Origin of the sequence: Oceaniglobus ichthyenteri (assembly GCF_003057885.1) — a bacterium.
Classification (GTDB): domain Bacteria; phylum Pseudomonadota; class Alphaproteobacteria; order Rhodobacterales; family Rhodobacteraceae; genus Oceaniglobus; species Oceaniglobus ichthyenteri.
Window position 1 is genome coordinate 401534 of sequence record NZ_QAGK01000002.1, and the last position, 57671, is coordinate 459204.

Genomic DNA, 57671 nt, shown 5'->3' on the forward strand with positions numbered 1-57671 from the left:
GGGCATTTCGCCGCTTTCGACAATCAACTGGCCCTTGTCGGCCCCAACCTGTGACAGGGTCGCGCGGGCCACGGGAATGGTGCTGGTGGCGGTTTCGTACAGATCGAACACCGCGCCGTTGCCATAGCCCGACAGCAGCCCCGCCTTCAGTTCGCCGCGCTCAAACACCACCCGGCGCGCACCGGGATCGGTTGAACCGAACACTGGCGTGGTCAGTGCCGGGCCTTCGCCATCGGGGGTTTGCACCGCCATTGCCGCGCCTTTTTGCAAGGTATCGGTGGCCCCGCGCAGGGCCTGTTCCCATGTCAGATCGGGCGTTTCGGCCAGTACCACCGCCAACGAGCGGGTGAAATCGCCATACCAATTTGACAGATCGGCCTTATCCCCCAGCGGATATTCAAACGACCGTTGATCCGATTGCGACGAATAAAGAAACGCAAACTGCCCCTCAAGCGGGGGCGCAACCGTGCCGGACACTTCGGGTGTGGGCAGATCCTCGGGCACGCCCAGAGTGGCGGATGAGATGAACCGTTCAGCGCCGGGCGCACTGCTGACGGCGCGAAATCCGGTGGCCGAATGGCAGGCATCGACAATCGCAATCAGCGTGGCGCCGGTGTTCAGGATTGCCTGAAACAGCGGTTGAAATTCATCATCGACGATGGCGTTTTCCACCGCACCAATTGTTCCGCTCCAGTTTTTGGCATCGGCGGGCAGGAAGATTTCATCATATCCCCCCGCCTCATCGCCGTTCAGGTCGGGTGCCTGCGCCCCGTGGCCCGAAAAATAAAAGATCACCGTGTCATCCGGCCCCGCCACCTGGGCCAAATCCGCCAGCCCCGACAGAATCGCGGCGCGGGTTGGCACCACGGCGGGCGCGACGCCTTCGGGTAAGACAACGGTGGGTTCGGCCAACACCCGCACTTCGGTTGCGCCGCGCGCCAACAGAGTGCGCGCCATCAGGCCCACATCGTTGATCGGGCCACGCAGATCGGCATCAAGATATTTGTAATCGCTCACCCCCACCAGCAGGGCGTGAACATCGGCCAGGGCCGAAGCGGCATTCAGGGTCAGACCCCCAGCCAGAAAAAGTGAGATCAGCGGTTTCATGCCGACAGAATGGCCCTTCCTTTGGCCCAGCGCAAGAAATCTGGGCAATGTGACAAGGATTGTCATTCGTGCAAGCTCAGTTTCGCAGCGGGGTGATCCGGCGCGCAGGCCCGGCGGCGGCCAGTGTCGCGCCGCCGTCCGTGATGCTGCGCAGAAAACCGTTTAGTTCCGGGTTCTTGCGGGTGGCCAGACGCCCCGCCTGAATGGCCATATCCACCTGTTCAACGCTCAGGCGCAGGCGGGTAGGAATGGCATTCAGTTCGGTTTGCATCGCCTCGGGAAGATCATCAAACGACGCCTGCCCGATAAAAAGTTTCACATCCCTGCAATCCCACCCGGCCAAATCGCCCCGCACCCGGCGCACGGCACTGGCGGGCAGCGCACAGCGATAGTCCACCAGATCCCGCTCCCAATCGGCCAATTCCAGGCGCATGGCGTCATATCCCGTGCGGCTTGCGGCACTCATTGCGGAATTGGCGATGGACATGGCCAATTCCACCCCGCCCGGCCCGGGCAGGTTTTGCGTCCAGCCAAAATCACGGCTGACCCCGGCATTGGCGACCAGAAACAGGATACGTTTTATCTTGATCGCTTCATCGGGCGACAGGGGGGAATGGGCCACTTCGGCCCGGGCCCGTTCGACCGACAGGCCGGTGGTGCCGAAATTATCGGTGATGCCGCCATCCAGCAGTTTGACGAACCTGATCTTGTCAGGGTCGGCATAGCTTTCCAAAGCGCGGGCATGGGCCTTCATCGCCGAGGAGGCTTCGGGGTTGAACCGCGCGGCGGTCAACCAATCGGGTTCCTGATAGGCACAGGCATCGCTGTGGGCCGTCAACACGATCGGCGCAAAGGCCAATGGAAATGCCGCCGAGGCGCTGACCGCCTGGGAAATCGGATAAGACGACAGATCAGAACACAGCGCATCAAAGGTTTCGGCGCTGAACAAAAACGCGGTGTTGTTGGCCACATCGCTGGCATTGATCCAGGTGCGAATCCGCGATTTGCGCCGCAAATCCCCAAAGGTGGCCCCGTGAAACAGAGTTTCATCCAGAAACCGCCCAAAGGTATCGGCACCATTGGCCCCACCGGCCAACCCCCGCACCAAAGTAACCGGATTCAGGGGCGAGGTTGCCATGTATTTTTCGGCGTTTTTGATCAGGAATTTCTCGCGATACCCGCTTACCCATTCGGCGCCGAAATACCCAAAATGCGCCGCCGTGACCGACCCGCCCGAAACCCCGGTAACCAGACGCACATCCGATAAAATGCCGTCGGTATCGGTGGGCGTGGCCGTGGCGGCGCGCAGCCCTTCCAACATTCCATGGGCAAAGGCCGAGGCCCGCATCCCACCGCCCGAAAACGCCAGCCCGACCCAGATTTCATCATCCCCCGGCACCGGCAAATCGCGATCAACCAATGACAGGTTGGGCGCGGCATTGGGCACATTCACCGGGGTATTATACGCCGCACAGCCGAAAAGCCCGGTCAGTATAACCAGGCACGCGGCAGACAGCACAGGCAAGTTGGGCATCAGGAATCGTCGCTTATATCCGGCGGTGGGGCCACTTTAGGCCAAGCGATTGAAATCGCAAATCCCTTTTCCACCGCGGGCCGGGTCAACCGCGCGCCGTGCCGGGTGGCAATCGCCTGAACCAGGGCCAGGCCCAATCCGTGCCCAGTCACGGCGCGGTCGCGTTCGCCGCGCACGAACCGCTCAAACGCCAAATCCCCCAGATCATCGGGCAGGCCGGGGCCGGTATCGGTTATTGCCAGGATGTGACGGTCGCCCATGTGCGACAGGTGGGTGGTGATTGCATCGCCCGCTGCGCAAAATTTTATCGCATTGTCCAACAGGTTCGAAACAAGCTGCGCAATCAGGTTACGATCGCCCAGCACCCATAGGTCAGGCGTCAGATCAACGGCATAGGAAATCCCCTTGTCCTCGGCCAGGGGTTCGTACAATTCCGCCACCTCGCCCACCAGTTGGCCAAGGTTGACCGGCACAAGGCCCGGCGCGCTGCCCGATACCGCCTCGGCGCCGGAAATATCCAGCAGGGAATCGAAAATGCGAATCGCATCGCGCATTTCGGCGCGCACAGCATCCGAACCGGGCGAGCGATCCAGCTTTTGCAAAATGCGATTCAGCGGCGTGCGCAGTTCATGGGCAATGGCATCTGACAGGCGATATGTGGCCCGGTTCAGGTTTTGGATACGATCCAGCATTTGATGCACGTGGCGTTCAAGCTGGCCAAATTCATCATCGCTGCGCCGCCCCGGCAGACGCGCGCCCAGATCCCCCGCCGCCACCCGGTCGGCCAATCGGTTCAACCGGTCAATCCGCCCGATGACAACGCGCGACACGGCCAGCCCCGCCAATACCCCCACCAACACAAGGGCCAAACCCACCCCGACAATAGAGCGGCGCAAGGCGGCCAGCACCGTGTGCGCCGCTGTTTCACTGCGCGCAATCAACAGCGGAAAGCCCCCCGGCAACATCCGCGCCACCCCGAGATATGGCGTTTGATCATGCTGAAACTGGCGCGCGCCCTCAATCGAAACGGACCCTGCCAGCGCCGGTAAATCCGGTGGCCAGGCGTTTATATTGCCTGCCAACACCTCACCCTGTTTGCCTTGCAGCAGGAACAGCGCCTGTTCGGGCGCGGTGGTTTGGGCGCGAAATGCGATGGCTTCGCGCAACGCGATGATGCGGCGTTGATCATAAAGCGCGGCAAAAGCATCCACATCGCTGGCCAGCAGCGCGCGGTTTTGCGCCGCCAGTTCGCGCGCCGTCATCTGGTATTGCACCCCCATCGCGAGCAGCGACAACACGATGATTCCTGCCGCCACCGCCAATGTCAGGCGCAGCGCGGCCGAGCGTGCCAACATCACTGTGGTGCCCCGTCACCGCGCGCTGGATCAAACACATACCCTTCGCCCCGTTCGGTGTGGATAATCGCGCGCCCCGCTGCCGCCTCAAGTTTGCGGCGCAAACGGCCCACATGCACATCCACCACATTGGTTTGCGGATCAAAATGCAGGTTCCACACATGCTCGAGCAGTTGCATCCGCGTCACCACCTCGCCTGCGTTGCGGGCGAAAAACGTGATCAGTTTGAATTCTTTTGGCGACAGCGCCACATGGGTGCGGCCAATATGCAAAGTGCGCGCCTTGAGCCGGATTTCCAGATCGCCAAAGGCCAGCATATCGTTATCCAGCACCGTCATGGTATTGCGCCGCAACAGCGCGCGCAGGCGGGCGCGCAATTCATCCGGATCAAACGGTTTGGCCAGATAATCATCGGCGCCTTTTTCCAAGCCTTCGATCTTGTTACTGGCGCGGCCCAGCGCGCTGACCACCAGGATCATCGCCTTTGATCCGGCGGCGCGCATTTTCGCGATGGCATCCACCCCGTCGCCACCGGGCAGCATCCGGTCCATCACGATCACCGCGAATTTCGCCAGCCCCGCCGCCTGTACCCCATCGGCCCAGTTGCGCATGATCACCGGCTCACCGCCCAAATCGCGCACGGCATCGGCCAGGGCGCTGGCGGTTTCGGGGTCGTCCTCGACGATCAGGATGCGGGCAATGTCTGTCATGATATGAACCTTAGATCAGAAGAGATGCGCGCGCGCGTCAAGCAAATTCGCCCGCTGTTGCACCGCTGTGCGCGGCGCACTGCCCCAAGGGTTGATCAGCACATGTTGCGTGGCACCGTTTCGCGCGATCAACAGCAGAATCGGCTTGGTGATAACCAACGCCTCCAGCCCCGCGCGATCAATCGGTGTGCCATTCAGTGCCAGCACCGTATCGCCGGGCTGCAACCCCGCCACAAAGGCCGGAGAATGAAGGCTGACATGGCTGACGCGGCCTGCATCCTCAAACATCACGCCAAGGGTGGCAAACCGATAGCTTTCGATCCGCGCCACCGCGCCGCCACTGACGCTTAGCGTGGCCAGTTGCCCGGTGACCGGTGCCAGGTTCAGCGTGACCGTCAGCAAGCTGGCACCGCGCCGGATATGCAGGCGCGCGGTGTCCTCCTGGCGGGCTTCGATCAGAAACGCCAATGCGCCGACCTGTTCCAGCACCGTGGCGTTATAACCCAGAACGATATCGCCCGCCTGCAACCCGGCACGGGCGGCGCGTGAGCGGGGGATGACGGTTTCCACCAGCAATCCACCGGGCGTCAGGCCCAGCGCCTCGGCAATGTCGGGGGTGACACGGCGCAACGACAGGCCCAGATCGGGCACGTCACGTAGATCGCCCGCCACCATCAACGGCACGATCCGCGCCAGATCGGACGCCGAAACCGCCCAGCCCAGCCCGATCAGCGCGCCATCGGGCGCGGCGCGGTTCAGCCCCAAAAGCCGCCCTTGTTCATCGACCAGCGGCCCACCGGCCACGCCGTCGTGCACCACAGCATCATGGCGCAGGGCATTGAGTGCCACCGCCGGGTCGGGTTGGCGCGGGGGGGCCGCGATAATGCCACGGGTCACCATCGGGGCCATCCCCAGGGGCGCGCCGATGGCATAAACCGCCTGGCCCACCGGCACCGTTACCGGGGCCAACGCCAGACCGGGACCAAAATCAACCGGCACGCGCAACAGGGCAATGCCGCGCCGCCCGTCACGGGCCACAACCTGTGCGCGCACCGTGCGCCCCGTGCCATCGCGCAGATCGACCGCAGCGCGCGCACCCACCACATCGGCGGTGGTGATCGCCAATCCGCCCTCAAGCAATACCGCCGATCCCAAGGGCCTGTGATCTTCGCCCAGCACGATCATCGTGGCGGCCACGGCGCGCTCCAACCCTGCGGCGGCGCGTGCCGTCATTGGCACGACCAAAACCATGATCATGATCATCGCCGCCCCCAGTGCGGGGGCAAAGCGGGCGGTTAAAACCTTGTGTGGCATCGGGTATTCCTTTCCAAAGGTGCCCGGCAGATATACCCGCTCCGCCCCCAAGGATCACATGACAAGTCCTGTCACGATCCAAATGAGATGCAAGAAACCGTTGTATTGTTGGGGCTTGTGCCGAATATTCAACGCAACGGAGGATTTGTCATGTCACCCAAGCTGTTTCTTGCCTTTGCTGCCATTGTTTCCCTGCCGCCCATGGCGCAGGCGCAAAATCTGGACCCGATCAAAGCGTCGCGCGTTTCGGCGCAAATGTATCGGATTGGCGCGGATCAGGGCGATGCCCTGCTGATCATCGCCGCCGCGAAACTGCGCAAGCAAGTGTTGGTAGAGCGGATCGAACGGGTGCCCGAACGCGATGGCAAAGCGCCGACAGGCACGGCAGACCCCGCCCTGACATGGGAGGCGATGTTGCAAACGGCGCAAGACTTATCGGTGGATGATCCGCAACTGACCGGGCTGATCGACGATGTGCGCGCCGAAACCTTCAAGGGCGTGCGCACCGGTCGGGTGGAAAGTTACACCCGCATCCGCCCCGGCGGCACCGATACCTATCGCCCGCTGGAATTCAGCGTCGGACAATATGCCGATGTCTATGTCGAAGGGTCGGGCGATGCGGATCTGAACCTTTATATTCGCGATGCACAGGGGCGTCTGGTGTGTTCTGACACCGATATTTCCGCCATTGCCTATTGCGGGTGGGAACCGACACGCGCCCAGGCCTATGCCGTCGAAGTGCGCAACAAAGGCCGCGTGGCCAGCGCCTATAAGTTGATGACAAACTGATGCGCCGCCTGTTCACAACCACCGCTGTCGCGCTGTTGCTGGCTTTGCCCGCTTTGGCCAAGGAAAACCACGCCCTGCTGATTGGGGCTTCAACCTATCCCAACCTCGATGAACGGTTCTGGCTGAAAGGCCCGGCCAATGATGTGGATCTGGTGCACAGGTTTTTAACCACCAACACCGCTGTGCCGTTTGACGCCGATAACATCACCCTGCTGGCCGATGGGTTGGCCGGGGGCACCGCACCCACATTGGCCGCAATTCGCGCCGCCATGGCCGATCTGACCGCGCGGGTGCAGCCCGGCGATTTTGTCTATCTGCACTTTTCCGGCCACGGCAGCCAATCGCCCGCATTGGACCCCGACAGTGAATTGGACGGGTTGGATGAAATTTTCCTGCCCGTCGATATTGGCCCCTGGGATGATACCGTGGGCACGGTCACCAATGCATTGGTCGATGATGAAATCGGCGCCATGTTGGACGGATTGCGCGCCAAGGGGGCCGATGTTTGGGTGGTGTTTGACAGTTGCCATTCCGGCACCGCCACCCGCGCCGCGCCCTCAGGCGAAGATGTGCGCATGCGCCAATTACCGCCCCAGGCATTGCGCATTCCCGACGCGACGCTGATCGCCGCCGAACAAGCCGCCGTTCGCACCCGCGCCCTGGCCCCCGACCCGCGAGAGCGTGCTGAACCGCCCGTCGTCACAACCGACACCGCGGATCAAGGCAGCCTGGTGGCGTTCTTTGCCGCCCAAACCAATGAGGTGACGCCAGAAAAGAACATGCCAAAGGGCTATCCTGATCGCCGCTTGCAAGGCGTGTTCACCTATACATTGTTTGAGGCATTGGCCGAACGCCCCGGCATCACCTATCGCCAGTTGTCCCAAGAAATCCTGCGCAAATATACCACCGGCAATCTGGCCCGCTCGACCCCCTTGTTCGAGGGCGATCTTGACGCCATCGCCCTGGGCGGTGAACCGGGCGCGCGCGTGGCACAATGGCCCGCACAACCCACAAATGATGGGCTAAGCGTGGCGGCAGGCACGTTGCACGGGATCGCGCCGGGCATGGAACTGTCGGTGATGAAATCGCCCGCCGACCCGACCGAGGCCGCAGTGGCCACCGTGACCGTGACCGAGGCGGGCACGTTTCGCACCACCACCGGCGCGCCGGCCGATCTGCCGCGCGGCGCGTGGCTGCGCAAAACCGCCGATCTGGTTGATTTTTCGCTCACCGTTTCTTTGCCCCGTGCGCGCGGTGAGGCCAACAGCGCCTTGTTGCGTGCCGCCGAAATCATCCGCGCCGATGAAATGGCCGGGCCGCGTTTGCGCTTTGTCGCACCGGGGGCCGAGGCCGATCTGCGGCTTGATCTGTTTGAGGACAGCGCGCGCCCTGATGCGATTTGGTTTCTGCCATCCTCGGGTCTGGTGCAAGACGGTGATCTGGCGCGGATGCCATCGGTTTCAACCACCGACAAGAGTGATTTTCAACTGGCCGAAGTCATCGCCGACAACCTGCGCGCCATGGCCAAGGCGTTGAACCTGCTGAAAATCGGTGCAGCAGCCAATGGGAATGCGTTGAATGTTCAGGCGACTTTGCAATCATCCCGGTTCGACCCGCTGCGCGAAGAGGTGATCGCGGGCAGCCGCGTCGCCCTGACCGGGGCAAATGTGCCACGGATGATACCCGATGATGTGATCGGTCTGCGCTTGGAAAACAGCAACGACGGGCCGGTGGATTACAATATCCTGTATGTCGGATCAGATTATTCGATCAGCTTTATGGGCAATGGCCGGATGCAGCCGGGCGATGTGCTGGACGAAGATTTCATCCTGATTACCGATGATGCCTTTGGCCGGGATCGCATGGTGGTGATTTTGTCGCCCGCAGCGCCACAATCGGCAGTCGAAGACCTGTCGTTTCTGGAACAATCGGCGGTGGAACGCACCCGCGATGCCTCGGTGCGCCAAGGCATCGCCGGATTGCTGGACGAGGCCGGGTTTGGCGAAACCACCCGCGCCGCTGTCAGCCTGAAAAGTCGGCGCACGGCCAGCGCCCCCTCACCGATGTTTTTGCAGTTCGAGATTGATACCGTGCCCGATACCTAACCGATCGAATCGCGCAACGCCTGAATGTTGGCGCCGTACATCTCGGGCTGGTCGACCGACCCGCCCTTGAACACCGCCGATCCGGCGACCAACACATCGGCCCCCGCTGCGGCGCATTGGGGCGCGGTGATGGTATCAACCCCGCCATCAATTTCGATCAGAATCGGGCGATCACCGATCATCGTGCGCAAATCGCGAATCGTGTTCAGTTGCGATTGGATGAATTTCTGCCCGCCAAAACCGGGATTGACCGTCATCACATTTACCAGATCGATCATGTCAATCAGCGGTGCAACCGCCACCGCCGGGGTGCCCGGGTTGATCGCCACGCCCACCTTGCACCCCGCCGCGCGGATCGATTGCAACGTGCGGTGGATATGCGGCCCGGCCTCGATATGGGCGGTGATGATATCGGCCCCCGCATCGGCGAAGGCCTGAATATACGGATCGACAGGCGCGATCATCAGATGCACATCCATCACCGTCTTGATATGGGGCCGGATCGCCGCGCACAGCGCCGGGCCAAAGGTGAGGTTGGGCACGAAATGGCCATCCATCACATCCACATGCACCCAATCGGCCCCTTGTGCCTCAATCGCGCGGCACTCGGCCCCGAAATCGGCAAAGTCGGCAGACAGGATCGAGGGGGCGATTTTCACAGCCATGGCGCGGGCTCCTTTGTTTGACTGACTCAGGCGATATCGCTTTGGGCACGGTTTGGAAACCGCTCAATATTGCCAAACCCTGTGGCCCGTGCAAGGTTTGCATCATATCAAAATGCCAAGGCCCTGTCATGATCGCAACACGCACCCCCACCCATTTGCCCCAGGTCACATTGGCGCGCAATCCCGGCATCCCGCTGGATATGGAATGGGTGCGCAGCGCACAGGCCAACACCAGCGCGATTGAACGGCGCGCCGCGACGATTCCGGGGCGTCGGTCAGTCAAAAAAGACCACCAGGCGGCGTGGTTGTTGCGCGCGGTGTCCTGCATCGATCTGACGACCCTGTCGGGCGATGACACACCCGCGCGTGTGCGCCGACTTTGCGCCAAGGCGGCGCAGCCGGTGCGCGCCGATCTGTTAGACGCGCTGGGCATGGGGCCAATCACCACCGGTGCTGTCTGTGTTTACCACGATATGATCGCCCCCGCGGTCGAGGCGTTGGAGGGCACCGGCATTCCCGTGGCGGCCGTTTCCACCGGGTTTCCCGCCGGGCTGTCGCCGTTTCATTTGCGCCTGGCCGAGATTGAGGAATCAGTCAAGGCCGGGGCCAGTGAGATCGACATCGTGATTTCCCGCCGCCACGTTCTGACCGGTAATTGGCAGGCGCTCTACGATGAAATGGCCGCCTTTCGCGCCGCCTGTGGCCCGGCCCATGTCAAGGCTATACTGGCGACGGGCGAATTGGGCAGCCTGCGCAATGTGGCGCGTGCGTCGTTGATTTGCATGATGGCGGGCGCGGATTTCATCAAAACATCCACCGGTAAGGAATCAGTGAATGCCACCCTGCCCGTGTCTTTGGTGATGATCCGCGCGATCCGCGCCTATCACACGCGCACCGGGTATAAGGTGGGGTATAAACCGGCGGGTGGCATATCAAAGGCCAAGGATGCACTGACCTATCTGGCCTTGGTCAAGGATGAGTTGGGCGATCGGTGGCTTCGCCCCGATCTGTTTCGGTTCGGCGCGTCATCGCTGTTGAATGATATTGAGCGGCAGTTGGAACATCATGTGACCGGCCACTATTCCGCCAGCTATCGCCACGGGATGGCCTAGGATTTTCATGAACATTTGGGCGAAAAACAAACGATGAGCGTTTCAGAGATATATCAAACCATGGAATATGGCCCCGCCCCCGAAAGCGACGCCGAGGCGCAAGCCTGGCTTGACAGCCACGACCGCGCCTTTGGCCTGTTCATTGGCGGCGCGATGACTACACCGGGCACTGGGTTTGCCACCCGCAATCCGGCGCGCGATGTGGTTTTGGCAACACTCACCCAAGCCAGCGCCGATGATGTGGACGCCGCCGTGGCCAGCGCGCGCAAGGCACAACCGGGCTGGGCCAAAATGGGCGGACCGGCCCGCGCGCGAGTGCTTTATGCCTTGGCGCGGTTGGTGCAAAAACAATCGCGGATGTTTGCGGTTCTCGAAAGCCTGGACAGTGGCAAACCAATTCGCGAAAGCCGCGATATTGATATCCCCCTGGTCGCACGGCATTTTTATTACCACGCGGGCATGGCGCAACTGCAAGACAGCGAATTGCCCGATTGTGACGCACTGGGCGTCTGCGGGCAGATCGTGCCGTGGAATTTCCCGCTGTTGATGCTGGCCTGGAAAATCGCGCCGGCCATTGCCATGGGCAACACCGTGGTTTTGAAACCGGCGGAATATACCCCCCTGACCGCGCTATATTTTGCCGAAATGTGCGGTCAGGCCGGGGTGCCGCCCGGTGTGGTGAACATCATCACCGGCGATGGCGCTGTGGGGGAATTGATCGTCGATCACCCCGGCATCGACAAGATCGCCTTTACCGGTTCTACCGCTGTGGGCAAACGGATTCGCGAACGCACCGCCGGATCGGGCAAGGCGCTGACCTTGGAATTGGGCGGTAAATCGCCCTATATCGTGTTTGATGATGCCGATATCGACAGCGCGGTTGAAGGGCTGGTCGATGCCATCTGGTTTAACGGTGGGCAGGTGTGCTGTGCCGGATCACGCCTGTTGGTGCAAGAATCCATCGCCGAAGATTTCCACGACCGGTTGCGCCTGCGCATGGGCGGGCTGCGGTTGGGCGATCCTTTGGATAAATGTATCGATATCGGCGCGGTGGTTGATCCGGTGCAATTGCGCGCCATCACCGAAAAGGTTTCGGCAAGCGGCGGTGAGGTGTTTCAAACCGGCCCCGCGCCCGAGGGCTGTTTTTACCCCCCGACCCTGATCACCGGGCTGACCCCCGCCGCTCCGTTGATGCAAGAGGAAATATTTGGCCCGGTGTTGGTGTCCACCACGTTCCGCACCCCGGCCGAGGCGGTGCAATTGGCCAACAACACCCGCTATGGGCTGGCGGCCAGCGTTTGGTCGGAAAACATCAACCTGGCGCTGGATATCGCGCCGAAACTGGCCGCCGGAATCGTCTGGGTGAATGGCACCAATATGATGGACGCCGCCGCCGGTTTTGGCGGCGTGCGCGAAAGCGGTTTTGGCCGCGAAGGCGGATGGGAAGGGCTGACCGCCTATACCAAACCGCGCACCAAAACCACCGCGCTACCCCCGATTGCCGCGTTTGAGGCCCCGAAAACCGCCCAAACCTCGGGGCTGGATCGCACGGCGAAACTTTATATCGGCGGCAAACAGGCGCGCCCGGATGGCGGATATTCCCGCGCGGTCTGGTCGAAAAAGGGCGCGCTTTTGGGTCATGCAAGTCTGGCCAACCGCAAGGATCTGCGCAACGCGGTTGAGGCGGCACAGGGCGCCAAGGCGTGGTCACGCAGTGCCGGGCATCTGCGTGCGCAAATCCTGTATTATATCGGCGAAAACCTATCGGCGCGCGCGGGTGAATTTGCCGCCCGGATTGCCGACCTAACCAACGCATCGGCAAAACAGGCCGAGGCCGAGGTGGACACCGCGATTGACCGGCTGTTTCACTGGGCCGCCTGGGCCGACAAACACGATGGGGCCGCCAAAGGCGTGCCGCAACGGGTGGTGGCCCTGGCGATGAACGAACCTGTGGGCGTGATCGGACAATTCGCGCCCGATGATGCGCCGCTGCTGGGCTTGGTTTCGGTCATCGCACCGGCCCTGGCCATGGGCAACCGGGTGGTGACTGTGGCCTCACAGCCCTTTCCGCTGGCGGCGACAGATTTTTACCAAGTTCTTGAAACATCGGACGTTCCCGCCGGAGTGGTGAATATTCTGACCGGCGATCATCGCGAACTGGCCCCCCATATGGCCGGGCATATGGATGTCGACGCCGTTTGGTCGTTTTCATCGGCGGCAGACCTGTCACAGGTTATCGAACGCGCCTCGGCCAGCAATCTGAAACGCACATGGGTCAACAATGGCCGCAGCCGCAATTGGGCCGGATCCGATGGGCAATCGCGCGCGTTTCTGACCCAGGCTTGCGACGTGAAAACAGTCTGGATTCCATATGGTGAGGGCTGAGTGTCGCAGGCTCTATACTTGGGCTGCGATCTGACCTAGACAGGCGGTAATCTGCGCGGATTACCGGGTAGGCCAAGGCCGTCATTACTAAGAGCATATACCCGAATGATCCCCCCCGTTTCGCGCGCCGACACCGCGCCAAAAGTTGCCCGTGATTGGGTGAAAATCCTTGCACAATATCGCGATCCGCACCACGGGCGCAGCGCCTTTGAACTGGCGGTCAGTCTGGTGCCGTTTCTGGCCATCTGGGCGGCTGCCTGGTGGCTGTTGGCCTATGCGCCGGTGGTTTCGGTGCTGTTGGCGCTAATCAATGGCGGATTTCTGGTGCGGCTGTTCATCATTCAGCATGATTGCGGCCATGGCGGTTTTTTCCGCAACCGCCATGTGTCCGATTGGACCGGGCGCATTTTGGGGGTGCTGACGCTGACGCCGTATAACGTGTGGCGGCGCACCCATTCTTTGCACCATTCGGCGGCGGGCAATCTGGACAAACGCGGCATTGGCGATGTGCACACCCTGACCGTGACCGAATATCGCGCGCTTTCCCCTTGGGGGCGGTTTCATTATCGGCTGTATCGCCATCCGTTGGTATTGTTTGGCCTTGGGCCGACCTACCTGTTTTTGCTACAGAATCGCCTGCCTTTGGGCCTGACGGATCGCGCGACCTATTGGTTCAGCGCGATGGGCACCAATTTTTTCATCATCCTGTTTCTGGCTCTTGTTGGCTGGCTGGGCGGTTGGCAACCATTGGCGCTGGTGTTTTTCCCCACGGTTCTGGTGGCCGCATCGGCGGGTGTCTGGCTGTTTTATGTTCAGCACCAGTTCGAAGAAACCCATTGGGATCAAGAACCCGATTGGCAGTTGCACGATGCCGCGCTGCATGGCTCATCACACTATGATTTGCCGCCTGTTCTGCGCTGGATGTCGGGCAATATCGGGGTGCATCATGTGCACCACCTGTATTCACGCATCCCGTTTTATCGCCTCACTGAAGTGTTGCGCGATTACCCCGAACTGGCGAACGCACAGCGTTTGACGATCCGTGAAAGCCTGGGCTGTGTCAAACTACACCTGTGGGACGAAAAGCAGCGCCGCCTGCTGTCGTTCAAGGCACAGTCCGAGATTTACGGCCCGGCGTAAGGGCGTAGTGTGATCCTTTCAGGCGTTACATGCAGCGCCTGAATTTCTGCATCCCCGGTTATTTCTTTTTCCAGGTGTTCAGCCAGCGGCGAAATCTGTCGCGCTTGCGATCCGCATAGCCATCCACCCGATCCCACGCTTCGCCCGCATCTGCGACAAACGGATCAATCGAGCGTTCGCGAAATTGCGCAAGCATCCGCCAGATCACCAGAATAATCAGCGTCAGAAACACCAGAATACTGATGTTCAGCCACGGAATCAGCCGGGTATCCGGGCCATCAACCTGGCGCACGCCAACCGCATTGGGGAAAATCGACAGGAATTCATTGCGCCAGCCATAATGGCGCAGGGCCACCCACCGCGGCGCATCGCGGTTGGAAATCAGATCACTTGCCTCGGCCTGAAGGTTGGATGAATCCAGCTTGAAATAGGGCGGCCAGCCCCACCCGGTGTCTTCGTTGCGATACACCCTTGGTTTGCCATTTGGGCGGATGGTTTCGATAAACCGCACATCGCGGTTCACCGTTGTCGGATCGTTGCCCACATCGGTTTGCGCCCAGAACCAGCTGTTTTCATTCACATCCACCCGCCGCACTTCGGTGTTGACGATGCGCACGATGTCACGCTGGGGCAGCGTGTAATGCAGGAACCCGCCGACGATCACGATCAGCAAAATCCAGAACGTCCATTTCACATAAATCATCGCAGTTCCCTACCAAAAATTGATCACATAGATCAGCGTTCCGATCACGATTACCGGCACCACATACACCCCAAGGATAAGTTTGCGCCGCACCGAGGCATCGTATTCGGCGAGGCCAGCGCGCACATATTCATCGCGATCACCCACTGCGCCGTCCTCTTCCCAGCGTTTTTCCAGCTTTTCGGTGCGCACGGATCGTGAATAGATCGACACCAGCACATAAATGATGCTGAGTATCACAAACCCCATCAGGCCAAGGCGGGCCATTGCAAAGATCATATCGTCAACTCCTTACCGCGCCCCAGGGGCCGACCCGGCGAATGATATCGCGCGGCGCGTCCGGGGTGATTGGCGGTGACACATCGTCCATTCCCGGTTCTGCGCCAAACAGCGCGGTGCGCGTGCCTGCCTTATCCACCTGATATTCGCGCGCCAGAAAATCCGCCACATATTGGCGGCGCGGATCGGACCAGCTGCGATACAGTTTATAAAACAGCTCTTTATGGCAAATGAACAATTGCCGCACATCCAGCGGGGCCAGTTCGGCCAACAGCATATTCACCAGATCGCGGTCTGCGCCGGGGGCGGCACGCAGGGTGTAAAAATACGCCGGATGTTCGCTGGTGATCCGGGGCCAGGTGCCGCCGCCTTCGACCCAGCGCAGCAAATCGCCCAGGCCCAAAAACGCATCGGGCAACTCCGCGCCCAACCGCCGCGCCACGGCGCGCAAATCGTTGCGGGTGGCGCCCGCCATATCGATTTCCAGGGTCGCAGCGGCATCAATCAGGATAAAATCCATCTTTTGGCGCAAGATCGCCGCCGCATCCACATTGCGCGCCTTGACGATCGGTTCGACCAACCCGTTCTGTTCAAACGCCCGGGCGATGGCATTGGGCTGATCGCTGCCGATCACCTTGGCCGTGACCCGGTCATCGGCGGCAAACACACCGGGTTGCGGCGTGATCACAAAGGGTTTTTCCACCGTGTGAAACACATAAGAGCCGCCAAAATGCGACGTCCAGAAATCGCCATGGTCAAATTCCATCCGCTTTAACGTAATCGGATTGCGCGTCACATCGCCAGTATGTTTGGCTAGGCCGATCATTTCAGCAATCAGTACATCATCCCACCAGGCATCCTGCCGGGTGCGAAACAGATCAATCTTTTCGCCCAGCTTGCGGGCATCCGCGACATGGGATTGGGTTGTATCCGCCTCGATCACGATCTTGCGAATGTCAAACAATCGCGCCGGGCGGCTAATTTCAAAGACGGAATTGGCCAATTCGCCCGCCACCGCATCGCGCGCGGTCAGGGCGAACAGTTCGCTTTCATTGGTTTCGATAAAAGACTTCAGGATCGGGCGCGCGGTGGAAAACGCAATGTTCAGCAGCGGCGCGCGCTTTTGCTCGGTCGACAGCAAAATAAACTGGCGATTGCAGCCATTGGCGTTCAGGTATTGATGATCGCCCAACTCATCGCCCACTTCGGGGGAATAGCCCGACAGATCGATATGAAAATCGGCCAAACCGGTGGTTTTTCCGGTCAGATGTTTCAGCGCCCGGTTATAGCGTTCGATCAGGGCGGGCGATGAGACTTCGATCAGACCGCCAAACATCAGCCCCTTTTCGATCAGGCGTTTCATGTGGCCCCTTTCGGCGCGGTCCACAGCCGCAGATAGGCCAGCACAATGCCCACCCCGGCCAATTGCGCGCCAACCCCGGCAAACCACACTGCACCGCCCCAGGGATCGGCCTGAAACGCGCCGGCAATCGCCACGCCGTTCACCACGTAAATCACCGCAGCGGCCACCGCGCCCAGCGCGATCAATATCGCCACAACCACCAACATCCGCCCGGCCCTGGCCATGGTCCATCCCAGCACCGCCAGGATTCCCGCCGCAACAAACGGCAGCGATTGTGCCGCGGCCCAGACGGGCGGTAACGCATCTACCATTGAACATGCCTCCATCGGCGCGGTTGCGCGCCCAGTGCCAAAATCATCGGTGGGCCCCAGATTAGGGACGCCGCCAAGCCAAGGCGCAGAAAGTAGCCCAAGGTGCGCCCGGGCGCAAACCCGATGGCATCCATCACCGCACTGTCCTGTCGCCCATAGGCCCAAAGAAAATACCCCGCCGCACTCAGCGTCAGCGCCAAAGCCGATAGCGCGCCATTGACCACCAGGCCCGGCACGCCCTCGGGCAGCAGTTGTGCCAGGGCAAAGGGCACGATAATCGCCAAACCGATAAGACCGGCAAAGGGCAATACCAACGCCATCACGCCTGTTCCCGGTTGCGCCGACGGGCCAGGGTGGTGAACACCGCCAAGTATATCGGCAACCAGACAAAACTGGAAAATACCGTAATTCCAAGGGTGCGGCGCAAATACGCCTCGGTGGTTTCGGGCCAGGGCAATGGATCGGGGTTCATCACCGCAAACAACACAAAGGCGCAGGCGATGCAGATCAGCAAACCGCCCAGCATTGCCCGCCCATGGCCCAGCGCGCCATACACCCCCGCATCGGTGAAAAAAGCCGCCACGCCCAGGCTGACGACAACCGACGCCGCCACCAAGGTTAAGACAAAGATCAACACCGTCATTGGGATTTCGCCGCCAGATACCGGCGCTTGGCTTCTTCGCCAAGGCCAAATTCTCGCACCATATTGGCGATGGCCACCTCATCCGATTTATCGGCATAGCGGAATTCGGAATCAGCATATCGGTTGATTTCTTGTATCACCATATCCACCGTGATCGGCTGTGCCATGTCGCGGATCATCGACAGTTTTTCATCATAGGATTTGAATAGAAACAGATCGGGGTTTTCCATCCATTCATCGGGCAATTCGAAATCCATCGCCCGCACCTTTACCGCATCGGTGATGTTTTTAATCGCGCGGCCAGTGAACCGGGGATCGGCCTCTTGAATACCTTTCAGATATACTCCCAGCTTGGCGATTGTATTCAAATTTCCAATCTGTGCCTCGGTCTTTTCCCAAACCTTGATCAGTCCGTCCTCTTTCGGTCGGCCATGCGACAGAAAACTGGCCGCGACCGCCTTTTTTATCTGCTGTGCGGCAAAAAGATCGTGATCGCCCAAGGGAATATCGTGGTTTTTGCCCAGCAGCAGATGCAAAATATCGATGTAATCATCTCGGCTTTGCGGCCCATCCACCAAAAACCGCGCCCCGGCCCGTTGGCGCAGGGCGTCATCGACGTTTTCGGGGTAATTTGAAAACATCCCGAATGTGCAATTGCCCCGCACCACGGTGTTTGCGCCGGCGAAACTTTCCATCAATACGGCGGTGATTTCCAATTGACCGCTCGACGATTGCCGATCGCCGCGTTTACCCGCCAGTTGGTCAATATCGTCAATCGTGCCAAAACCGATCACGCCAGGGTCAATGATATTATTGATGAACGCCTTGGCATTCTGCCCCGATTTGCCCTGATAACTGTCAATATTATCGGTGCTCAGGTTTTGATAGCGAAATGGATATCCTGCCGCCTCGCAATAGCCCGAAATCAGCCCTGCCATCATCTGAATCAGGGTGGTTTTGCCCGTGCCCGGCGCGCCATCGCCCATAAAGGTAAAGATAAAGCCGCCCAGTTCGGCAAACGGGTTCAAGCGGCGTTCAAAATCATAGGCCATCAGCATTTTCGACAATTTCATCGCCTGATATTTGGCGATATGGTTACCCACCACTTCGTTCGGCTTTTTGAACGTCATGGTCAGGGCGGTGCCTTTGCCCCGGCGCGATGGGGTGAACCCCTGGATCGTGAAATCATCGGCCTCGACCCGCCAGGCGGCGCTGGTGAATGCCTGGGTGCGGGGGGCGGTGGCGGCGCGCGATTCTGCCCGGCCCATCAACGCCTCGGCAAAGGCCAACAGCGTGGCCACCAGGCGCGGCTCGTCACTGGCGAAGGTGGCGATATCTTGGTCCAACTCCCACAGCGCACCGTGCAGCGCCAAGGGCGCGTTGTCGGTCAGCACCTCTTCGACCTCGCCGATTTCCACAGTGGTTTCGCCTGCATGGCTGGCCAATAAAAACGCGCTGGCATTGGCGAAAACCGACAGAACCACCAACGCCTCGGCGCTCAGCAATTCGCCAAACTCACCCTTGCGCGATGCCGCCAACCCACCGGCCAGATTTTCGCGTTTCAGCGCATCCAGACCGGTGCGTTCGCTGAATTGTTCACCCACAGCCAATGCAATCGCCAGCGCCCGGCGCAAGGATTGCAGCACACTGGCCATCAGCGGCGAGGGCAGGCCATCGTCGCCCAATGCCTCAACCCGGTCGATCAATCGCACACCTTCGGGGCGGGCGGTGGACCGGGTGACCAACCCCGGCGTGGTGGATCGAAACCGCCGCCGCGTGGCAATGCCCGGCGAGCGTTCAGTCGGGGCGACCGCCCGCCCGGTTGCAACACGCGCCGTATGATCGAACCCGTCGAGCAACGCCAAGGCGGCAGGGTAATGTTTGCGAATATCCGCCTCGCGCAACTCCATCTGATCGCTTGAAATGCTCACATCCCGCCCCGTTTGTTTTTCATACTCGTTCTCAAACTATCGCCCTTACCGATGGCTTAATACCCGCCCGTTTGGCGATACCACGAATTTGCGCACCGACCGGAACCCCGGTGGGTTCAGCTCGGCCAACACCTGAAACGGACGTTGCGGCAGGATAATGGAGCGTTCGGTGCGGGTGGCCCCGGTATCGGCCCCGCGCCCCGAAAACGGGTCAAGTGCGAAAATCTGCCGCTCAACCGTTGAAAACCACCCCTTGCGCTCGCTCTCGACCCGCTCACTCTCCAGATCCTCAACCGTCCAGGCCAGACACCAATCCTGATCATCGGGCGCGCGGGCCTGTTCCAACACATCGTGAATTGGTCCCACCTGCCGGGTATAGGCCGCCGAATACATCGGCCCCACATGAATACGGCGCAGTTTTTTTGGATGCAGATCATCGAAATCCTGATCGAACCCTTTGGCGATGGTCAATAATTTCAGCCCCGCCAAAGATTGCGCAATCAGATGCGCCTGCGCCGCAGGCCAGCGTGCCGCATCCTTGGGAAGAGATATGCGCCCGGTGTCCTCAACCTCCATCAGATAAATCACCGGCAGGTTGATCTGGGTATCATACACCGCCCAATGCACCAAAAATCTGCGCCGCTCGCCAGTGCCCGAGAGCCAAATGGTTTTGGGATCGTTTTGCGCCCAGAACAAACGTTCGCCCAACAGGGTTTCGTAATAAATCCGTTGTGACAGGGCGAATTGCAGCTTGGTCGGGATTTTCAAATCACTCAGGATCTGGCCCAGCATCATATCTTTCAATCCCGCCTGATCGGGGGTATTTTGCAGATGCCCCGTGGCTTGGGAAAAATCGCTGCCCATGGTCAGAAGTTCGCGAAACACCGGAAATCCGGATTCGGTGGTGTCCATGGCCAGACTGCCGAAAAACGTGCCGGTATCGCGCCCCGTCATCAGATATTTCATGCCCAGCGCGCGAAATGTATTGCCGATCCGGTCAAGATACTCGGCCAGAATGCCAACTTCGGCCCGGCTCAGGCTGCCTTCCTGCTCCATCACCCCGGCGACCCGGCCCAGATGGCCGGTGATGCGTTGAAATTTCTGGAAATAGCGCCGGGCGATGTCGGTGTCGGACAGGCCCACGTGATCGCGGGCCAGATCCTGACCGGTGATGATATCGCTCATGATACCACCCGTTTATTCACCATAAACATTGCTGTCATGCTTTTCGACGATCTTGGTAAACCGGCGGGCAAAACGTTCGTCGGCCTTGGCCTTTTGCTCCAGCACCAGACGGGCGAACACCATGTGGTCTTCGTGGGCCTCCAGCATGTCGGCCATACGGGCGTTGGTGGCGCTGCCGATCTGGGCCATGGCGGTTTGCGCCTCTTGGTCGGTTTTCACGCCAATTTCGTTGATCCGGTGCGCCACATCCTGTTGTTGCGCGGTTTTCAGTGATTTGGTCAGCGCGTCATACAGGATCACCCGCTGTTTCGTGTCGGTTTGCAGTTTGTTGATCAAAACCATCTGCGTCGCCGCCTGATTTTGCAGTGAATCAACCCAGGTTTTGCCCTTTTCGATATAGCGCTCAAGGGTTTGCGATTTGGCCAGCTTTACCTGCTCTTGCTGGACCATTTCATTGTATTTGCTGTTCAGATCGGCCAATTCGGTTTCATAGCGGGTGCGCGCGGCGGCGTCCTGTTCGACGCTGATCTTGTTTTCCAGCGCGATGATCGTCGGGTCCATCGCCAGAATTTGCGCACGCAAGGATTCAAGTTCGCTGACGGTGAATTCACGGTCATCCAATGTTTCCACCAGATTGCTTTCAACCTTGGTTTTCTGTTCGTTCAGAACCGCCAACTGCCCCTCTAACAGCTTGACGATCACATCTGATTTTGAAATCAGATCCTGCAATTTATCATCAACGGATGCTGTGCGCATCCGTTCATGGCGCATGGAATCGGCCTTGGCATCGGAAAATATCCCGACAAAGGTTTCCCAACCGGTTCTGTCGCGCATTTCGGCGAATTCCTTGGAAAACCCCGATGTCACATCATCCAGCCCCATGATCAGTTCGGCGATGTTGGCATTCATCATTTCGGTGTGGGCATGCACATCGTCAAGCGTGGCATTTTCGATTTCAACGGTCACATCGGTGCCCGCCGCCATTTTCTGGCGCGCGGTTTCAATCCGGCTGGTAAGTTCTGAAATCTTGCTTTGCGCTTCGGCCACCTGGGCCTGGCTTTCGCGCATCTGCGCGTCAAAATCGGCCATCTGGCCCTCCGTATTATTATATTTATTTACCTAGGCACTTGCCCCCACATTAAAAGCCCGCAAACCGCGCGGCAAGTGGCAGTGTGCGGGATGAAATTGCCCAGCCTGCGCCCCTCTGCCCGACGTTGATCCCGATGATATCATTGGTTAGGCCTAGACAATTGGCCAAGTGACGTGGTTTCACTGTGCCATCTCGTACATTTTCCACGAACGGAGTGCGCCTCATGCTTGATACTGCCACAAATCTGTCTTCTCTGCTGAACGATCCCTCTCTCGTTGCCACCAAAGGATATTTGGCGGGCGAATGGGTCGATGGGGCGAATGGCGCAACCTTTGACGTGTCAAACCCCGCGCGCGGTGACGTGATTGCCCAGGTCGCCGATCTGGACCGCGCCATGTGTGCGACAGCCATCGAAAAAGCCCGGATCGCACAAAAACCATGGGCCGCGAAAACCGCGAAAGAACGCGCCACCATCCTGCGCGCCTGGTACGATCTGATGGTTGAAAACGCCGATGATCTGGCCACAATCCTGACCGCCGAGCAGGGCAAACCACTGGCCGAGGCCAAAGGCGAAATCATGTACGGCGCGTCATTCATCGAATGGTTCGCCGAAGAGGCAAAGCGCGTTTACGGCGAAACCATTCCCGGCCATCAGGCTGACAAGCGCATCATGGTGTTGAAACAGCCCATCGGCGTGTGCGCGGCGATCACCCCGTGGAATTTCCCCAATGCGATGATCACCCGCAAGGTGGCACCGGCACTGGCGGCGGGCTGTTCGATGGTTGTGCGCCCGGCCACCCTGACGCCGCTGTCGGCCTTGGCCCTTGGCGTGCTGGCCGACCGTGCCGGTATTCCAAAAGGCGTCTTGTCGATCATCCCTTCGAAATCTTCGTCGGAAATCGGCAAGGAATTCTGCGAAAACCCCACCGTGCGCAAACTCACCTTTACCGGCTCGACCGAAGTGGGGCGCATTCTGTTGGCGCAGGCCGCCGATCAGGTGATGAAATGTTCGATGGAGCTGGGCGGCAACGCGCCGTTCATCGTGTTTGACGATGCCGATGTGGATGCCGCCGTCGAAGGCGCGATGTTGTGCAAATTCCGCAACAACGGCCAAACCTGCGTCTGTGCCAACCGGATTTATGTACAGTCCGGTGTTTACGATGCCTTTGCCGAAAAACTGGCCGCTGCGCTCAGCAGCAAAAAGGTGGGCGATGGTCTGTCCAACGCCGATTTCGGCCCCCTGATCGAATCCAGCGCCATGGACAAGGTGCGCGATCACATCAAGGATGCCACATCAAAAGGCGCCAAGGTACAGACCGGCGGCGAAGCCCATGATCTGGGTGGTCTGTTCTTTCAACCCACCATCCTGACCGGCGTGACCCAGGATATGGCCGTGGCCACCGAAGAGACCTTTGGTCCGCTGGCACCGCTGTTCAAATTCGATGATGTGGACGAAGTGATCGAAATGGCCAACGATACGATCTTTGGCCTGGCCGCATATTTTTATGCCAACAACCTGAGCAACGTGTACAAAGTGGCTGAGGCGCTGGAATACGGTATTGTCGGCGTGAACACCGGCATCATCTCAACCGAGGTGGCACCGTTTGGCGGCGTCAAACAATCGGGCCTGGGCCGCGAAGGCAGCCATCACGGGATCGAAGATTATCTTGAGATGAAATATATCTGCATGTCGGTCTGACCGACCTCGCGCTGCAGCATGGGCCATGTGCCACCTGCTGCAGCGCGCTTTACGCTTTGCCGCAGGTTTCAGAATGCCTTGAATGTCAGGGTCGTCAACGTGCGTTCAATGCCTTTGATCGTGCGCAGATTATCGTTGATGAACAGCCCGATATCTTCGTCCTTGGGGATGTACATTTTCAACAGCAGATCGAAATCGCCGCTGGTTGAAAACAGCTCCGAATGTAGCTCACGCAGCACGATTTCATCCGCCACGCTATAGGTTTCACCGGGTACACATCTGATTTGTACGAATACGCATTCCATGGGCAATCCTCCTGCTCTTGGGCCAGTATTGACCGTTTGAAAGCACGCGCACCAGCCCAAGTTCTCAAAACTTTGTCGCAGGCATGAAAAAGGCGCGCCAGTTGGCGCGCCTCGCTCTGTCACATTGCCTTACGGCTTAGGCGTTGGCGGTTTCTACCGCTGTCGCCTCAACCGTTTCGCCCTTTGCAATGGCAATCCGGCGGGGCTTCAGCGCCTCGGGCACTTCGCGCACTAGATCAATGTTCAGCATGCCATCGACGTGGCTGGCACCGGTGACGCGCACGTGATCGGCCAGATGGAACCGGCGTTCAAAGGCGCGGGTGGCGATTCCGCGATGCAGATAGGTCCGATGCTGATCTTCGGCGGCTTTTTTCGCCGATACGAACAAGGCATTCTCGCGCTGCTCAATGCTCAGCTCATCGTCCGAGAATCCGGCAGCGGCAATCGAAATACGCCAGCCATCATCGGCGGTTTTCTCTATGTTATACGGGGGATATGTCTGTTGCCCGACATTGTCAGTCAGAACACGGTCCATCAGATCGGCCACCTGGTCAAAACCAACAGTCGCACGATACAGCGGTGCAAGATCAAAAGTTCGCATAGGTCATCCTTTCAAAGCGATAACGATGTTTGGCCTTCCCACACGGGACAGACCGGGATCGACCGGACCCATTTTGGCATCCGGTATCACATAGGTAAGAACGGGTTTGCGCGGCTTCAAGACCCCCAGATGCACGGGATTTTGTCAGGCAGCAAAGGGTACTGACCCCGGGCGAGCAGTCCCGGGATCAGCACGGTGAAACGGCAAAATGCGCCGCCTCAGGGTTTGATAAACTTGGCGGTGCTGCTGGTTTCGGTCAAACGGCGCACCTGCGGTGCTTTGCGGCCAAATACGCCATCGCCTTCGGCCATCAGCGACATCAGATCGGCCAGGGGTTGCTCCAGCGATGTGCCGATCGAAACCTTTTGATCGCGCACCTCGCCCATGGCCGACACCACCGATACGATTTCAGGCCGATCCCCATCCAGCACGAAAATCGGCGCGCCGGACGATCCGAAATCAACCTCGCACGACAGGATCAAGGCCCCCGACTGACGGGCCAGAACATGGCACAGCTCTTGCAAACTGGGCCGCTCAGACCGGTCATGGGCATAAGAGACAACGCCCACCCTATCGCCCTTGCGGGGGCGGTTGTTGGTGGCAAAGGGTTTGATCCGGCCATTTTTGATCGGGCGATCCAACTGGATCAGCGCAAGATCCTGGGCCATGCGATCCATGTTCTTGTTGCCGATATCATAATCTGGATGCGCAATCGCACGGCGCACCCCGCGATAGGCCTGGGCGCGGCCATCGCGCCAACCGGCCAGAAATTCGATTTCGTCGGGCGCAAACCGGCGACCTGTGCGGTTATCAAACAGGCAATGGGCCGCGGTCAGAACCATATCTTCGCCAATCAACGCCCCGGTGCAAAACGACCCAGAGCCAAGATTCAACCGCCCCACGCCGTCCCACCCCCGGCTGTCATCGGCGGTGAACAGAGTTTTAAGGCCCGATGCCTCTTGTGCCTGGGCCACGACAGCCATCAACAGGCACATCATGCCGCCCAAAATCACCCCTGCCAGTCGCATAACAGTCTCCCCCTGATGACCAAAGGATTAACGGCAGGATAAGGCAAAGGTGCGGCAAAACCCTAGCGCAGGCGCGGCACTTTGGGGGCTTTGTCGGGGTCCATCGCCGGGGGCCGTGGCCCGCCCGTGGCCCAATCCAAGAGTTCAACCGTATGCACCACCGGCACGCCCGCCGCACTGCCGATCTGCATCATGCATCCGATATTGCCCGCCGCGATCACCTCGGGCTCTTTCGCCATCAGGGTCGAGACCTTGCGCCTTTTCAATTCTTTGCTGATTTCAGGCTGCATCAGGTTATAGGTGCCGGCCGAGCCACAACACAAATGGCTGTCTTTCGGTTCAACCACCGTAAACCCGGCGCGTTTCAACAAATCCTTGGGATAGGTCTTGATCTGCTGACCGTGTTGCAGCGAACAGGCCGCGTGATAGGCCACGCGCAAACCGCCGGGCGTGCCCTGGGGTAAAGACTGCGCATCAATGCCCGCCACCAGATCGCGTGCGCGGTTGTGGGGATCGCCGGGGGTAACCGGCATCAGATCCATCAATACCTCAGACACATCCTTGGCCAATTCCGACACCCGCGCGGCATCATCGGCCAAGGCATCATTGCGAAACATATGGCCGTAATCCTTGACCGTGGTGCCACAACCGCTGGTGTTGATCACGATGGCATCCAATCCCTTGCCCCGGTCCTCGGCCATCCAAGCCTTGATGTTTTTCGCCGCCGATGCGTGGCTTTCGCCATCTTTGCCCATGTGATGCACCAACGCGCCGCAGCATCCCATGCCCTCGGCCACCACCACCTCGGCCCCTAGGCGGGTCAACAGGCGGATCGTGGCATCGTTGATATCAGTGTTCAGCGCCTTTTGCGCGCAACCGGTCATCAGGGCGACGCGCATTTTCCGTGCACCTTGGGGTGCAAATGTTTGCGGGTCATCATTGCGGCTGACCGGAGGGATGGATTTTGGGGCCATTTCCAACATCGCCTTCAGCCGCGCATCGGGCACCAGAAACGCAAAAGGCCGCCCGATTTTCGCGCCCAACAGGGCCAAGCGAAACACCATCGGGTTAGGCAAAACGCGGGCAAGGGTCCAGCGCAGCATCCGTTCAAACATCGGCCGCTTATAAGTTTTTTCGATATGCGATCGGGCATGATCGACCAGATGCATATAATGCACGCCCGAAGGGCAGGTCGTCATACAAGCCAGACACGACAGGCAGCGATCAATATGTTTGACCGTCTTTTTATCGGCGGGCCGATCGTTTTCCAACATATCCTTGATCAGATAAATCCGCCCACGGGGCGAATCCAACTCATCGCCCAACACCTGATAGGTGGGACATGTGGCGGTGCAAAACCCGCAATGCACACAGGCGCGCAAAATCTCATTGCTGCGGGCAATGGCAGGGTCTTTCAACTGTTCGGGCGTGAAATTTGTTTGCATCGCTGTCTCTCCTCAGCCCATCCGGCCCGGGTTGAATATGCCGCGCGGATCAAACTGCGCGCGCAATCCCGCACTGATCGCGGCCAGAGGCGCGATTTCGGGGTGAAACGTGCCCAGCGCGGCGTGGGTTTCGGGCGCTGCGCGCACCAGGGTCGCATGACCGGAAATTCCGCCCAGATCGGCGCGCAGGTCAGTGCCCGCCGCGACCCCGGCCCAGATCAATCCGCCGCCCCAGTCAAATTGCAAGGTCGCATCGGGCAGTCGCGCCGCCACCGCCGCGCCATCGCTGGGTTTGACGGAAATGCGCCACACATCCTGCGCCGTTCCGACAAAAGCGGCGGCATCGGTCAACCCTTTCCACAGGGCATCACCGCCTTCGGTTTCCACACTCGCGGGGCCAAACGGGGCCAGCACACCCTGCAACCGTTCAGCGCGGTAGGCGACAGAATTTGCAAACCCTTCGATCCGCAGCAATACATCGCCATTCACATCAATCGCCGCGCCCGACACCTCAAAAGGCGAGCCAAGCGCCGCCGACAGTGCCCCAATCCCCGTGGCCACATCCAGCCCGGTCAGGCGCAACGTCGCCTGAACCGCCGTGCGTGGCAACACCTTGAACGATACCTCACTCAAAACGCCCAAAGTGCCGTGCGATCCGGCCATCAGTTTTACCAGATCATAACCGGTGACGTTTTTCATCACCCGGCCACCATTTTTCAACGCATCGCCACGCCCATCGACAAACCGCACCCCGATCAGGGAATCGCGGCAGGCCCCCGCCTGAATCCGGCGCGACCCCGATACATTGGCCGCCACAACGCCACCAATCGTCGGCATCCCATCTGTGCCAAGCAGCGCGCGATGATCCATCGGCTCAAACGGGAGGCGTTGGTTTTCGGCGGCCAATGCTGCCTCAACCTCGGCCAATGGGGTGCCTGCCTTGGCCACGATGGTCAGCGCGCCGGGTTCATACAGCGTGATGCCCGACAATCCCGCCACACTCAGCCGTGTGCCATTGGTTGCGCGGCCCGGCCCACGCGTGCCGCCACCTTCGATCCATAGTGGGCCATCGGCCGACCGCACCATCGCAGACAGCTCTGCCTCATCCTTTGGTGCAAGCATACCCGCCCCTTTGTTACTTATTCGTAAAAAACATCATACACGCCTCAGGCGGCGCGGCGACTTTCGGTATTGGCCAATGGAAACACCTTGGCCGGATTCAACAGCCATTTCGGATCGAACACATCTTTCACTCGCAACTGAATTTCCAAATCCAAAGGATCGTATTGATCGACCATCAGATCGCGTTTTTCGATGCCCACGCCATGTTCCCCGGTCAAACAACCGCCGACCTCGACACAAAGGCGCAGGATGTCGGCGCCCATCGCCTCGCATTTTTCAAGGTCGCCGGGTTTATTGGCATCATACAGGATCAACGGGTGCATATTGCCATCGCCCGCGTGAAACACGTTGCCCACGCCCAGCCCGTATTGATCTGACAACTCGCCAATCCGGCGCAACACATAAGGGAGCGCCGATACCGGAATCGTTCCGTCCAGACACATATAATCGGCAATCTGGCCCATCGCGCCAAAGGCCGATTTGCGGCCCAGCCAGATTTTTGCGCTTTCTTCTTCCGAGGTGCTTTCGCGCAGCTCCACCGGATTATGGCGCCGCGCGATATCGGTGATCACGGCCAATTGTTCGTCAATTTCGGCATCGCTGCCCTCAACCTCAACGATCAGCAACGCCTCGCAATCGGGGTATCCGGCCTTGGCGAACGCTTCGGTGGCGCGGATACAGGGGCGATCCATGAATTCAATCGCCACCGGCAAAACCCCGGCCTTGATGATGTCGGACACACATTCGCCCGCCACTTCGTTACTGTCATAGCCAATCAGAACCGGGCGCGCGCCTTCGGGTTTGTGCAAAATCCGCAACGTCGCCTCGGTCACAACGCCCAACTGCCCCTCAGACCCGCAAATCACGCCCAACAGATCAAGGCCCGGCGCATCGAGATGCGCGCCGCCAATTTCAACCACGGTGCCATCCATCAAAACCATGGTCACACCCAACAGGTTGTTGGTGGTCACGCCATATTTCAGGCAATGCGCGCCGCCGCTGTTCATGCCGATATTGCCGGCAATGGCGCAGGCCAATTGCGAACTGGGGTCGGGGGCATAGAAGAACCCCGCTTCCTCAACCGCGCCGGTGACCGAAAGGTTGGTGCGCCCGGTTTGTACCCGGATCACCCGGTTTTCGTAATCGGCCTCTAACACATCGTTCAATCGCGCCACGCCCAGAATCACACTGTCGGCGGTGGGCAACGCGCCCCCGGCCAAAGATGTGCCCGATCCGCGCGGCACCACCGGCACGCCCTGTTCATGGCAAATCCTGAGCACCGCCGCGACCTCTTCGGTCGTGCTGGGCAAAACGGCGCACAGCGGCGGACAGCGATACGCCGTCAGCGCATCACATTCATAGGCTTTGGTTGCACGCGGATCGTGAATCACCGCATCTGCGGGCAAGACCTCTTGCAACAGGGCAACGATCTGGCCTTTGCGGGCCACGATCGCAGGATCGGGAACAGGCATTTGCATGGGCTATCCTTTGCACAATTGGTAAAGAAATATAACCACTGCACGCATCTGGCAAGGTGACAAAGGGTTCAATCATGGTTTTCCGCTTCTGATTCGGGGCAAAGCTGCTAAGTATCGCCCATGACCCTGCTTGATCTCACTGAACTTATGACACTTCTGGACGGCATAGCCTTGGGCCTTTTGTTGCTGTGTTGGCTGTGCATCGGGTGGTGGATTGAACGGGAAAACACCAAACGCCCGTCGGTTACTGTCTTGATGATCAAATACCGGCAGGATTGGATGCGTGAAATGATCACGCGCGAACCACGGGTTTTCGATGCCTCGATTCTTGGGTCTTTACGTCAAAGCACGTCGTTCTTTGCCTCAACCAGCGTAATCGCCATTGGCGGTGTTCTGGCCCTGATCGGCAATGCGGATCGTTTGGTCGGGGTCGCCGCTGATCTGACGCTGCAACACCTGCCAACGTTTGTGTGGGAGCTGAAACTGGGCCTTGTCGCGCTGTTGCTGACCCACGCGTTTTTGCGGTTTGTCTGGTCCAACCGTCTGTTTGGGTATTCCTCGGTGGTGATGGCGGCGGTGCCGAACCGGGTTGACGACCCGCTGTCGTTGCCGCGCGCCATTCAGGCGGCAAATCTCAACATCCGTGCGGCATCCAATTTCAATGGCGGCTTGCGGTCGATGTATTTCGCCTTGGCATCGCTGGCCTGGCTGGCGGGGCCGATCCCGCTGATTCTGTCGATCCTGGCCACGGTCTGGGTCTTGTGGTCACGCGAATTCTGGTCACGCTCGCGCGACTGTTTGCTGGCCGATCCGGCGATAAACCAAAAGGGGCCATTGTGAAATCTGCATTTATCCTTGTCTTTGCGTTGGCGGCTGCCCCGGTCTTGGCCGACCCCGCAATCGTTAAAGAGGTAAAAGCCCAGACGGCGAATGACACCTGGACATTTTCCGTAACGCTTAGCCATGGTGACACGGGATGGGACGATTACGCCGATGGCTGGCGGGTTGAGGCGGCCAATGGCACCGTGTTGGGCGAACGCCCTCTTGCCCACCCCCATGTGGATGAACAGCCGTTCACCCGGTCGCAATCGGGCATCGCAATTCCATCCGGCACGGCGCGGGTTTTCATCCGCACCCGCACCAATACCGAAGGTTGGGCCGACACCACAACGCCCTTTACCCTACCCTAACGCCGCCCTTCGCGCAGCCAGGCCGCGATGGTCAGCATCGCCGCCAGCACCAAAAACAGCCAGGCCGACACCAAAGGCATCACCGTCACATCGGCGGTCAAATAAGCGTTACGCGGGGTGATCCCGATCCAACCGCGCCCGGCGGCGGGCCGCCCTTCGCGCACCAAACGCAGTGTTGGCGCACCCTGTTCCAGCGATACAATCCCACCCCGGCGCAGATCCACCAGTGGCTTCAGCGCCGCGCCCGACGCAACGGTCTGTTCAAATTCTCGCGGAGCCGATGGGCCAAGCGCGATCACCGCCTCCTGATCGCCCTCGCGCAACCGATACAGCCCGATTTCCGGCGCGGCCCAATCGGCGGCAAAGCGCCCCGGCGATACCTCTTCCAATGGCACGGTCACGGTGGTGCCATCGGGTGCGGTCACCTCCACATCGCCAACATCATCGGCCAGGGTGCGGCGCAAAATGCGCATCTGCTGGCCCTCGGCGCTCGCGGTCAGGGCCTCTTCATCCAACTCGGGCTCTTTCATCATCCAATGGGCAAGACGGCGCAGCAATTCCAACTGTGGCCCGCCACCCTCATAACCGCGCGACCACAGCCAGGCGTGATCCGACCCCAAAAGCGCCACGCGCCCCTCGCCGACGCGATTCAGGATCAACAGCGGGCTGCCATCGACACCCTCCATCACCGTCTGGCCCGCAATCGGCATCAGTTCAACTTGGCGCATCCACCGGCCCCAACTGGGCAATCCATCGTTCAGCGGCCCATGGCCCACATCCAACCCTTCGGTCACCGGGTGGCGTTGCCCCAGATCCGATAATGTCGGCAGAAACCCCTGCTCAAACACCCGCGCTGTGGGCGCGCCCGGCATCACATCGCCCAAGGGCGAGCGAAAAATCGATTCGGCCCCGGCAAAATCCGGCCCCGCCGCCACCAAAACCGCGCCGCCCCGTTGCACATATTGGCGGATGTTGTCGAAATACAGCGAGGGCAAAATCCCCCGTCGTTTGTATTTATCGAACACGATCAAATCGAACTCATCGATCTTTTCCAAAAACAGCTCGCGCGTGGGAAAGGCAATCAACGACAGCTCGCTCACCGGCACGCCGTCTTGTTTTTCCGGCGGGCGCAGAATGGTGAAATGCACCAAATCCACGCTACTGTCCGATTTCAAAAGATTGCGCCAGGTGCGCTCACCGGCATGCGGCTCACCACTGACCAACAGTACGCGCAAACGATCGCGCACGCCGTTTATCTGCACGACGGCGGCATTGTTGCGGTCGGTCAACTCACCCTCAATGTTGGGGGTGATGAATTGAATCACATTCATCCCACCGTGGGACAAGGTGACAGGCAGTTCCAGATCCTCGTTCACCGGCACCACAAAGGTTTGCGGCGCGCCCCCATCCACGGCAATTTGCAATGTCGCGCCCTGGGTGGTGGGCGCGGTCCCCTGATCCTCAACCCTGAGGGTCAACATCACAGGTTCGTCCAATATCGCAAAGGCCGGCGCATTGGTCACCACCAATCGGCGGTCCCAATCGGTGTCGCGCCCGGTCAGCAAAACATGCAGCGGAGCGGGCAAATCTGGCGCGGCTTCGACATCATGCAGCCGCCCATCGCTAAGTAATATCGCCCCGGCCAACCGCGCGCGCGGCTCTTCGGCCATGGCATCGGCCAGGGCGGCCATCAACAGGCTGCCCTGGTCGCCATCGCCATCCCCCATGCGCACGATACGCAATTCGGTGTTGGGCAATCCGGCCACCTCTGCCTCAACCGCCGCCACGCCTTCGGCCACCTGATCGGGCCGATCCGAAATCCGCTGACTGGCACTTTCATCCACAACCAGGATCACAATATCGCTCAGCGGCGCGCGGTCCTCCTGTTGCAGCGACGGATTGGCCAGCGCCACCAATAAAACGATGGCGGCCAACCCGCGCAATCCCCACCCCGAAAGCCCGCGCCACAGGCACAGGGCAACGACAAGCGCCGATAAAACCGCCAAACCGATCAGAGCCGCCATCGGCACCAGCGGATCAAAGATAACGCTATCCATCGAAACCGCCTTTGGCTTTTTCTTGCTCTAAATATCCTCGGGGGTTTGGGGGCAGACAGCCCCCAATCCAACGCCGCAAAATGTTGCAAACCCCAATCATTGGCCCAACCGATCCAACAAAGCAGGCACATGCACCTGATCCGATTTATAATTTCCGGTCAGGACATGCATGATAAGGTTTACCCCGAACCGCAGGGCGATTTCACGCTGGCGCTCACCGGCAAACCCGCGCCCCACCGGAAACATCCGATTGCCGCGCATATCCACCGCCCAGGCGGCGGCCCAATCGTTGCCGCCAATCACCACCGGGGTCACATTATCGTTCAGGTTGCGAAATGGCATTCCGTCCACCGATTGCGCATCAGGCGGGGCCGCCTCAACCCACACATCGCGGCTGTTATGGCGGCCCGGAAAATCCTGAAGCAGATAGAATGTGCGCGTCAGCACATGATCCGATGGAACAGGTTCCAACGGCGGCACGTCCAGCGCGCGGGCCAGTTGTTGCAATTTGCGCCCATTGGGCGAGCCGCCGCCAAACCCGGCCACATCACCGTCACGCGTATCGAACAGGATCATCCCGCCGGTACGCAAATAGGTATTCAACCGACCGTAAGCCTCTTGGCTGGGCAACGGTTGATCGGGCGTTACCGGCCAATACAAAAACGGAAAGAACGACAATTCATCGGTTTCCAGGTTCACCGCAATCGGCTCCAACGGTTCAATCGACGTGCGGTTGAACAGGGTTTCCGACAGGCCGCGCAATCCGGCGGCGGCGATATCATCCAACGCCGTATCGCCAGTGATCACATGGGCCAATACCACCTCAGACGTGGCTTCAATCGCAAAGGTATCCTCGGGCGTCTGCGCCTCGCCCCCCTGCGGTATGAACAGCGCCAGCCCCAAGGCAACCGCGACAGTGCGCGCGCCGCGCAAACGCCCGGCCAGCCATAGCGACGCAAGCACATCCAGCGCCAACAGACCCAGCGCCAAAGACAAAAGCGCGCCTTTCAACAGGGTTTCGCGCGTCACGGCCAAACCTTCCACCGGAATGCGGGCGGGCCAAGTGGTGGCCGACAGCGTGGTATCATCGGAAATGACATTCAGCGCGATGCGCCGGTCTTCGCCCGCATACAGCCCCGGTGGGGTGGCGGGCGATGGAACAGCAGCGGCCAAAGCTTCGCCCTTGATCCCCGGCACGGTGCCCGCATCCTCAACCTGGCCAAATCCGTTCAACACCATATCGGCGGTCCAGGTTGTGCCGGCCAAATCCTGCGCGCTGGGGCGTGCGGGGCGGGTGGACACGGCCAGCCGCTCCAGCATTTGCACAAACAGGCCCGACAAAGGCAGGGTCGACCATTCGGCATTGGCGGTGACGTGAAACAGCACCACTTGCCCTTGCCCCACCCGTTTGCGGGTGACCAAAGGCGTCCCATCGGCCAGCGACGCAATGGTGCGCTCGGCCAGGTTCGGATCAGGCTGCGCCATGACCTGGGCGTTGACGGTCACATCGCCCGGCACCGTCAGGCCGAAAAACGGCGACGTATCGCCAAAACGGCGCAGTGCCTTTGGCTCGCCCCAACTCATCGCGCCACCCACGCTGCGCCCCCCCGCGCGCAGGCGCACGGGCATCAACGGATCTTCCGCGTCGCGGCTGATATCACTGGCGGCCAGGCGCGGCCCGGCAAAGCGTAACAGCAGCCCGCCTTGGTCGATCCATTCGGTCAGGGCGGTGCTTTCCGCCTCGGTCACCGTGGCGACATCGGCCAACACGATCACATCGGGATTGGCCAACAAAACATCATCCAAACTGCCATCGATCAGATCGGCAGTGGGCGCCAAGGCCTGTTGCAAATAGTGGGTGGGCGACAGCAGTTGCAGCGCCTCGCGGTCGTCGCGCCCGGAAATCAACGCCACTTCGCGGCGTTTCAACCCATCATCGGTCAGGCTCACCGCCCCGGCGGACCGCACGCCTTCGATCTGAAACCGGGTGATCCGGTTGCGCAATTCCGGCGGCAGGGACAGGGCCAGCTCCGCCTGTGTTTCGCCCGCCGCAAAGGTCAGGGGGGCGCGGGCCAGTTCCCGCTCAACCCCGTTTGGGTCCAACCCCCGACCGCTGACCTCAACCGTCTGTTCCTGACCCGGCGTGGCACGCCGGGCCGATAAAGCGATTGCGCCATCTTCAAAACGCGCCGGGGCCAGGGCCAGCACCGGGCGCGGGCTTTCAAACACACGCACCGCGCCGCGTGTTTCAAACCCGGCCAAGACTGGCGCGCGCCAGTCCTGTTCCAAACCATCCGACAACCACAGGGTTTCAAACGCACCGCTTAACCCCTCGGCCCACTCCACGGCGGCATCGCCATCCACGCCCCAGGCCCGTGGCACCAAACTGGGCAGGCGTTGCGCCCAGGCCTCGGCCGCCTGAAACGGCAGATCGCCCTCGGGCAAATCGGTCAGGGTCACAACCGCCGCCGTGCGACCATCGCGCGCCGCCGCTTCCAGCGCTTCGCCAACCCGCGCCACCCGGCGCGGCCAATCGCGCGCATCGGCCCAGGTGCCATCCATCACCACCAACATCGGCCCCGATCCCGGCACCCGATCATCGGGGTTCAATACCGGCCCGGCAAAACCGATAATTACAGCCGCCACCGCCAGAGTGCGCAGCAATAGCAACCACCAAGGGGTCTTATCGCTTTGCTGGTCCTCATCACTCAGGCCCAGCAACAGGGCCACACCGGGAAACCGCCGCCGGATCGGGGCGGGTGGCACGGCGCGCAACAACAACCAAAGGATCGGCAGGGCGATCAAGCCCAACAACAACCAAGGCGCGGTGAAACCTATGCCGGCAAAGGTAAACATCAGTGATCCCGTTCCAACGCGCCAAACAGCCACAACAGCGCCGAAGCGGCACTTTGCCCCGTATGGTGGCAGTGATACTGCCAACCGGTGGCGCGGGCCAGATCGGCCAACATTGCCTTGCGCGCCGCCAACCGCTCCAAATACCGATCCCGCAAATCACCAGCCTTTAGGGTTTCGTGGCGCACTGATCCGCCCATGGATTCGAAAATCGTGCGCCCGTCGAATGGAAACGCCTCTTCCTGCGGGTCCAAGATCTGCAATATCGCGCCCTTTATCCCCCGGTCGGCGGCCTTGGTCAGTGCGGCGGTCACCGGTGCCGGATCGCCCATGAAATCGCTCACAAATAATGCGCGTGAACGGGGCAACATGCCGCGCGCCTCGGGCGCTCCGAAATCGGGTGCATCGCCGGTGTCAGAAATCGCCGCGGCCAGGCGCAGCAATTGCACCGGCCCCGATCGTGGCGGCAGGCCCAGCCCCGACAGGCCAACCCGTTCGCCCCCCCGTACCAACAGGATCGACACCGCCATCGCCAAAAGACGGGCGCGCGCCGCCTTGGTCGGTCGCGCCTTGTCTGACGTAAATTCCATGCTGCGGGCGTTATCGACCCACAAAAGCACCGATTGCGCCGCCTGCCATTCCTTTTCCTGAACGAAATGCGCGTCACTGCGCCCCGACCTGCGCCAATCAATCATCCGTGCCTCATCGCCGGGCATGGCCGGGCGATATTGCCAAAACTCATCGCCCATGCCCGCGCGCCGCCGACCATGGGCACCCAACACCACCGATTGCGCCAAATGCTGCGCATCGGCCAACAGCGCCGGAAGCGGCCCGGCCAGCGTTTCGCCATGGGCGCGAAGATCGGCGGCGTGGCTCACGCTGCGGCCTCGATCCGGGTGGTTTGCGCCACGACCTGTGAAATTACCTGGGTCAGGTTTTCGCCCCGCGCCCGCGCGGCAAAGGTCAGCGCCATACGATGCGTCAACACCGGCCCGGCCATGGCCGCCACATCCTCAACCGACGGGGCCAAGCGGCCATCGAGCAGCGCGCGCGCCCGCACGGTCAGCATCAGCGCCTGCGCCGCACGCGGGCCCGGCCCCCACCCGACCGATCCGCGTACCGTTTCAGATGCGGTGGGATCATCGGGGCGGCACGCGCGCACCAGATCCAGGATCAGTTCAACAACACCGTCGCCCACCGGCATCCGCCGCAACAAAGATTGCGCCGCCAAAAGCTGTGGCGCGGTGAAAACACCCACCGCCTCATCCTCGGCAACGCCGGTGGTGGCAATCAGAATGTCACGTTCGGTCGCGCGATCCGGATAGGGTACATCGATCTGCACCAAAAACCGGTCCAACTGAGCCTCGGGCAACGGATATGTGCCCTCTTGCTCAATCGGATTCTGGGTGGCGAACACATGAAACGGCAGGCCCAAAGCATGGGGTTGCCCCGCCACAGTCACCGAATTTTCCTGCATCGCCTGCAACAGCGCCGATTGGGTGCGCGGCGAAGCGCGGTTGATTTCATCGGCCAGCAACAATTGGCAAAAGATCGGCCCTTCGATAAATCGAAACGCCCGGCTGCCATCGGCGGCGGTTTCCAACACTTCCGATCCTAAAATATCGGCGGGCATCAAATCAGGCGTAAATTGCACCCGCGCCCCATCCAACCCCATCACCGTGCTGAGCGTATCGACAAGCCGGGTCTTGCCCAAACCGGGCAGACCAATCAACAATCCATGTCCACCACAAAGCAGCGCCGACAGCACCAGATCGACAACCTGCTCCTGGCCGATGAAACGGCGGGTGATGCTGGCCCGGGCCTCGGCCAGCTTTTCGCCCAATTCTTCGATCTCAGCGATCAGCGCGTCGGCCTCGGCCATGGCAATACTCCGGTTGTGACTATATCTATATTACATAGACCTATCGTGCTTGGGACAAATGGCAAAAGCAATGAGGGAACAAAAGATCGTGAAACCCACCGCCGAAAGCCTGGCCGCCAGCGCGCGCGCCGCATCAAAGGGCGGTTTGCCGCCGGTTCACCAGTGGAATCCGCCGTTTTGTGGCGATCTGGACATTCATATCGCCCGCGATGGCACATGGTTTTATCTGGGCACGCCGATTGGCCGCAAACCGCTGGTACGGCTGTTTTCAACGATTCTGAAACGCGAAGGCGATAATTATTTTCTGGTCACACCGGTGGAAAAGGTCGGGATCACGGTCGAAGACGCCCCTTTCGTCGCTGTCGATTTTCAGGTTGGCGGTGGCGATACCCCCACCCTTACCTTTGAAACCAATGTCGGCGATTTTGTCACCGCCGATGCCGGTCACCCCATCCGCGTGATCCGCGATGCGGAGTCAGGGGAACCTGCGCCTTATGTCATGGTGCGCGCGGGGCTAGAGGCCCTGATTGATCGCAAGAGTTTTTACCGCTTGGTGGATCAAGGCGAGGCGGCGCACCATAACGGACAAGATTGGTTTGGCGTCTGGTCATCGGCACAGTTTTTCCCAATCATCCCCGTGGCCGATTTGACTTAACTTTGGCTTTTTCTTGCTAAAAATATCCAAATCCAACATTCGCCCCATGTGATTGCGCCTCAATAAAGCTCCCACTCATCCGGGCCTTTCAGCGGCCCCATTGCTGTCCAATCGGCGCGAACTCGGGCGATACGGGTGTCACCCCAAGTTCGAAAAATTATCCAAAATCCGTCAGGTGACACCCGATCAAAGGATAAATCAGCGCGCGGGTTTGTTGATTGATCCATATCCCACATCGACATCGACACCTGAACCACCGGATCATCGCGAAACGATTCTGAAAACCGGATTTCCCGCTGTATTTCCCGCGCGCCTGTGCCGGTCCACATCGCGCCGTTGTCCACATAATCGGAAAACAGCACGAGCGACCCCTGCTCAACACCCAAGGTTCGCGTTTCCAGTCGCCGCATCAGACACTCTCCTCACTCCGGCAAGGATCATAATCCCGAAAGCGGGCAAAAAAATGGCCCCGGTAGAAGACCGGGGCCGATTCATTCAACGATCAAGATATCAGAGAGAGGGCTGTTTCGCAGAAAGGCCGATGTGCCCCCCGGCAGCCACCATATCCGCCAGCAATTTCGCCGCATCATCAACCGGGCCCGGCTGATTTTCAAAGGTCGACGCCTTGGCCTTGTTCAGGGCCTCGGTCGCCTCGGATACGATATCATCCAAATCGGCTTGGGTCATGTCGCCACGGGCAAAGGCACGTTCGGCCAGAACCGTCACGCCATCGGCACCGATTTCGGCAAATCCGCCGGTCACGAAAAATTCTGCGGTGCCTTCGGGGCCCTTGGCCACCAGAATTCCGGGGCGCAGGGTGGTGATGGTTGGCGCGTGCGATGGCATCGCGGTCATGTCGCCTTCGGCACCGGGAATCTGCACTTCGCTCACCTGCAAAGAGGCCAGGCTGCGCTCGGGGCTGACGAGAGAGAATTGCATCGTATCGGCCATGTCGGCTCCTGTTCGGTCTGGATGGGCGCACCTGTGAGCGGCGCGCCCAATAACTTAGGCGGCGTCTGCTGCCATTTTCTGGGCTTTGGCGATCACTTCGTCGATGCCGCCAACCATATAGAACGCGCCTTCGGGCAGGTGATCGTATTCGCCCGCAACAACGGCCTTGAACGACGCGATCGTGTCTTCCAATGGCACCTGCTTGCCGTCCGATCCGGTGAACACCTTAGCCACGTCAAACGGTTGGCTGAGGAAACGCTGGATCTTCCGGGCGCGTGCCACGGTCAGCTTATCTTCCTCTGACAATTCATCCATGCCCAGAATGGCGATGATATCCTGCAGCGACTTATAGCGCTGAAGAATGCCCTGAACATCGCGGGCCACCTGATAATGCTCTTCGCCCACGACCGACGGATCCAGGATCCGCGAGGTGGAATCAAGCGGGTCAACCGCCGGGTAGATGCCCAGTTCCGAAATCGCCCGGTTCAAAACCGTCGTCGCGTCAAGGTGGGCAAAGGATGTGGCAGGCGCGGGGTCGGTCAAGTCATCGGCAGGCACATAAATCGCCTGAACCGAGGTGATCGAACCGGCTTTGGTCGACGTGATCCGTTCCTGCAGCGCACCCATGTCGGTGGCCAGAGTTGGCTGATACCCAACGGCCGAAGGAATCCGGCCCAGCAGCGCCGAAACCTCGGACCCGGCTTGGGTAAAGCGGAAGATGTTGTCGACAAAGAACAACACGTCGGTGCCCGACTGATCGCGGAACTGCTCGGCCAACGTCAGACCGGACAGGGCAACACGCATACGCGCGCCGGGTGGTTCGTTCATCTGACCATAAACCAGCGCCACCTTGGATTTGGTCAGGTCATCCGGAACGATAACGCCCGATTCGATCATCTCGTGATACAGATCGTTGCCTTCACGGGTCCGCTCACCCACACCGGCAAACACGGAAAAACCACTGTGCACCTTGGCGATGTTGTTGATCAATTCCATGATCAAAACCGTTTTGCCCACACCGGCACCACCGAACAGGCCAATCTTGCCACCCTTTGAATAGGGCGCGAGCAGATCAACCACCTTGATCCCGGTGACCAGAATTTCCGAGCTTGTCGCCTGGGCGGCGAAGTCGGGGGCGGGCTGGTGAATGGCGCGGAATTCTTCGGCCTCGACAGCGCCGCCTTCGTCAACCGGATCACCGGTCACGTTCAGGATGCGCCCCAAGGTCGCGTTGCCCACGGGCACCATGATCGGGCCACCGGTGTCTTCCACCTCCGTGCCGCGCACCAAACCTTCGGTGCCGTCCATCGCGATGGTGCGCACGGTGTTTTCGCCCAAATGCTGCGCCACTTCCAACACCAGCTTTTTGCCGTTGTTGGTTGTGTTCAGCGCGTTCAGAATCTGCGGCAGTTCATCATCAAAGTGTACGTCAACGACGGCACCGATGACCTGCGTGATCTTGCCTTTAGCGTTAGCCATTGTTTGTCTCCGGTTCGTCTTAGAGCGCTTCAGCGCCCGAAATAATTTCGATCAGTTCGTTGGTAATCACGGCCTGACGCGAGCGGTTGTACTGGATGGTCAGTTTATCGATCATCTCGCCGGCGTTTCGCGTTGCGTTGTCCATGGCCCCGGTGCGCGCGCCCTGTTCGCTGGCGGCGTTTTCAAGAAGGGCTGTAAAGATCTGAATCGCGATGTTGCGCGGCAGCAGATCAGCCAGGATGCCTTCTTCCGAGGGTTCATAATCGTACAACGTTGTCTGTTCGACCGGTTCGAATTTGGCCGGAATGATCTGCAATTCGGTCGGGATCTGGCTGACCACGTTCACGAATTGACTGAAATAGATCGTGCAGACATCAAATTCACCGGCGTCAAAACGGCTCAGCACGTCTTTGGCAATCTCTTGCGCATTGACGTAACCGACACGCTTTACCTCGGTCAGATCAACGTGACCGACCAGGTTATCGCGGTATTCCCGGCGCAACTGATCGCGGCCTTTTTTACCGACGGTCAGGATTTTCACCGTCTTGCCTTCGGCCAGCAGCGCCTGAATGCGCAATTTGGCCTTCCGCACGATCGACGAGTTGAAACCGCCACACAGGCCCCGCTCCGAGGTCATGACAATCAGCAGATGCACCTGATCGCTGCCGGTTCCGGCCAACAAACGTGGTGCCGTATCGCTGCCTTGCACCGATTGGGCCAACCCCGACATCACGGCATTGAACCGTTCGGCATAGGGGCGGGCAGCCTCGGCCGCATCCTGGGCGCGGCGCAATTTTGCGGCCGCGACCATTTGCATGGCTTTGGTGATCTTGCGGGTCGATTTGACCGACGCGATCCTGTTTTTAAGGTCCTTCAGGCTAGGCATCTAGCTGTCCTTCCGGGGTTCTTAAGCTGTGAAATCGTCGGCAAACTCACCGATCGCTTTGCGGATACGGTCTTCGGCATCGCCTTTGACCTTTGGATCTTCGTTGGTGATCCAATCCAGCATGTCAGCATGTTTCGACCGCAGGTGATTCAGCAGACCGGCTTCAAACCGACCAACGGCACTGACCGGGATCTTATCGAGATAGCCCTTGGTGCCCGCCAGAATGACACAGACGATTTCGGCGTTGGTCAGCGGCGAATACTGCGGCTGTTTCATCAGTTCGGTCAGGCGCGCCCCCCGGTTCAGCAACTGCTGTGTCGAGGCATCGAGGTCAGAGCCGAACTGCGCAAAGGCAGCCATTTCGCGGTACTGGGCCAGTTCAAGTTTCACCGGACCGGCGACCGATTTCATCGCGTTCGTCTGCGCCGATGAACCAACCCGCGACACCGACAAACCGGTGTTCACAGCGGGGCGGATGCCCTGATAGAACAGTTCGGTTTCAAGGAAGATCTGACCATCGGTGATCGAAATCACGTTGGTCGGAATAAACGCCGACACGTCGCCGCCCTGGGTTTCGATGATCGGCAGCGCGGTCAGCGAGCCATTGCCGTAATCGTCGCCCAGCTTTGCCGAACGCTCCAGCAAACGGGAGTGAAGATAGAAAACGTCACCGGGATATGCCTCGCGCCCTGGCGGGCGGCGCAGCAACAGCGACATCTGGCGATAGGCCACGGCCTGCTTTGACAAATCATCATAGATGATCAGCGCGTGCTTGCCATTGTCACGGTAATATTCGGCCATTGCGGTGGCGGAATAGGGTGCCAAAAACTGCATCGGCGCGGGGTCGGATGCGGTGGCGGCGACGATGGTGGTATATTCAATCGCGCCGGTTTCTTCCAGCTTCTTCACCAACTGCGCCACGGTCGAACGTTTCTGGCCGATGGCAACATAGATACAATACAGCTTTTCGGAATCGTCCTTGGCCGCATCGTTATATGATTTCTGGTTCAGGATCGTATCCAGCGCCACGGCGGTCTTGCCGGTCTGACGGTCGCCAATGATCAATTCACGCTGGCCACGGCCAATCGGGATCATGGCGTCGATGGATTTGATCCCGGTCGGCATCGGTTCGTGCACCGATTTGCGCGGGATGATGCCGGGGGCCTTGGTGTCGGCCACGCGACGCTCGGCCGCTTCGATCGGGCCTTTGCCATCAATCGGATTGCCAAGGCCATCGACAACGCGGCCCAAAAGCCCGTCACCGGCCGGCACGTCAACGATCGAATTGGTGCGCTTTACAACGTCACCTTCCTTGATGTCGCGGTCAGACCCGAAAATAACGACACCGACGTTGTCTGATTCAAGGTTCAGCGCCATGCCCTGAATTCCACCGGGGAATTCGACCATTTCACCGGCCTGCACGTTGTCCAATCCGTGGACGCGGGCAATCCCGTCACCAACCGACAATACGCGGCCTACTTCGGCCACTTCCGCCTCTTGGCCAAAGTTTTTGATCTGGTCCTTGAGGATCGCAGAAATCTCGGCGGCTTGGATACCCATTTATCCGACCTCTTTCATAGTGTTCTGGAGTGCATTCAATTTAGCGCGGATCGACGTATCAATCATTTGCGAGCCGACTTTCACGACAAGCCCACCAATCAGCGCTGGATCGACGGACATCTTGATCTTCACATCTTTGCCCACCGCGTTTTTCAACGTGTCGGCCAATGATTTTTCCTGAGCCTTGGTCAGTTTCGACGCGGCGCTGACTTCGGCGGTGATTTCGCCTTTTTCTTCGGCGATCAGGCCCCGCAGTTCGCTCAACAGTTGCGGCAAAACGAACAACCGCCGTTTGCCGGCCATCAGGCGCAGGGTGTTGGCCATGGTCGCGTTTAGCCCCATCTTGTCAGCCAAGGCGCCAATCGCGGCCTCTTGCTGTTCGCGGGTATAAAGCGGCGAAGAGATCAGCGTGCGAAAATCGTCGCTGTCGGACAGAGCAGCGTCAAGCGCTGTCACATCCGCCTCAATGGCAGTTAAAGCATTGTCTTCCTTGGCCAGGGCAAACACAGCCGTGGCATAACGCCCGGCGATCCCTGCGGAAATCGAAGCTGGTTCGGACACGTCCACCCTTTCGATGTCTTAGCGCCATGGGGCCGTTTCGCGCACGATCCGGTCAGGGCAGTTGGAAAGACGCGGCCATCACGGCCACGTCATCAAAGTCGGCAGGGGTGTAGCAGAGGCATTCTGCCCCCGCAACTGTCTTTGGCACCTGCGACATGTGGTCAGCTTTCGCGCCGAATTTTCGCAAGAATTCCATATATCTTAATGGTTTCGCGCCATAAATTCCCGTGCTGCACCTGCGAAACCCCGCCCCGGCAGCAAAAAAAAATTGTTTGCCCGCGGCCTTTGAACACTGCTTTCGCGCCCGTACCGGCGTTATATCGGCTTTACCCCCGGCACCGCCAACCCATCCAATACCCGCAGGGGGCGGCGCACCGAATCCCGGATTCGGGTGCCTGGGGTCGGGGCGATCTGTTTGCTGACCTCAACCATCAACACCCCCCCGGCATAGCTGTCCGATACCTTGCGCCCGATCCGCTCCATCAATGGGCCGGCCTTGAGCCAGAACCGTTTTTCGGACGGCGGATGAAACAATGCCGCCACCTGCCGCTGTGGGACAAATCCGGCGTGTTTCAATTGCGCCTCAAGTTGGCCCAAAGAATAGGGGCGGCCAAATCCGAACGGCGTCTTGTCGCGCCGCGCCCACAGGCCCGCCCGGTTTGGCACAATGAACAGCGCCCGCCCCGAAGGACGCAAGACGCGCCACGCCTCTTCCAGCACCGAGGTTGGATTTTCACTGGTTTCCAGCCCGTGCATCAGCACCAGCCGATCAAGAGATTCCCGCTCAAGCGGCCACAGGGTTTCTTCGCACAGCACCGAAACGTTGGGTTGCCCGGCCGGCCACTGCATCACCCCTTGGGGGCCGGGCATCAGGCCGATCACCCGTTCGGCATCGCGCAGATAGGGGCGCAGCAGCGGCACGGCAAAGCCGAAACCGGCCACCGATTGCCCCCGCGTCGGGGGCCACAGGCGCAACATCTGATCGCGCACCGCCTTTTGCGCCGCCCGCCCCAAACGTGTACGATAATAAAAGGTGCGAAGGTCAAGAACGTCCAGATGCATTGCCGCCGCGCCCGATTACTGCAAGAGTTGTAGGGACCATAAGAAACTCAAAGGCCAATTGCCATGCCCCTGTCTGTTGTGACCATTCCATGCCTGTCTGACAACTATGCCTTCCTGCTTCATGATGACAGCAGCGGCGCGACCGCCCTGATCGATATTCCCGAGGCGGCACCGATTGAACAGGCTTTGCAAGATCGCGGTTGGGCCCTGAGCGAAATCTGGATCACCCATCATCATTCCGATCATGTGCAAGGTTTGGCCGCCCTGCTGGCCCGTCACAACGTGCCGGTGGTCGGCGCGGCCGCCGATGCGCACCGCCTGCCCCCCCTCACCCGCAAGGTGGGCGATGGTGACACGTTTCAATTCGCAGGTGCCGATGTGCAGGTGTTCGATGTGTCGGGCCACACCAAGGGGCACGTTGCATTCCATGTGCCCGACGCCAAGGCCGTGTTCACCGCCGACAGCCTGATGGCCCTGGGCTGTGGGCGGTTGTTTGAAGGCGACGGCGCAATGATGTGGGCCAGCCTTTCAAAATTGGCCGCGTTGCCGCCGGAAACGATGGTGTATTCGGGCCACGAATACACCGCCTCCAACGCCAAATTCGCCCTGACCATCGAACCCGACAACCCCGCCCTGATTGCCCGCGCCAAACGCATTGCCGATGACCGCGCCGCCGGACGCGCAACCGTTCCATCGGCCCTGTCCGAAGAATTGGCGACCAATCCTTTTTTGCGCGCCCATTTGCCAGACGTGAAAGCGTACCTATCTATGCACTCTAACACCGACGCTGAGGTGTTTGCCGAAATCCGGGCGCGCAAAGACGCGTTTTAACCTCCCCGATTCTCAATCCTTGGCGCCGCCCAACGCAACACAAGACTAAAATGTGAACGAACAATCAAAGAAAAAACTTGAAGCTGGGCCACAAACAACCAAGCTTTAACCTTAAGAGACCACGGTTGATGCGGGATACCCTCGCCCAACCCAAGATAGGAAGGAGCACGGCGGTGCCTTCATTTTCAACGACTCTCGAGCAAGCGATCCACTCTGCACTGGCCCTCGCCAATGCCCGCCGACACGAACTTGCCACGCTGGAACATCTGTTGCTGGCCCTGATCGACGAACCGGATGCCGCCAAGGTGATGCAGGCCTGTTCCGTTGATCTGGAAGATTTGAAATCGACATTGATCGATTTCATCGACGATGATTTGTCCACCCTGGTCACCGATGTCGAAGGGTCAGAGGCGGTGCCAACCGCAGCATTTCAACGGGTTATCCAACGCGCGGCGATTCACGTGCAATCTTCGGGCCGCACCGAAGTGACCGGCGCAAACGTGTTGGTTGCAATCTTTGCCGAACGCGAATCAAACGCTGCTTATTTCCTGCAAGAACAGGATATGACCCGCTATGATGCGGTCAACTATATCGCCCATGGCGTGGCCAAGGACCCGTCTTTCGGCGAAGCACGGCCCGTTTCCGGGTCGCCCGACCCCGAAGAAGACACCCAGGTGGAAGACGGCGATGGCAAGGAATCGGCCCTGGCCAAGTATTGTGTCGATCTGAACGCGAAATCCCGCAAGGGCGATATTGATCCGCTGATCGGCCGCGAACACGAGGTTGAGCGGTGCATTCAGGTGTTGTGCCGTCGGCGCAAGAACAACCCGCTTTTGGTGGGTGATCCCGGCGTTGGCAAAACCGCCATTGCCGAAGGTCTGGCATTGAAAATCGTGCGCGGTGAAACCCCCGAAGTCCTGTCTTCGGCGACGATCTATTCACTTGATATGGGCGCGCTGTTGGCGGGCACCCGGTATCGCGGTGATTTCGAAGAGCGCCTGAAGGCGGTGATGACCGAGATGGAAGATCATCCAGATGCGGTGCTGTTCATCGATGAGATCCACACCGTCATCGGCGCCGGGGCCACATCGGGCGGCGCGATGGATGCATCCAACCTGCTGAAACCTGCGTTGCAGGGCGGCAAACTGCGCTGCATGGGCTCAACCACTTACAAAGAATTTCGCCAGCATTTCGAAAAGGACCGCGCGCTGAGCCGCCGGTTCCAGAAAATCGATGTGGCCGAACCTTCGGTGGAAGATACCGTGAAGATCCTGAAAGGTCTGAAAGAGTATTTTGAAGAGCATCACAGCATCAAATACACTGCCGATGCGATCAGAACCGCGGTGGAATTGTCGGCCCGTTATATCAACGACCGCAAATTGCCCGACAAGGCAATCGATGTGATTGACGAGGCCGGAGCGGCACAACATCTGGTGGCCGAATCAAGGCGGCGCAAAACCATCGGCACCAAAGAGATCGAAGCCGTGGTGGCAAAAATCGCCCGCATCCCACCCAAAAACGTCAGCAAGGACGACGCCGAAATTCTGCGCGATCTCGAAGGCGCATTGAAACGCGTCGTGTTTGGCCAGGATGAGGCGATCACCGCCCTGTCATCGGCGATCAAACTGGCCCGTGCCGGCCTGCGCGAACCGGAAAAGCCGATCGGTAACTATCTGTTTGCCGGGCCAACCGGTGTGGGTAAAACAGAAGTGGCCAAACAGCTGGCCGATACGCTGGGTGTTGAACTGTTGCGCTTTGACATGTCGGAATACATGGAAAAACACGCAGTATCCCGTCTGATCGGTGCGCCTCCGGGCTATGTCGGGTTTGATCAGGGCGGCATGTTGACCGATGGCGTTGATCAGCACCCGCATTGTGTGCTGTTGCTCGATGAAATCGAAAAGGCCCACCCGGATGTGTTCAACATCCTGCTGCAAGTCATGGATCACGGCAAACTGACCGATCATAACGGTCGGGCGGTTGATTTCCGCAATGTCATCCTGATCATGACATCGAACGCAGGAGCCGCCGATATGCAGAAGGCCGCCATCGGATTTGGCCGTGACAAGCGCGAAGGCGAAGACACCGCCGCGATTGAGCGCACGTTCACGCCCGAATTCCGCAACCGTCTGGACGCCGTTATTTCCTTTGGCGCGCTGCCGAAGTCGGTGATCATGCAGGTTGTTGAAAAGTTCGTTCTGCAGCTTGAGGCACAGCTGATGGATCGCAATGTCACCATCGAGTTGACCAAACCCGCCGCAGAATGGCTGGCCGACAAAGGCTATGACGACAAGATGGGCGCCCGCCCGCTGGGCCGTGTCATTCAGGAGCACATCAAAAAACCTTTGGCCGAAGAACTGCTGTTTGGCAAACTGGCAAAAGGTGGCATCGTCAAGGTGGGCGTGAAAGACGGCAAGATCGATTTGAAAATCGATCCGCCGGAAACCCGCCGCCTGTCATCAAAAAAACCACCGCTGCTGACGGCCGATTAAGGCGCGGCGCTGGTGCGGCTGATTATTGCCCTGCCCATGATCCTTCTCGCGGCGCCCGCCGCCGCGAGAGACCCCATTCTGGCGCTTCCCATTGATTGCACCTTGGGAAAAACCTGTTTTATCCAACAATATACCGATGCCGATCCGGGCCAGGGCGCTGCGGATTACACCTGTGGCCCGCTGAGTTATGATGGCCATAAAGGCACCGATTTCGCCCTGCCCTTTATCAGCACGATCGACGCCGACATCGCGGTTTTTGCCGCCGCGCCGGGAACTGTGATCAGTGTGCGTGATGGCATGCCGGACCATTTGCAAGGCACCCCGGGCGCGCCCGATGTTTCAGACCGCGAATGTGGCAATGGCGTCGTGGTCGGACATGGCGGTGGTTGGCAGACACAATATTGCCACCTGAAACGCGGCTCGGTGACCGTGCGCAAGGGCCAGCGTGTCAGCAATGCCACAACCCTCGGCCATGTCGGGCTGAGCGGGCAAACACAGTTTCCCCACCTGCACCTGTCGGTGCGCCATGAGGGCCGCGTGGTCGATCCGTTCAATGCCACCGGCAACATCGCCTGTGGCCAATCGCCGGAAACATCGCTTTGGCAAAACACGCCCCCCTATCAGCCGGGCGGCATCATATCGGTCGGGTTTTCCGACGTTATTCCCGACTATGATACGGTCAAGGCCGGCATGGCAGGCGCGGCGTTTTTGCCGCCAGACACGCCCGCTCTGGTTCTATGGGCCTTTGCCTATGGCAGCCAGCCCGATGATGGGATGCGGCTGACAATCACTGGCCCGGGCGGCAACATTTTGTCAGAGGATCTGACCATCGACCGGGCACAGGCGCAGTTCTTTCGCGCCGTGGGGCGCCGCACGACCACGCCGTGGCCTGCGGGCGATTATCGGGGCATTGCTGAATTGACCCGGGGCGGCGAAACGGTTGATCAGACCGATATTGTCGTCACGATCCGCCCCTAGCGTTCGGTCAGTTTCAGTTCGATTCGCCGGTTCTGTGCCCGCGCTGTGGCTGTGTTATCCGGGTTGACCGGGTAAAATTCGCCAAACCCGGTAGGGGCCAGACGGTTGGCCGGAAAATTCAACTCTTCGGTCAGAAACCGCACCACAGACAGCGCGCGCGCCTGGCTCAATTCCCAGTTGTCGGCATATTTCGCGCTGAAATTCAGTGGCACGTTGTCGGTATGTCCGTCCACACGGACCACCCAATCAATCTCGTCGGGGATTTCCTTGGCGACGTCAAACAACAGTTGGGCGACGCGGGCGATTTGGGTCTGACCGGCGTCCGACAGATCGGCAGAGGCGCTTTCAAACAGCACTTCGGACGAAAATACGAAGCGGTCGCCAACAATTCTGACCCCTTCGCGGTTGTCCAGAAGATCGCGCAAGCGGCCAAAAAACTCTGACTGATACCGCTCAAGACGCTGGCGCTCGGCCGCCTCAAGCTCGGCGCGCCGCTTTGCCTCGATTGCCGTGCGGGCCAGCGCGGCATTCAGATCGGCCCCCAATGTTTCGATCCGCACCCGCGATGCGGCGTCCTTGTCATTTGCCAAATCCAACAGGGCCTGCAGCTGATTCAATTGGCCCCGTAATTCAGTGACTTGCCGGTTTAATATTTCAACCTGCCGCTGGCTTTCGGCTGAACGGGCCTCTTCGGTGTCCAACTGCGTGCGCGCCGCGTTCAACAGGGCATTGCGCTGCTCGGCCTCGCTCAGGCGTTCGGCGGCGGCGCGTTCTGCGGCCAGCTTTGCTGCCAATGCCTCAGCCAACTGATCGCGCAGGGCATCCTCGGTATCCACCGCACCTGCCAGTGCCGCCGCTTCGCTGCGGGCCGCCTCCAGCGCTGCGGCCAGACGATCACGCTCGGTCGCTTCGCGGCCAACCGTAGCGCGCAATTCCGCCACCTCTGCCTCGGCCTCGGCAAGACGGTCACGGGCCGATTGCAGATCCCCTTGAAACGCCTCCTTTGCCGCCTCTGCAGCACGCAGAGCGGCGGAAATCGCGGCCAGTTCTTCGGTTGTTTCATCCCGTTGCGCCAGCGCCTCGCGCAACAGCGCGTCGGCGGAATCACGCTCTTGTTCGATGGTGGCGCGTGCGGCCAAGGCCGCTGAAAGCGCCACTTCGGCTTGGGCCAAATCATCGCTCAGAGCGGCGCGGGCGGCCAGTGCAGCATCCAGCGCCGTGGCCGTTTCATTGCCGCTGGCAAGCGCTGCGGCAAGGCGTTCTGACATATCTTGCCCATCAGCACGGGCAGTTTCCAATGCGGCGCGGGCGGTGGCCAACTCTTCGGCGGTTTGATCGCGCGCCAACAGGGCGGCGGCCAGTCGGGTATCCAACGCGTCGCTTGTTTCGGCCTGGCCCTGCAGTGCGGCGCGGGTCTGATCCAGTGTGGCGCGCAAATCTTCCTGGCTTAACAGGGCGGCAGCCAGATCGCGGTTCAGCGTGTCACGCGCGGCCTCGGTTTCGGCCAGCGTCGCCTCGGTCTGTTCATTTTGCAACAATGCGGCGGCCAGACGGGTGTTCAGATCGGCACGGTCCGTATCCAGCGCCGCCATCTGTTCGCTAAGTGCCGCCAACTGTTCGGCACTTTTGTCTTGCGCCAACAAGGCCGCGGCCAATTTTTCGTTCAGCGCCGCACGGTCGTTTTCCGCCTGATCCAGCGCGATTTGCAACGCGGCGACCTCTTCATCTGTTTTGTCCTTGGTCAACAGCGCCAGGGCCAGGCGGCGGTTCAGATCGGCCTGTTCGCTTTTCAGGGTTTGCAGTTGGGCGGCTGTGCTATCCTGTGCCAAAATCGCCGCCGCAAGGCGGGCGTTCAAATCCTCTTCGCTGGACTGGGCCGCCGCCAGAAGGGTCAGGGTTTCTTCGGCGCGCGCACGTTCCTGTTCCAACGCCAGGGTCATCGCCGAAAGCGCCGCATCCGAACTTTCGAGCCGCGCGCGCAGGGCCTCGGCGGCGGCGGCCTCGGCCAAGCGGGCTTGTTCTTCCTGGCTCAGCTGCGCTTGGGTTTCGGTCAGGGTCGCGTTCAAGGCGGCCAAGGCTTGATCCTGATCGGCGGTTTCGCTGCGCAATTGCGCGGTCAGGGCCTCCAATGCCTCGCGCCGGGCAGCGGCCAACCGCGCCTCTTCCGCTTGCGCATCAATTTCATCGCGGGTACGGGCCAGGGCCAGTTGCAACTGCTCTTGCTCGGTCAATAACTGCTGCTGCGCCTGTTCCAATTCCGCAACAGTCGCGCTCAGCGCCGCGCCCTGGGCCAGCGCCGTATCGCGTTCGGCCAGCAGGCTTGCGACTTGGGCCTGAAAATCGGCGATGCGCGCGCCTTGTGATTCGGTTTCGGCGGTCAGGCTGGAAATCAGCACATCTTGTTCGCGCGCCCTGTCTTGGGCGGCGGATAATTCGGCATCCAGATCGGCCTTGTCGGTTTCCAACGCGGCGGTGCGCTCCCGCTCCAGACCCAGCAATCGCGCAAGGCCCGCCACTTCCTGACCCAAGGCATCCAGTTCGGTTTCCTGACCTGAGATTTCTTCGCGCAGGACGAATTGCACCACCATGAAAATCGTCAGAACGAACATCATAACCAGCAACAGCGCGGTCATCGCATCGACAAATCCGGGCCAGATGCTGTTTGATACCCTTTGTGTGGATCGCCGCGTCAGGGCCATGAATTAACCCCGTCTGTCTTTGGCCGCTGCCGCATCGCCCCGCCCCGTCAGGCCCTGCCCCCGCACGGCCCGGATCAGGGATTTGATATCAGAACGCAACTCGGCGGTTGATTCCTGACGTCCGGCGGCCAGTTCTTCGAGCAATCGCAAAAGCTGTACATCAATGGAGCGCAGGCGCATCCGGCTTTCGGCATCTACTCCGCCACCGCCTTGTTCGGCCTGAATCTCCAACGCTTCGGCCAATCTTTCCTGACCCCGGGCCACCCGATCCAAGGCATCGCTGACCGACCCTTCGGCATTCATCCGGTCGGTCATCCGTTCGATTGACGCGGCCAGTGTTGTCAGCCGGGTGTCGACGGCGGCGCGACTGGCCTCGCCCTCTCGGAACATATCCTGCAGCTGATCCATCTGCTGTGACATGTAATCCAGCACGGCGGCGACCATGCCCGCCTCGCCTTGGCCCTCACCCTCGCCCGAGGCATAGCCAAGGCGCGTGATGCTTGACAGCCATTCTTCCAATTCCCGGTAAAACCGGTTTTGACCATGGCTGGCGAACAGCTCCAAAAGCCCGACAACCAATGATCCGGCAAGGCCCAGCAATGATGATGAAAATGCCACGCCCATGCCGCCCAATTGCGCCTCAAGCCCGCTCATCAGGCGTGAAAACACCTGCATGCCGTCTTCGCCCGCTTTCGGGGCAAGGCCGCGAATCGTATCGACGATGGCCGGCACCGTGGTGGCCAGCCCATAAAACGTACCCAAAAGACCAAGGAAAATCAAAAGGTTAACGATATACCGGGTGATATCGCGCGCCTCGTCGATCCGCGTCGCCACGGAATCCTGGATAGATTGCGACGACGGGGCCGAAATCTGCATCTGCCGCCCGCGCGAACGCAACAGCGCCGCAAGCGGGGCCAGCAACCGGGGCGCTTTTACAAATTCGTGGCCGGGGTTTTCAGCCACAAACCCTTCGATCCAGTTGACCGATTGAAACAGCTGAAACAGCTGCCAGAAACACGCGGCAATGCCCAAAATGAACACAAAGGCGATGAACCCGTTCAGCCACAGGTTGGCCAAAAACACCGGTGCCACGCTGGGAAACGCCACATAACTGCCCACGGCGACCATGGCCAGCACGCTGAGCATCATTACGATTTGGCGGACCGGGCGGGTAAATTGCGCCCGGCCGTCTTGTTCTGGTTTGCCCAACATCGGCTGGTTCAGTCCCCTTGAATGTCGCACCGCAGCATAAAGGCGCAGTGGGAAATGTCCAATAACAGTTGTGGGTTACGATAACATAAGGATGTCGCGAACCCGTCGATCAAGCCAGGCCAGATCGCCGTCAGGTATGCCCATCTCGGCCAGATGGGCGGCGGTGTTGAACAGGTATTCGGTGTTTGGGCCACGCTGCCCGACCGCACGCGCGATGATCTGTGCCTGATCTTCCAGCGTCAGACCGCCACAATATTGAACATGTTCGGTATCAACCACATAGGTCACGGCCTGTTCGACCCGGCCATCGGCCAGGGTCATCGGCAAAATCCGTTCGACATAGGCCGATGAGATCAATTCGCGTTCGCGCAGCTCATCCAAGGTGCGCTCTTCGGCATTGGGGGCAACCCGAAATCCCAACCCGACACAGGCGGCCCGTGGCGCCGGATCAAGCGCCAACACAAGGCCCGGGTTTTCATCGGTGCCGCGATGATGGATCGAACGCATGCAAAATGTGCGCATGTGGTCGGCCAGGGTCGCGATGCCCTGTTCGGCCACCGGAAAACCGGGATTCCACATCAGTGATCCGTATCCGAACACCCACATCGCCATGGCTCTGGTCCTTCTGTTATTGCGCCTGTAAACACCAACAAGGCTTTGGGCGAAAGGGGCAGTGATGCGGAAACTACTGGCGTTGGTACTGATCGCGGCGGTGGTTTGGGGCGGATACTGGTTTGTTGGCGCTTCAGCAGTCGAACGGGGCCTGACCGCCTGGTTCGATCAGCGCCGCGCCCAAGGCTGGGTGGCCGACTATGCCGACCTGAACACCACCGGGTTCCCCAACCGGTTTGACACCACAATCACCGGTCTGGAATTGGCCGACCCGAACACCGGCGTCGCCTGGAGCGCGCCATTATTTCAAATTCTCGCGCTGTCTTACAAACCCCATCACATCATTGCCGTATTGCCCAACACGCAAACGCTCGCTTCGCCGCTGGAACGGGTCGACATTGCGTCAGACCGGATGCGCGGCTCGGTCGTGTTCAAACCGGGCACGTCGCTGACCCTGGATCATGCGACATTCGTGATGGATAACGTCACCCTGACCGGCGGCGCGGGGTGGTCGATGGCGCTGGAAACGGGTCGGTTTGCCACCCGTCAAACGGCGGCCCGCCAATATGCCCACGACATCGCGTTCGAAGCGTTGGGTTTTGCGCCCACCGCCACAACCCGCGCCCGGCTGGACCCGGCCACCCTGTTGCCCGACACGGTCGAAACCCTGAAAATCGACGCCACCGTGGGGTTTGATGCGCCGTGGGATCGGTTTGCCGTCGAAAACGCCCGCCCAAACATCACCGCTATCGATCTGAATCTGCTTCGCGCGACTTGGGGCACCCTTGATTTTCGCGCGGCGGGCGGGTTGACGGTTGACGATCAGGGCGTGCCAACCGGGCGCATCACGATCAAGGCCACCAATTGGCGCGAGATGTTGGAAATGGCCGTGGCGGGCGGGCTGTTACCCGGCGCCCTTGCGCCGACGGTGGAACGGGGTTTGGGGATGTTGGCGGGTCTGTCGGGCAACCCTGAAACGCTGGATGCCCCGCTCAGTTTCCAAAACGGGTTTGTCAGCTTCGGTCCGATCCCGCTGGGCCCCGCGCCCCGCCTGCGCCTGCGCTGATGGCTGTCGCGCGCAAATCATCGACCTTGGCCAAATTCAATGGGCCGAAAACTGGCTCCGCGCCTGACTTTTTCTTGCTAAAAATATCCAAATCCGACCGCCGCCAAACCCACCGCGCCTATCTGCAGTAAGATCCGCTGCGGTAACGCGCCGTGTCAAAGTGAAAGTGATCCTGATGATATCTGTCGGCATTGGGGCCAAGTACGGTGCCAAACGGGCCACAGGCCGCGCGGTGCAGGTTATGCAAGATCTTGCGGTGCTGCGCACTGCGCCAGCCCTTCAATACGCTGATCGACACGCCGTTGCGCAAAACGATCGCCGAAATATCGATGGCGCGGCCCTTGCCATGCTCTGACACCTTGGCGCCGGGTTTGTTGTTGCGGGTGCGACACGAATAATGCGCCGCCACCTGCAATCCCGCCGCCCCGCCGCCCAATCGCCCGATTGTAGGCTTCACGCCCCGGTCAACCCAGGTTTTCAATGCCTGTGCCGTCGCACAATCCATCGTTGCCGCGCTCGACAAGGCCAGGCCCGCCACGGATGTCACCCGCACCGGCGCATCCACGCCACATCCGCGAATGCGCCCGGCAATGGGCGACATGCGGGAACCGCGAATGTCGGGATCACCACAGACCGATCCGGACACCGAGGGGGGCACCGCGCGAAACCCCACCGCCGTCACCACCGCACGCCGGTGCAGGTTTTCAGGCCGCGCCGGGGGGCGGGGCGAACGGGCCATGCGCGCGCCAAGGGTGGCCTGCACCACCACCGGTGTGACCCGGGATTTTTGCACGTCGCTTACAATTTGTTCGACCACGGCGCGTGTCACAACATCGCGCGCACGCGGTTCGGGGCGGGGCGATGTGGCGGGCGCTTTTGCTTCGGCCACTGCACCAAAGGCAACAGTGAAGGCCAGGAAAAAAGCGCCAAACCGGGTCATGTTTTTTTCGAACCTCGTCCAAAATCGGGGGCTTCTGTATCTTGGCCAGCTTCGATGATGCTGCGCCGGATCGCCCGCGTTCGGGTAAAGTAGTCGAATAAATGCTCGCCGTCACCTGTGCGGATGGCCCGTTGCAGGGCAAACAGTTCTTCGGTGAACCGGCCAAGGATTTCCAGCGTCGCTTCCTTGTTGCTTAGAAACACATCGCGCCACATGGTCGGATCGCTGGCTGCGATGCGGGTGAAATCACGAAAACCGGCAGCGGAATATTTGATCACTTCGCTGTCGGTCACCCGGCGCAAATCATCGGCCACCCCTACCATCGTATAGGCAATCAGGTGCGGCGTATGGCTGGTGACGGCCAAAACCAGATCGTGGTGATCGGCCTCCATTTCATCAACATTCGCGCCCATTCCTTCCCACAAGGCGCGCAAATTGGCGATTGGCGCGTCGGGCGTGCCTTCGCTGGGCACCAAAAGGCACCAGCGGTTTTCGAACAGTTCGGCAAAGCCTGCGCGTGGCCCCGAATGTTCGGTGCCCGCCAGGGGGTGGGCCGGTACGAAATGCGTTGTCTCCGGCAAATGCGGGCCAACCGCATCAATCACCGCACGCTTGACCGACCCGACATCGGACACGGTACAGCCGGGCATCAGGTGGGGCGCTATGTCGCGGGCCACGGCCTCCATCGCGCCAACGGGAACGCACAAAACCACCAGATCGGCGCCTTTCACGGCCTCGACACTTGTGTCGACGATTCGGTCGCACAATCCGATTTCCGCAGCAATCGCCCGGGTTTCGGCCGAACGTGCCGTGCCCACGATTTCACCCGCCAACCCGGCGCGTTTCATCGCCAGCGCCATCGACCCCGCGATCAGCCCCAGTCCAATCAGCGCCACCCGATTATATAGCCGGGTCATAGATCCTGGCCTTTGAAGCCGGCAATTGAATGCACCACCCGGCGGCACGATGCCTCGTCGCCCACGGTAATGCGCAGGCAGTTGGGCAATTTATACCCGGCCACCTTGCGCACCAGCAAACCATCGGCGCGCAAATGCGCCTCGCAGGCGTCGGCCTCGCCGGTGTCATGGAACCGGGCCAGAATGAAATTGGCACAGGATGTATCACTGGCCACGCCCAGTTCGGCCAATGCCTTGGCCATCCAGGACCGCAGGCGCGCGTTTTCGTTGCGGCATTTGTCGACATAGGCGGTGTCGCGCACCGCTGCCTCGGCTGCTGCCATCTGCAAATCGGACAGGTTGAAAGGCCCGCGCACCCGGTTCAGGGCGTCAATCACATGGGCCGGGCCATACGCCCAGCCGATGCGCAAACCGCCCAGCCCATAAATTTTGGAAAACGTGCGGATCATGATCACGTTTTCGCGTTTGTCCACCAGACGCGCGCCGCCATCGTAATCTTCGACAAACTCGGCATAGGCCCCATCCAGCACCAACAGCACATGTTCGGGCAGTTCGGCGGCCAGACGCGCCACTTCGTTGCTGCCGATCATCGTGCCGGTCGGGTTGGCCGGATTGGCGATAAACACCAGACGCGTGCGAAATGTCACCGCCTCAAGAATCGCATCCACATCGACGGTGCGCTCATGTTCGTCCACCTCGATCGGGGCACTGCCAGCGGCAAGCGCGCTGATCCGGTACATGCTGAACCCGTGTTCGGTGTAAATCACCTCGGTTCCGGGGCCGCCATAGGCCTGGCACAGGAAGGTGATGATCTCATCGCTGCCACAACCGCAAATGATCCGCTCGGCGTCCAGTTTATAGACATCGGCGATCGCGCTGCGCAGCGCATGGTGGTCGGTCGATGGATAGCGGTGCAGCCGCAGCGCGGCCTTTTTGATCGCATCCTTCACCACATCGGACGGGCCAAAGGGGTTTTCATTGCTGGATAACTTGACGACATCATGGATGCCCTCAATCTGAGATTCTCCGCCCACATAAGGGGCGATCTCAAGAACGCCGGGCTTTGGATAGATGGCATGCGACATTGTAAACTCCCCTGATCCCGTGCTTTTAGCGAGGTCGCGACGGCGATGCCAGCATGCACAAGCGGTTCTGTGGCCCAAACCTGGGATTTTGTTGTGTGCGGGGCGTTTTGGCGCAGTTCAAGACAGCGATAAAAGGCATTGTTGCGGCCTTTGCCGCACATGCAAAGGCCGCCGCGGTTTCCCGCAGCGGCCCGGTATTGCAAAGGTGGAAACCTTAGTTCTGGGCGTAGTATTCGATAACCAGGTTCGGTTCCATCTGAACCGCGAATGGCACGTCGCCCAAACCGGGGGTGCGCACGAATGT

The 57671-nt window shown here is 60.0% G+C and carries 52 protein-coding genes (2 of these 52 running past the window's edge); 13 read left to right on the forward strand and 39 right to left on the reverse strand.

Annotated features, from left to right (window positions below; translation table 11 throughout):
* The 5 genes in view from C8265_RS04930 to C8265_RS04950 are tightly spaced (at most 15 nt apart) and all read right to left on the reverse strand, a layout consistent with a single transcriptional unit that may run on beyond the window.
* Window positions 1-1173: the 5' portion of a caspase family protein gene (locus C8265_RS04930; RefSeq protein ID WP_108482855.1), read on the reverse strand. The gene continues 900 nt to the left of window position 1, outside the view; only the first 1173 of its 2073 coding nucleotides appear in the window; it begins with the start codon at window positions 1171-1173; its stop codon lies off the left edge, out of view.
* A 10-nt stretch (window positions 1174-1183) separates the two neighbouring features.
* Window positions 1184-2641 (reverse strand): patatin-like phospholipase family protein, encoded by a 1458-nt coding sequence (locus C8265_RS04935; protein ID WP_108482856.1) that lies wholly within the window; start codon window positions 2639-2641, stop codon window positions 1184-1186.
* Window positions 2641-3996, reverse strand: a complete 1356-nt coding sequence (locus C8265_RS04940) for a sensor histidine kinase (protein ID WP_108482857.1) — start codon at window positions 3994-3996, stop codon at window positions 2641-2643. The genes C8265_RS04935 and C8265_RS04940 overlap by 1 nt, the downstream gene beginning before the upstream one ends.
* Complete coding sequence (locus tag C8265_RS04945; RefSeq protein ID WP_108482858.1) at window positions 3996-4706, reverse strand: response regulator transcription factor; 711 nt, start codon at window positions 4704-4706, stop codon at window positions 3996-3998. Before C8265_RS04945 ends, C8265_RS04940 begins: the two co-directional genes overlap by 1 nt.
* 15 nt (window positions 4707-4721) lie before the next feature.
* Complete coding sequence (locus tag C8265_RS04950) at window positions 4722-6020, reverse strand: S1C family serine protease (protein ID WP_108482859.1); 1299 nt, start codon at window positions 6018-6020, stop codon at window positions 4722-4724.
* Window positions 6021-6170: 150 nt separating this feature from the next.
* On the opposite strand from C8265_RS04950, the gene C8265_RS04955 reads away from it, so the two are divergent.
* Both C8265_RS04955 and C8265_RS04960 read left to right on the forward strand, forming a co-directional pair.
* Entirely contained in the window at window positions 6171-6809 is a 639-nt protein-coding gene (locus C8265_RS04955; protein WP_126623142.1) for a hypothetical protein, read from the forward strand.
* Window positions 6809-8914 (forward strand): caspase family protein, encoded by a 2106-nt coding sequence (locus C8265_RS04960; protein WP_108482861.1) that lies wholly within the window; start codon window positions 6809-6811, stop codon window positions 8912-8914. The genes C8265_RS04955 and C8265_RS04960 overlap by 1 nt, the downstream gene beginning before the upstream one ends.
* Here C8265_RS04960 and rpe read toward each other — a convergent pair.
* The gene (rpe, locus tag C8265_RS04965) at window positions 8911-9579 is read right to left on the reverse strand and encodes a ribulose-phosphate 3-epimerase (RefSeq protein ID WP_108482862.1); all 669 of its coding nucleotides are present in this window, start codon (window positions 9577-9579) and stop codon (window positions 8911-8913) included. The two genes, C8265_RS04960 and rpe, sit on opposite strands and share 4 nt — an antisense overlap.
* Window positions 9580-9707: 128 nt before the next feature.
* On the opposite strand from rpe, the gene deoC reads away from it, so the two are divergent.
* The 3 genes from deoC (at window position 9708) to C8265_RS04980 (ending at window position 14216) form a co-directional block, all read left to right on the forward strand.
* Window positions 9708-10691: a deoxyribose-phosphate aldolase gene (gene deoC, locus C8265_RS04970; RefSeq protein ID WP_108482863.1), complete on the forward strand. Its 984-nt coding sequence runs from the start codon at window positions 9708-9710 to the stop codon at window positions 10689-10691.
* Between the two features lie 33 nt (window positions 10692-10724).
* Window positions 10725-13076 (forward strand): aldehyde dehydrogenase family protein, encoded by a 2352-nt coding sequence (locus C8265_RS04975; protein WP_108482864.1) that lies wholly within the window; start codon window positions 10725-10727, stop codon window positions 13074-13076.
* Window positions 13077-13181: 105 nt separating this feature from the next.
* Window positions 13182-14216 carry a fatty acid desaturase gene (locus C8265_RS04980; RefSeq protein WP_108482865.1) on the forward strand — a complete coding sequence of 345 codons (1035 nt, stop codon included), beginning with the start codon at window positions 13182-13184 and terminating at the stop codon, window positions 14214-14216.
* 58 nt (window positions 14217-14274) lie between these two features.
* On the opposite strand, the gene C8265_RS04985 is transcribed toward C8265_RS04980, so the two are convergent.
* From C8265_RS04985 to C8265_RS05025, 9 genes are read right to left on the reverse strand one after another with little or no spacing between them, the layout of a single operon-like run.
* On the reverse strand, window positions 14275-14919 hold the full coding sequence (locus C8265_RS04985) for a DUF1523 family protein (protein WP_108482866.1): 645 nt from the start codon (window positions 14917-14919) through the stop codon (window positions 14275-14277).
* A 9-nt stretch (window positions 14920-14928) separates the two neighbouring features.
* Window positions 14929-15198, reverse strand: coding sequence for a hypothetical protein (locus C8265_RS04990; RefSeq protein WP_338065770.1), 270 nt, complete (start codon window positions 15196-15198; stop codon window positions 14929-14931).
* A 4-nt stretch (window positions 15199-15202) separates the two neighbouring features.
* A complete protein-coding gene (locus C8265_RS04995) occupies window positions 15203-16561 on the reverse strand; it encodes a DUF6638 family protein (protein WP_108482867.1) in 1359 nt (452 codons plus the stop codon).
* Window positions 16558-16872, reverse strand: coding sequence for a hypothetical protein (locus C8265_RS05000; protein ID WP_108482868.1), 315 nt, complete (start codon window positions 16870-16872; stop codon window positions 16558-16560). Before C8265_RS05000 ends, C8265_RS04995 begins: the two co-directional genes overlap by 4 nt.
* Complete coding sequence (locus C8265_RS05005) at window positions 16866-17192, reverse strand: hypothetical protein (RefSeq protein ID WP_108482869.1); 327 nt, start codon at window positions 17190-17192, stop codon at window positions 16866-16868. Before C8265_RS05005 ends, C8265_RS05000 begins: the two co-directional genes overlap by 7 nt.
* Window positions 17192-17515, reverse strand: a complete 324-nt coding sequence (locus C8265_RS05010; protein WP_108482870.1) for a hypothetical protein — start codon at window positions 17513-17515, stop codon at window positions 17192-17194. The genes C8265_RS05005 and C8265_RS05010 overlap by 1 nt, the downstream gene beginning before the upstream one ends.
* Window positions 17512-19446, reverse strand: coding sequence for an AAA family ATPase (locus C8265_RS05015; RefSeq protein WP_108482871.1), 1935 nt, complete (start codon window positions 19444-19446; stop codon window positions 17512-17514). Before C8265_RS05015 ends, C8265_RS05010 begins: the two co-directional genes overlap by 4 nt.
* A gap of 45 nt (window positions 19447-19491) precedes the next feature.
* A complete protein-coding gene (locus C8265_RS05020) occupies window positions 19492-20631 on the reverse strand; it encodes a hypothetical protein (RefSeq protein WP_108482872.1) in 1140 nt (379 codons plus the stop codon).
* 12 nt (window positions 20632-20643) lie between these two features.
* A complete protein-coding gene (locus tag C8265_RS05025) occupies window positions 20644-21720 on the reverse strand; it encodes a hypothetical protein (protein ID WP_108482873.1) in 1077 nt (358 codons plus the stop codon).
* Between the two features lie 224 nt (window positions 21721-21944).
* Here C8265_RS05025 and C8265_RS05030 point away from each other — a divergent pair, with 224 nt between their 5' ends.
* On the forward strand, window positions 21945-23420 hold the full coding sequence (locus C8265_RS05030) for an NAD-dependent succinate-semialdehyde dehydrogenase (protein WP_108482874.1): 1476 nt from the start codon (window positions 21945-21947) through the stop codon (window positions 23418-23420).
* Between the two features lie 68 nt (window positions 23421-23488).
* Here C8265_RS05030 and C8265_RS05035 read toward each other — a convergent pair whose 3' ends face one another.
* From C8265_RS05035 to C8265_RS05060, 6 genes are all read right to left on the reverse strand, one after another.
* Entirely contained in the window at window positions 23489-23725 is a 237-nt protein-coding gene (locus C8265_RS05035; protein WP_108482875.1) for an Lrp/AsnC ligand binding domain-containing protein, read from the reverse strand.
* 136 nt (window positions 23726-23861) lie between these two features.
* On the reverse strand, window positions 23862-24326 hold the full coding sequence (locus C8265_RS05040) for an Hsp20 family protein (RefSeq protein ID WP_108482876.1): 465 nt from the start codon (window positions 24324-24326) through the stop codon (window positions 23862-23864).
* A 218-nt stretch (window positions 24327-24544) separates the two neighbouring features.
* The gene (locus C8265_RS05045) at window positions 24545-25354 is read right to left on the reverse strand and encodes a trypsin-like serine peptidase (RefSeq protein ID WP_108482877.1); all 810 of its coding nucleotides are present in this window, start codon (window positions 25352-25354) and stop codon (window positions 24545-24547) included.
* 62 nt (window positions 25355-25416) lie between these two features.
* Window positions 25417-26799, reverse strand: a complete 1383-nt coding sequence (gene glcF, locus C8265_RS05050) for a glycolate oxidase subunit GlcF (RefSeq protein ID WP_108482878.1) — start codon at window positions 26797-26799, stop codon at window positions 25417-25419.
* Between the two features lie 12 nt (window positions 26800-26811).
* Window positions 26812-27921 (reverse strand): FAD-binding protein, encoded by a 1110-nt coding sequence (locus C8265_RS05055; RefSeq protein ID WP_108482879.1) that lies wholly within the window; start codon window positions 27919-27921, stop codon window positions 26812-26814.
* Window positions 27922-27965: 44 nt separating this feature from the next.
* Window positions 27966-29399 carry an FAD-linked oxidase C-terminal domain-containing protein gene (locus C8265_RS05060; RefSeq protein ID WP_108482880.1) on the reverse strand — a complete coding sequence of 478 codons (1434 nt, stop codon included), beginning with the start codon at window positions 29397-29399 and terminating at the stop codon, window positions 27966-27968.
* A 120-nt stretch (window positions 29400-29519) separates the two neighbouring features.
* On the opposite strand from C8265_RS05060, the gene C8265_RS05065 reads away from it, so the two are divergent.
* Window positions 29520-30239 (forward strand): DUF599 domain-containing protein, encoded by a 720-nt coding sequence (locus C8265_RS05065; RefSeq protein WP_108482881.1) that lies wholly within the window; start codon window positions 29520-29522, stop codon window positions 30237-30239.
* Window positions 30236-30589 (forward strand): hypothetical protein, encoded by a 354-nt coding sequence (locus tag C8265_RS05070; RefSeq protein WP_108482882.1) that lies wholly within the window; start codon window positions 30236-30238, stop codon window positions 30587-30589. The genes C8265_RS05065 and C8265_RS05070 overlap by 4 nt, the downstream gene beginning before the upstream one ends.
* On the opposite strand, the gene C8265_RS05075 is transcribed toward C8265_RS05070, so the two are convergent.
* The 4 genes from C8265_RS05075 to C8265_RS05090 form a co-directional block, all read right to left on the reverse strand.
* On the reverse strand, window positions 30586-32646 hold the full coding sequence (locus tag C8265_RS05075) for a hypothetical protein (RefSeq protein WP_108482883.1): 2061 nt from the start codon (window positions 32644-32646) through the stop codon (window positions 30586-30588). The genes C8265_RS05070 and C8265_RS05075 overlap by 4 nt on opposite strands.
* 96 nt (window positions 32647-32742) lie before the next feature.
* A complete protein-coding gene (locus tag C8265_RS05080) occupies window positions 32743-35502 on the reverse strand; it encodes a DUF4159 domain-containing protein (RefSeq protein ID WP_108482990.1) in 2760 nt (919 codons plus the stop codon).
* Window positions 35502-36377, reverse strand: a complete 876-nt coding sequence (locus C8265_RS05085) for a DUF58 domain-containing protein (RefSeq protein ID WP_108482884.1) — start codon at window positions 36375-36377, stop codon at window positions 35502-35504. Before C8265_RS05085 ends, C8265_RS05080 begins: the two co-directional genes overlap by 1 nt.
* Window positions 36374-37381 carry an AAA family ATPase gene (locus C8265_RS05090; protein ID WP_108482885.1) on the reverse strand — a complete coding sequence of 336 codons (1008 nt, stop codon included), beginning with the start codon at window positions 37379-37381 and terminating at the stop codon, window positions 36374-36376. Before C8265_RS05090 ends, C8265_RS05085 begins: the two co-directional genes overlap by 4 nt.
* Before the next feature lie 70 nt (window positions 37382-37451).
* Here C8265_RS05090 and C8265_RS05095 point away from each other — a divergent pair, with 70 nt between their 5' ends.
* Complete coding sequence (locus C8265_RS05095) at window positions 37452-38036, forward strand: DUF1285 domain-containing protein (protein WP_240610980.1); 585 nt, start codon at window positions 37452-37454, stop codon at window positions 38034-38036.
* 59 nt (window positions 38037-38095) lie between these two features.
* Here C8265_RS05095 and C8265_RS05100 read toward each other — a convergent pair whose 3' ends face one another.
* The 7 genes from C8265_RS05100 to C8265_RS05130 all read right to left on the reverse strand — a co-directional run bounded on the left by C8265_RS05100 (window position 38096) and on the right by C8265_RS05130 (window position 44535).
* Window positions 38096-38446 (reverse strand): H-type lectin domain-containing protein, encoded by a 351-nt coding sequence (locus C8265_RS05100; RefSeq protein WP_108482887.1) that lies wholly within the window; start codon window positions 38444-38446, stop codon window positions 38096-38098.
* Between the two features lie 100 nt (window positions 38447-38546).
* On the reverse strand, window positions 38547-38987 hold the full coding sequence (locus C8265_RS05105; RefSeq protein WP_108482888.1) for a F0F1 ATP synthase subunit epsilon: 441 nt from the start codon (window positions 38985-38987) through the stop codon (window positions 38547-38549).
* Window positions 38988-39041: 54 nt separating this feature from the next.
* Complete coding sequence (atpD, locus tag C8265_RS05110; RefSeq protein ID WP_108482889.1) at window positions 39042-40466, reverse strand: F0F1 ATP synthase subunit beta; 1425 nt, start codon at window positions 40464-40466, stop codon at window positions 39042-39044.
* A gap of 19 nt (window positions 40467-40485) precedes the next feature.
* Window positions 40486-41352 carry a F0F1 ATP synthase subunit gamma gene (locus C8265_RS05115; protein ID WP_108482890.1) on the reverse strand — a complete coding sequence of 289 codons (867 nt, stop codon included), beginning with the start codon at window positions 41350-41352 and terminating at the stop codon, window positions 40486-40488.
* Window positions 41353-41373: 21 nt separating this feature from the next.
* Complete coding sequence (atpA, locus tag C8265_RS05120) at window positions 41374-42912, reverse strand: F0F1 ATP synthase subunit alpha (RefSeq protein WP_108482891.1); 1539 nt, start codon at window positions 42910-42912, stop codon at window positions 41374-41376.
* Entirely contained in the window at window positions 42913-43473 is a 561-nt protein-coding gene (locus tag C8265_RS05125) for a F0F1 ATP synthase subunit delta (RefSeq protein ID WP_108482991.1), read from the reverse strand.
* Between the two features lie 315 nt (window positions 43474-43788).
* Complete coding sequence (locus C8265_RS05130) at window positions 43789-44535, reverse strand: class I SAM-dependent methyltransferase (RefSeq protein WP_108482892.1); 747 nt, start codon at window positions 44533-44535, stop codon at window positions 43789-43791.
* Between the two features lie 63 nt (window positions 44536-44598).
* Here C8265_RS05130 and gloB point away from each other — a divergent pair, with 63 nt between their 5' ends.
* The 3 genes from gloB (at window position 44599) to C8265_RS05145 (ending at window position 48836) form a co-directional block, all read left to right on the forward strand.
* Window positions 44599-45366, forward strand: a complete 768-nt coding sequence (gloB, locus tag C8265_RS05135) for a hydroxyacylglutathione hydrolase (RefSeq protein WP_108482893.1) — start codon at window positions 44599-44601, stop codon at window positions 45364-45366.
* Between the two features lie 173 nt (window positions 45367-45539).
* The gene (gene clpA / locus C8265_RS05140; protein WP_108482894.1) at window positions 45540-47858 is read left to right on the forward strand and encodes an ATP-dependent Clp protease ATP-binding subunit ClpA; all 2319 of its coding nucleotides are present in this window, start codon (window positions 45540-45542) and stop codon (window positions 47856-47858) included.
* A gap of 12 nt (window positions 47859-47870) precedes the next feature.
* Window positions 47871-48836, forward strand: coding sequence for a M23 family metallopeptidase (locus C8265_RS05145; RefSeq protein ID WP_240610981.1), 966 nt, complete (start codon window positions 47871-47873; stop codon window positions 48834-48836).
* Here the strand turns inward: C8265_RS05145 and C8265_RS05150 are convergent.
* The 3 genes from C8265_RS05150 to C8265_RS05160 all read right to left on the reverse strand — a co-directional run bounded on the left by C8265_RS05150 (window position 48833) and on the right by C8265_RS05160 (window position 53359).
* Window positions 48833-51535 carry a peptidoglycan -binding protein gene (locus tag C8265_RS05150; protein WP_108482895.1) on the reverse strand — a complete coding sequence of 901 codons (2703 nt, stop codon included), beginning with the start codon at window positions 51533-51535 and terminating at the stop codon, window positions 48833-48835. The two genes, C8265_RS05145 and C8265_RS05150, sit on opposite strands and share 4 nt — an antisense overlap.
* A 3-nt stretch (window positions 51536-51538) precedes the next feature.
* Window positions 51539-52744 (reverse strand): biopolymer transporter ExbB, encoded by a 1206-nt coding sequence (locus C8265_RS05155; protein WP_240610989.1) that lies wholly within the window; start codon window positions 52742-52744, stop codon window positions 51539-51541.
* A 78-nt stretch (window positions 52745-52822) separates the two neighbouring features.
* The gene (locus C8265_RS05160) at window positions 52823-53359 is read right to left on the reverse strand and encodes a gamma-glutamylcyclotransferase (RefSeq protein WP_108482897.1); all 537 of its coding nucleotides are present in this window, start codon (window positions 53357-53359) and stop codon (window positions 52823-52825) included.
* A gap of 64 nt (window positions 53360-53423) precedes the next feature.
* On the opposite strand from C8265_RS05160, the gene C8265_RS05165 reads away from it, so the two are divergent.
* A complete protein-coding gene (locus C8265_RS05165) occupies window positions 53424-54425 on the forward strand; it encodes a DUF2125 domain-containing protein (RefSeq protein ID WP_108482898.1) in 1002 nt (333 codons plus the stop codon).
* A gap of 118 nt (window positions 54426-54543) precedes the next feature.
* Here C8265_RS05165 and C8265_RS05170 read toward each other — a convergent pair whose 3' ends face one another.
* The 4 genes from C8265_RS05170 to rpsD form a co-directional block, all read right to left on the reverse strand.
* Complete coding sequence (locus C8265_RS05170; protein ID WP_108482899.1) at window positions 54544-55365, reverse strand: extensin-like domain-containing protein; 822 nt, start codon at window positions 55363-55365, stop codon at window positions 54544-54546.
* The gene (locus C8265_RS05175; RefSeq protein ID WP_108482900.1) at window positions 55362-56282 is read right to left on the reverse strand and encodes a prephenate/arogenate dehydrogenase family protein; all 921 of its coding nucleotides are present in this window, start codon (window positions 56280-56282) and stop codon (window positions 55362-55364) included. Before C8265_RS05175 ends, C8265_RS05170 begins: the two co-directional genes overlap by 4 nt.
* Window positions 56279-57367 carry a histidinol-phosphate transaminase gene (gene hisC / locus C8265_RS05180; protein ID WP_108482901.1) on the reverse strand — a complete coding sequence of 363 codons (1089 nt, stop codon included), beginning with the start codon at window positions 57365-57367 and terminating at the stop codon, window positions 56279-56281. Before hisC ends, C8265_RS05175 begins: the two co-directional genes overlap by 4 nt.
* A 214-nt stretch (window positions 57368-57581) precedes the next feature.
* Window positions 57582-57671, reverse strand: partial view of a 30S ribosomal protein S4 gene (gene rpsD, locus C8265_RS05185; RefSeq protein ID WP_108482902.1) — the end only. Its footprint extends 531 nt past the window's final position; 90 of the gene's 621 nt are visible here — the last part of the coding sequence; its start codon lies beyond the right edge, outside the window — the gene reads right to left on this strand; it ends in the stop codon at window positions 57582-57584.

Coding starts and splice junctions, on each gene's coding strand:
- C8265_RS05115 (WP_108482890.1), bottom strand. CDS start 41,352: ATGCCTAGCCTGAAGGACCTTAAAAACAGGATCGCGTCGGTCAAATCG.
- C8265_RS04960 (WP_108482861.1), top strand. CDS start 6,809: ATGCGCCGCCTGTTCACAACCACCGCTGTCGCGCTGTTGCTGGCTTTG.
- C8265_RS05170 (WP_108482899.1), bottom strand. CDS start 55,365: ATGACCCGGTTTGGCGCTTTTTTCCTGGCCTTCACTGTTGCCTTTGGT.
- C8265_RS04995 (WP_108482867.1), bottom strand. CDS start 16,561: ATGAAACGCCTGATCGAAAAGGGGCTGATGTTTGGCGGTCTGATCGAA.
- C8265_RS05040 (WP_108482876.1), bottom strand. CDS start 24,326: ATGCGAACTTTTGATCTTGCACCGCTGTATCGTGCGACTGTTGGTTTT.
- C8265_RS05035 (WP_108482875.1), bottom strand. CDS start 23,725: ATGGAATGCGTATTCGTACAAATCAGATGTGTACCCGGTGAAACCTAT.
- C8265_RS05080 (WP_108482990.1), bottom strand. CDS start 35,502: ATGTTTACCTTTGCCGGCATAGGTTTCACCGCGCCTTGGTTGTTGTTG.
- C8265_RS05030 (WP_108482874.1), top strand. CDS start 21,945: ATGCTTGATACTGCCACAAATCTGTCTTCTCTGCTGAACGATCCCTCT.
- C8265_RS05060 (WP_108482880.1), bottom strand. CDS start 29,399: ATGCAAATGCCTGTTCCCGATCCTGCGATCGTGGCCCGCAAAGGCCAG.
- C8265_RS04980 (WP_108482865.1), top strand. CDS start 13,182: ATGATCCCCCCCGTTTCGCGCGCCGACACCGCGCCAAAAGTTGCCCGT.
- C8265_RS05105 (WP_108482888.1), bottom strand. CDS start 38,987: ATGGCCGATACGATGCAATTCTCTCTCGTCAGCCCCGAGCGCAGCCTG.
- C8265_RS05095 (WP_240610980.1), top strand. CDS start 37,452: ATGAGGGAACAAAAGATCGTGAAACCCACCGCCGAAAGCCTGGCCGCC.
- C8265_RS05045 (WP_108482877.1), bottom strand. CDS start 25,354: ATGCGACTGGCAGGGGTGATTTTGGGCGGCATGATGTGCCTGTTGATG.
- C8265_RS04975 (WP_108482864.1), top strand. CDS start 10,725: ATGAGCGTTTCAGAGATATATCAAACCATGGAATATGGCCCCGCCCCC.
- C8265_RS04990 (WP_338065770.1), bottom strand. CDS start 15,198: ATGATCTTTGCAATGGCCCGCCTTGGCCTGATGGGGTTTGTGATACTC.
- C8265_RS04955 (WP_126623142.1), top strand. CDS start 6,171: ATGTCACCCAAGCTGTTTCTTGCCTTTGCTGCCATTGTTTCCCTGCCG.
- C8265_RS05175 (WP_108482900.1), bottom strand. CDS start 56,282: ATGACCCGGCTATATAATCGGGTGGCGCTGATTGGACTGGGGCTGATC.
- C8265_RS05160 (WP_108482897.1), bottom strand. CDS start 53,359: ATGGCGATGTGGGTGTTCGGATACGGATCACTGATGTGGAATCCCGGT.
- C8265_RS05010 (WP_108482870.1), bottom strand. CDS start 17,515: ATGACGGTGTTGATCTTTGTCTTAACCTTGGTGGCGGCGTCGGTTGTC.
- C8265_RS04985 (WP_108482866.1), bottom strand. CDS start 14,919: ATGATTTATGTGAAATGGACGTTCTGGATTTTGCTGATCGTGATCGTC.
- C8265_RS04945 (WP_108482858.1), bottom strand. CDS start 4,706: ATGACAGACATTGCCCGCATCCTGATCGTCGAGGACGACCCCGAAACC.
- C8265_RS05075 (WP_108482883.1), bottom strand. CDS start 32,646: ATGGATAGCGTTATCTTTGATCCGCTGGTGCCGATGGCGGCTCTGATC.
- C8265_RS05150 (WP_108482895.1), bottom strand. CDS start 51,535: ATGGCCCTGACGCGGCGATCCACACAAAGGGTATCAAACAGCATCTGG.
- C8265_RS05130 (WP_108482892.1), bottom strand. CDS start 44,535: ATGCATCTGGACGTTCTTGACCTTCGCACCTTTTATTATCGTACACGT.
- C8265_RS05165 (WP_108482898.1), top strand. CDS start 53,424: ATGCGGAAACTACTGGCGTTGGTACTGATCGCGGCGGTGGTTTGGGGC.
- C8265_RS04940 (WP_108482857.1), bottom strand. CDS start 3,996: ATGTTGGCACGCTCGGCCGCGCTGCGCCTGACATTGGCGGTGGCGGCA.
- glcF (WP_108482878.1), bottom strand. CDS start 26,799: ATGCAAACAAATTTCACGCCCGAACAGTTGAAAGACCCTGCCATTGCC.
- gloB (WP_108482893.1), top strand. CDS start 44,599: ATGCCCCTGTCTGTTGTGACCATTCCATGCCTGTCTGACAACTATGCC.
- atpD (WP_108482889.1), bottom strand. CDS start 40,466: ATGGCTAACGCTAAAGGCAAGATCACGCAGGTCATCGGTGCCGTCGTT.
- rpe (WP_108482862.1), bottom strand. CDS start 9,579: ATGGCTGTGAAAATCGCCCCCTCGATCCTGTCTGCCGACTTTGCCGAT.
- C8265_RS05055 (WP_108482879.1), bottom strand. CDS start 27,921: ATGCTTGCACCAAAGGATGAGGCAGAGCTGTCTGCGATGGTGCGGTCG.
- C8265_RS04950 (WP_108482859.1), bottom strand. CDS start 6,020: ATGCCACACAAGGTTTTAACCGCCCGCTTTGCCCCCGCACTGGGGGCG.
- C8265_RS05005 (WP_108482869.1), bottom strand. CDS start 17,192: ATGGCGTTGGTATTGCCCTTTGCCGGTCTTATCGGTTTGGCGATTATC.
- C8265_RS05020 (WP_108482872.1), bottom strand. CDS start 20,631: ATGAGCGATATCATCACCGGTCAGGATCTGGCCCGCGATCACGTGGGC.
- atpA (WP_108482891.1), bottom strand. CDS start 42,912: ATGGGTATCCAAGCCGCCGAGATTTCTGCGATCCTCAAGGACCAGATC.
- deoC (WP_108482863.1), top strand. CDS start 9,708: ATGATCGCAACACGCACCCCCACCCATTTGCCCCAGGTCACATTGGCG.
- C8265_RS05000 (WP_108482868.1), bottom strand. CDS start 16,872: ATGGTAGATGCGTTACCGCCCGTCTGGGCCGCGGCACAATCGCTGCCG.
- C8265_RS05025 (WP_108482873.1), bottom strand. CDS start 21,720: ATGGCCGATTTTGACGCGCAGATGCGCGAAAGCCAGGCCCAGGTGGCC.
- C8265_RS05065 (WP_108482881.1), top strand. CDS start 29,520: ATGACCCTGCTTGATCTCACTGAACTTATGACACTTCTGGACGGCATA.
- C8265_RS05090 (WP_108482885.1), bottom strand. CDS start 37,381: ATGGCCGAGGCCGACGCGCTGATCGCTGAGATCGAAGAATTGGGCGAA.
- C8265_RS04935 (WP_108482856.1), bottom strand. CDS start 2,641: ATGCCCAACTTGCCTGTGCTGTCTGCCGCGTGCCTGGTTATACTGACC.
- hisC (WP_108482901.1), bottom strand. CDS start 57,367: ATGTCGCATGCCATCTATCCAAAGCCCGGCGTTCTTGAGATCGCCCCT.
- C8265_RS05100 (WP_108482887.1), bottom strand. CDS start 38,446: ATGCGGCGACTGGAAACGCGAACCTTGGGTGTTGAGCAGGGGTCGCTC.